The 57,671-nt window shown below is 69.8% G+C and carries 49 protein-coding genes, 1 tRNA gene and 1 pseudogene (2 of these 51 running past the window's edge); 26 read left to right on the top strand and 25 right to left on the bottom strand.

Annotation, left to right across the window (positions count from 1 at the left end; genetic code table 11):
* From AB0I38_RS08270 to AB0I38_RS08250, 5 genes are all read right to left on the bottom strand, one after another.
* Window positions 1-706: the 5' portion of an SDR family NAD(P)-dependent oxidoreductase gene (locus AB0I38_RS08270; RefSeq protein ID WP_358463921.1), read on the bottom strand. 26 nt of this gene lie to the left of the window's left edge; only the first 706 of its 732 coding nucleotides appear in the window; it begins with the start codon at window positions 704-706; its stop codon lies beyond the left edge, outside the window.
* Entirely contained in the window at window positions 696-2,183 is a 1,488-nt protein-coding gene (locus tag AB0I38_RS08265; RefSeq protein ID WP_358463918.1) for a GMC family oxidoreductase, read from the bottom strand. The genes AB0I38_RS08270 and AB0I38_RS08265 overlap by 11 nt, the downstream gene beginning before the upstream one ends.
* 94 nt (window positions 2,184-2,277) lie before the next feature.
* Window positions 2,278-3,492, bottom strand: coding sequence for an MFS transporter (locus AB0I38_RS08260; protein WP_358463915.1), 1,215 nt, complete (start codon window positions 3,490-3,492; stop codon window positions 2,278-2,280).
* Window positions 3,489-4,487, bottom strand: coding sequence for an LD-carboxypeptidase (locus AB0I38_RS08255; RefSeq protein ID WP_358463912.1), 999 nt, complete (start codon window positions 4,485-4,487; stop codon window positions 3,489-3,491). The genes AB0I38_RS08260 and AB0I38_RS08255 overlap by 4 nt, the downstream gene beginning before the upstream one ends.
* Before the next feature lie 17 nt (window positions 4,488-4,504).
* Window positions 4,505-7,999, bottom strand: a complete 3,495-nt coding sequence (locus AB0I38_RS08250; RefSeq protein ID WP_358463909.1) for an amino acid adenylation domain-containing protein — start codon at window positions 7,997-7,999, stop codon at window positions 4,505-4,507.
* 508 nt (window positions 8,000-8,507) lie between these two features.
* Between AB0I38_RS08250 and AB0I38_RS08245 the strand changes: the two genes are divergently transcribed.
* From AB0I38_RS08245 to AB0I38_RS08225, 5 genes are all read left to right on the top strand, one after another.
* Window positions 8,508-9,059, top strand: coding sequence for a redoxin domain-containing protein (locus AB0I38_RS08245; RefSeq protein WP_358463906.1), 552 nt, complete (start codon window positions 8,508-8,510; stop codon window positions 9,057-9,059).
* Window positions 9,056-10,858: an ABC transporter ATP-binding protein gene (locus AB0I38_RS08240; protein WP_358463903.1), complete on the top strand. Its 1,803-nt coding sequence runs from the start codon at window positions 9,056-9,058 to the stop codon at window positions 10,856-10,858. Before AB0I38_RS08245 ends, AB0I38_RS08240 begins: the two co-directional genes overlap by 4 nt.
* Window positions 10,859-10,958: 100 nt before the next feature.
* On the top strand, window positions 10,959-11,165 hold the full coding sequence (locus tag AB0I38_RS08235) for a hypothetical protein (protein ID WP_358463900.1): 207 nt from the start codon (window positions 10,959-10,961) through the stop codon (window positions 11,163-11,165).
* A 180-nt stretch (window positions 11,166-11,345) separates the two neighbouring features.
* The gene (lepB, locus tag AB0I38_RS08230) at window positions 11,346-11,783 is read left to right on the top strand and encodes a signal peptidase I (protein WP_358463897.1); all 438 of its coding nucleotides are present in this window, start codon (window positions 11,346-11,348) and stop codon (window positions 11,781-11,783) included.
* 145 nt (window positions 11,784-11,928) lie between these two features.
* Window positions 11,929-12,603, top strand: coding sequence for a DNA alkylation repair protein (locus AB0I38_RS08225; protein WP_358463894.1), 675 nt, complete (start codon window positions 11,929-11,931; stop codon window positions 12,601-12,603).
* Window positions 12,604-12,631: 28 nt separating this feature from the next.
* Here AB0I38_RS08225 and AB0I38_RS08220 read toward each other — a convergent pair whose 3' ends face one another.
* Window positions 12,632-14,326, bottom strand: coding sequence for a hypothetical protein (locus tag AB0I38_RS08220; protein ID WP_358463891.1), 1,695 nt, complete (start codon window positions 14,324-14,326; stop codon window positions 12,632-12,634).
* Window positions 14,327-15,755: 1,429 nt separating this feature from the next.
* On the opposite strand from AB0I38_RS08220, the gene AB0I38_RS08215 reads away from it, so the two are divergent.
* On the top strand, window positions 15,756-16,256 hold the full coding sequence (locus AB0I38_RS08215; RefSeq protein WP_358463888.1) for a hypothetical protein: 501 nt from the start codon (window positions 15,756-15,758) through the stop codon (window positions 16,254-16,256).
* Between the two features lie 77 nt (window positions 16,257-16,333).
* Complete coding sequence (locus AB0I38_RS08210; protein ID WP_358463885.1) at window positions 16,334-18,439, top strand: bifunctional polysaccharide deacetylase/glycosyltransferase family 2 protein; 2,106 nt, start codon at window positions 16,334-16,336, stop codon at window positions 18,437-18,439.
* 419 nt (window positions 18,440-18,858) lie between these two features.
* Here the strand turns inward: AB0I38_RS08210 and AB0I38_RS08205 are convergent, their stop codons facing one another.
* Together AB0I38_RS08205 and AB0I38_RS08200 are read right to left on the bottom strand one after the other, a co-directional pair.
* The gene (locus tag AB0I38_RS08205; RefSeq protein WP_358463882.1) at window positions 18,859-19,182 is read right to left on the bottom strand and encodes a helix-turn-helix domain-containing protein; all 324 of its coding nucleotides are present in this window, start codon (window positions 19,180-19,182) and stop codon (window positions 18,859-18,861) included.
* Window positions 19,182-19,550: a type II toxin-antitoxin system RelE/ParE family toxin gene (locus tag AB0I38_RS08200; RefSeq protein ID WP_358463879.1), complete on the bottom strand. Its 369-nt coding sequence runs from the start codon at window positions 19,548-19,550 to the stop codon at window positions 19,182-19,184. Before AB0I38_RS08200 ends, AB0I38_RS08205 begins: the two co-directional genes overlap by 1 nt.
* A gap of 269 nt (window positions 19,551-19,819) precedes the next feature.
* On the opposite strand from AB0I38_RS08200, the pseudogene AB0I38_RS08195 reads away from it, so the two are divergent.
* From AB0I38_RS08195 to AB0I38_RS08180, 4 genes and pseudogenes are all read left to right on the top strand, one after another.
* A pseudogene (locus tag AB0I38_RS08195) lies at window positions 19,820-20,629 on the top strand (bifunctional DNA primase/polymerase); the annotation flags it as partial.
* A gap of 23 nt (window positions 20,630-20,652) precedes the next feature.
* The gene (locus AB0I38_RS08190) at window positions 20,653-21,831 is read left to right on the top strand and encodes a DUF3631 domain-containing protein (RefSeq protein ID WP_358463876.1); all 1,179 of its coding nucleotides are present in this window, start codon (window positions 20,653-20,655) and stop codon (window positions 21,829-21,831) included.
* A gap of 175 nt (window positions 21,832-22,006) precedes the next feature.
* The gene (locus tag AB0I38_RS08185; RefSeq protein WP_358463873.1) at window positions 22,007-22,201 is read left to right on the top strand and encodes a helix-turn-helix transcriptional regulator; all 195 of its coding nucleotides are present in this window, start codon (window positions 22,007-22,009) and stop codon (window positions 22,199-22,201) included.
* Window positions 22,202-22,212: 11 nt separating this feature from the next.
* Window positions 22,213-23,577 (top strand): tyrosine-type recombinase/integrase, encoded by a 1,365-nt coding sequence (locus tag AB0I38_RS08180; protein ID WP_358463870.1) that lies wholly within the window; start codon window positions 22,213-22,215, stop codon window positions 23,575-23,577.
* A 266-nt stretch (window positions 23,578-23,843) separates the two neighbouring features.
* On the opposite strand, the gene AB0I38_RS08175 is transcribed toward AB0I38_RS08180, so the two are convergent.
* From AB0I38_RS08175 to AB0I38_RS08165, 3 genes are all read right to left on the bottom strand, one after another.
* Window positions 23,844-24,557, bottom strand: coding sequence for an endonuclease VII domain-containing protein (locus tag AB0I38_RS08175; RefSeq protein ID WP_358463867.1), 714 nt, complete (start codon window positions 24,555-24,557; stop codon window positions 23,844-23,846).
* A 348-nt stretch (window positions 24,558-24,905) separates the two neighbouring features.
* Entirely contained in the window at window positions 24,906-26,003 is a 1,098-nt protein-coding gene (locus AB0I38_RS08170) for a hypothetical protein (RefSeq protein WP_358463864.1), read from the bottom strand.
* Window positions 26,004-26,860: 857 nt separating this feature from the next.
* A tRNA-Arg gene (locus tag AB0I38_RS08165) sits at window positions 26,861-26,932 on the bottom strand.
* 114 nt (window positions 26,933-27,046) lie between these two features.
* Between AB0I38_RS08165 and AB0I38_RS08160 the strand changes: the two genes are divergently transcribed.
* Window positions 27,047-27,433, top strand: a complete 387-nt coding sequence (locus tag AB0I38_RS08160; RefSeq protein WP_358463861.1) for a response regulator transcription factor — start codon at window positions 27,047-27,049, stop codon at window positions 27,431-27,433.
* 6 nt (window positions 27,434-27,439) lie between these two features.
* Here AB0I38_RS08160 and AB0I38_RS08155 read toward each other — a convergent pair whose 3' ends face one another.
* Window positions 27,440-30,175 carry an ATP-binding protein gene (locus AB0I38_RS08155; RefSeq protein ID WP_358463859.1) on the bottom strand — a complete coding sequence of 912 codons (2,736 nt, stop codon included), beginning with the start codon at window positions 30,173-30,175 and terminating at the stop codon, window positions 27,440-27,442.
* Between the two features lie 103 nt (window positions 30,176-30,278).
* On the opposite strand from AB0I38_RS08155, the gene AB0I38_RS08150 reads away from it, so the two are divergent.
* A complete protein-coding gene (locus AB0I38_RS08150) occupies window positions 30,279-30,896 on the top strand; it encodes a LysE family translocator (RefSeq protein WP_358463856.1) in 618 nt (205 codons plus the stop codon).
* Window positions 30,897-30,900: 4 nt separating this feature from the next.
* The gene (locus tag AB0I38_RS08145) at window positions 30,901-31,449 is read left to right on the top strand and encodes a TetR/AcrR family transcriptional regulator (RefSeq protein ID WP_358463853.1); all 549 of its coding nucleotides are present in this window, start codon (window positions 30,901-30,903) and stop codon (window positions 31,447-31,449) included.
* Window positions 31,450-31,458: 9 nt separating this feature from the next.
* Here AB0I38_RS08145 and AB0I38_RS08140 read toward each other — a convergent pair whose 3' ends face one another.
* The 7 genes from AB0I38_RS08140 to AB0I38_RS08110 are packed head-to-tail and all read right to left on the bottom strand — an operon-like array spanning window position 31,459 to window position 39,903.
* Window positions 31,459-32,655 carry a hypothetical protein gene (locus tag AB0I38_RS08140; protein WP_358463850.1) on the bottom strand — a complete coding sequence of 399 codons (1,197 nt, stop codon included), beginning with the start codon at window positions 32,653-32,655 and terminating at the stop codon, window positions 31,459-31,461.
* A 21-nt stretch (window positions 32,656-32,676) separates the two neighbouring features.
* Window positions 32,677-33,057 (bottom strand): RidA family protein, encoded by a 381-nt coding sequence (locus AB0I38_RS08135; RefSeq protein ID WP_358463847.1) that lies wholly within the window; start codon window positions 33,055-33,057, stop codon window positions 32,677-32,679.
* Between the two features lie 53 nt (window positions 33,058-33,110).
* Window positions 33,111-33,719: a hypothetical protein gene (locus tag AB0I38_RS08130; RefSeq protein ID WP_358463844.1), complete on the bottom strand. Its 609-nt coding sequence runs from the start codon at window positions 33,717-33,719 to the stop codon at window positions 33,111-33,113.
* Complete coding sequence (locus AB0I38_RS08125) at window positions 33,720-34,187, bottom strand: alanine racemase (protein ID WP_358463841.1); 468 nt, start codon at window positions 34,185-34,187, stop codon at window positions 33,720-33,722.
* 46 nt (window positions 34,188-34,233) lie between these two features.
* Complete coding sequence (locus AB0I38_RS08120) at window positions 34,234-35,778, bottom strand: N-acyl-D-amino-acid deacylase family protein (RefSeq protein WP_358463838.1); 1,545 nt, start codon at window positions 35,776-35,778, stop codon at window positions 34,234-34,236.
* Between the two features lie 49 nt (window positions 35,779-35,827).
* A complete protein-coding gene (locus AB0I38_RS08115; RefSeq protein WP_358463835.1) occupies window positions 35,828-39,223 on the bottom strand; it encodes a DUF4153 domain-containing protein in 3,396 nt (1,131 codons plus the stop codon).
* Window positions 39,220-39,903 carry a response regulator transcription factor gene (locus tag AB0I38_RS08110; RefSeq protein WP_358463833.1) on the bottom strand — a complete coding sequence of 228 codons (684 nt, stop codon included), beginning with the start codon at window positions 39,901-39,903 and terminating at the stop codon, window positions 39,220-39,222. Before AB0I38_RS08110 ends, AB0I38_RS08115 begins: the two co-directional genes overlap by 4 nt.
* Window positions 39,904-39,976: 73 nt before the next feature.
* Here AB0I38_RS08110 and AB0I38_RS08105 point away from each other — a divergent pair, with 73 nt between their 5' ends.
* The 3 genes from AB0I38_RS08105 to AB0I38_RS08095 all read left to right on the top strand — a co-directional run bounded on the left by AB0I38_RS08105 (window position 39,977) and on the right by AB0I38_RS08095 (window position 42,334).
* A complete protein-coding gene (locus tag AB0I38_RS08105) occupies window positions 39,977-40,831 on the top strand; it encodes an arylamine N-acetyltransferase family protein (RefSeq protein WP_358463830.1) in 855 nt (284 codons plus the stop codon).
* Between the two features lie 89 nt (window positions 40,832-40,920).
* The gene (locus AB0I38_RS08100; protein WP_358463827.1) at window positions 40,921-42,024 is read left to right on the top strand and encodes a protein kinase domain-containing protein; all 1,104 of its coding nucleotides are present in this window, start codon (window positions 40,921-40,923) and stop codon (window positions 42,022-42,024) included.
* 115 nt (window positions 42,025-42,139) lie between these two features.
* Complete coding sequence (locus tag AB0I38_RS08095) at window positions 42,140-42,334, top strand: hypothetical protein (RefSeq protein WP_189124728.1); 195 nt, start codon at window positions 42,140-42,142, stop codon at window positions 42,332-42,334.
* A gap of 18 nt (window positions 42,335-42,352) precedes the next feature.
* Here AB0I38_RS08095 and AB0I38_RS08090 read toward each other — a convergent pair whose 3' ends face one another.
* A complete protein-coding gene (locus AB0I38_RS08090; RefSeq protein WP_189124729.1) occupies window positions 42,353-42,661 on the bottom strand; it encodes a DUF3817 domain-containing protein in 309 nt (102 codons plus the stop codon).
* A 3-nt stretch (window positions 42,662-42,664) separates the two neighbouring features.
* Window positions 42,665-43,444, bottom strand: a complete 780-nt coding sequence (locus tag AB0I38_RS08085) for an SURF1 family protein (RefSeq protein WP_358463824.1) — start codon at window positions 43,442-43,444, stop codon at window positions 42,665-42,667.
* A 106-nt stretch (window positions 43,445-43,550) separates the two neighbouring features.
* Here AB0I38_RS08085 and AB0I38_RS08080 point away from each other — a divergent pair, with 106 nt between their 5' ends.
* Both AB0I38_RS08080 and AB0I38_RS08075 read left to right on the top strand, forming a co-directional pair.
* Window positions 43,551-43,724, top strand: a complete 174-nt coding sequence (locus tag AB0I38_RS08080; RefSeq protein WP_189124731.1) for a hypothetical protein — start codon at window positions 43,551-43,553, stop codon at window positions 43,722-43,724.
* Window positions 43,725-43,898: 174 nt separating this feature from the next.
* Window positions 43,899-45,353 (top strand): flavin-containing monooxygenase, encoded by a 1,455-nt coding sequence (locus tag AB0I38_RS08075; RefSeq protein WP_358463820.1) that lies wholly within the window; start codon window positions 43,899-43,901, stop codon window positions 45,351-45,353.
* On the opposite strand, the gene ggt is transcribed toward AB0I38_RS08075, so the two are convergent.
* On the bottom strand, window positions 45,343-47,070 hold the full coding sequence (ggt, locus tag AB0I38_RS08070) for a gamma-glutamyltransferase (protein WP_436838727.1): 1,728 nt from the start codon (window positions 47,068-47,070) through the stop codon (window positions 45,343-45,345). The two genes, AB0I38_RS08075 and ggt, sit on opposite strands and share 11 nt — an antisense overlap.
* Window positions 47,071-47,170: 100 nt before the next feature.
* On the opposite strand from ggt, the gene AB0I38_RS08065 reads away from it, so the two are divergent.
* From AB0I38_RS08065 to AB0I38_RS08055, 3 genes are all read left to right on the top strand, one after another.
* A complete protein-coding gene (locus tag AB0I38_RS08065) occupies window positions 47,171-48,280 on the top strand; it encodes a sensor histidine kinase (RefSeq protein ID WP_358464155.1) in 1,110 nt (369 codons plus the stop codon).
* A complete protein-coding gene (locus AB0I38_RS08060; protein WP_358463814.1) occupies window positions 48,277-48,924 on the top strand; it encodes a response regulator transcription factor in 648 nt (215 codons plus the stop codon). Before AB0I38_RS08065 ends, AB0I38_RS08060 begins: the two co-directional genes overlap by 4 nt.
* Window positions 48,925-49,478: 554 nt before the next feature.
* The gene (locus tag AB0I38_RS08055; protein WP_358463811.1) at window positions 49,479-50,240 is read left to right on the top strand and encodes a class I SAM-dependent methyltransferase; all 762 of its coding nucleotides are present in this window, start codon (window positions 49,479-49,481) and stop codon (window positions 50,238-50,240) included.
* A gap of 67 nt (window positions 50,241-50,307) precedes the next feature.
* Here the strand turns inward: AB0I38_RS08055 and AB0I38_RS08050 are convergent, their stop codons facing one another.
* The gene (locus AB0I38_RS08050; protein ID WP_358463808.1) at window positions 50,308-51,150 is read right to left on the bottom strand and encodes a MarR family winged helix-turn-helix transcriptional regulator; all 843 of its coding nucleotides are present in this window, start codon (window positions 51,148-51,150) and stop codon (window positions 50,308-50,310) included.
* 503 nt (window positions 51,151-51,653) lie between these two features.
* Here AB0I38_RS08050 and AB0I38_RS08045 point away from each other — a divergent pair.
* Genes AB0I38_RS08045 through AB0I38_RS08035 form a run of 3 tightly spaced genes read left to right on the top strand, consistent with a single transcriptional unit; the run spans window position 51,654 to window position 54,346 of the window.
* On the top strand, window positions 51,654-51,854 hold the full coding sequence (locus AB0I38_RS08045; protein WP_358463805.1) for a hypothetical protein: 201 nt from the start codon (window positions 51,654-51,656) through the stop codon (window positions 51,852-51,854).
* A complete protein-coding gene (locus AB0I38_RS08040) occupies window positions 51,851-52,912 on the top strand; it encodes an urease accessory protein UreH domain-containing protein (RefSeq protein ID WP_358464152.1) in 1,062 nt (353 codons plus the stop codon). Before AB0I38_RS08045 ends, AB0I38_RS08040 begins: the two co-directional genes overlap by 4 nt.
* A gap of 51 nt (window positions 52,913-52,963) precedes the next feature.
* Window positions 52,964-54,346, top strand: coding sequence for a tetratricopeptide repeat protein (locus AB0I38_RS08035; RefSeq protein ID WP_358463802.1), 1,383 nt, complete (start codon window positions 52,964-52,966; stop codon window positions 54,344-54,346).
* Window positions 54,347-54,394: 48 nt separating this feature from the next.
* Here the strand turns inward: AB0I38_RS08035 and ald are convergent, their stop codons facing one another.
* A complete protein-coding gene (gene ald, locus AB0I38_RS08030; RefSeq protein ID WP_358463799.1) occupies window positions 54,395-55,510 on the bottom strand; it encodes an alanine dehydrogenase in 1,116 nt (371 codons plus the stop codon).
* Between the two features lie 64 nt (window positions 55,511-55,574).
* Window positions 55,575-56,957, bottom strand: coding sequence for an aspartate aminotransferase family protein (locus AB0I38_RS08025; protein WP_358463796.1), 1,383 nt, complete (start codon window positions 56,955-56,957; stop codon window positions 55,575-55,577).
* Window positions 56,958-57,186: 229 nt separating this feature from the next.
* On the opposite strand from AB0I38_RS08025, the gene AB0I38_RS08020 reads away from it, so the two are divergent.
* Window positions 57,187-57,671, top strand: the start of a protein-coding gene (locus AB0I38_RS08020) for a dipeptidase (protein WP_358463793.1). Its footprint extends 871 nt past the window's final position; the window shows 485 of its 1,356 coding nt (coding positions 1-485); it begins with the start codon at window positions 57,187-57,189; its stop codon lies beyond the right edge, outside the window.

Raw genomic sequence — 57,671 nt, 5'->3', positions numbered from 1 at the left:
ACACGACGGTCTGCCCGGTGATGAACGAAGCCTCGCCGGAGACCAGGAACCGGACCAGGGCCGCGATCTCGGCCGGCTCGCCCAGCCGCCTCAGCGGCGTCCCCGCGATGACGGACTCCACGAACTCCGGCCCCACGGACCTGGTCATAGCGGTGTCGATGTTGCCGGGCGCGACCAGGTTCACCGTCACCTCGGGCGCGAGCTCCTTGGCGAACAACGCGGTCAGCGAGGCCACCCCGGCCTTGGCCGCCGCGTAGGCGGCGATGGCTCCGACGCCCATGCCCGCGTACGTGGAGCCGATGTTGACGATGCGCCCGCGTCCGGTCCCGGCCAGGATCGGCCCGAACACCTGGATACACCTGAAGACCCCGGTCAGGTTGACCTCCAGGCAGCGCCGCCAGGCCGACGGGTCCAGGGTCCGCCAGTCGCCGGGCATGGTCGCCCCTGCGTTGTTGACCAGCACGTCGAGCCTGCCGTAGGCGCCGAGGACCTGCTCGGCCATCGCACGTACCGCGTCGGGGTCGGCAACGTCCGCCCGTACCACGAGGCTCTCGCCGATCCGGTCCGCGAGCGCCTTGGCGTCCCGCTCGGAGTCGCGGTGGTTGATCACCACCGTGTACCCGGCGACGGACAGTTCTTCGACGATCGCGCTGCCGATTCCCCGTGAACCCCCGGTGACCAGGGCGATCTGCCCTTTATTCGACATGTCGCTGTCCCGTCAGCTTGGCCGCCAGCATCTCGGCCACGGCGAGCACCGGAAGCTGGGTGTTGGAACGCGGGATCGTCGGCAGGATGGAGGCGTCGATCACCCGCAGGTTGGCCACGCCGTGCACGCGCCCCTCGCCATCGACGACGGCGTCCTCGCCCATCGCGCACGTACCCACTGGATGCCAGTAGGTGCCCGCCCCGGCCCGCAGTTCCTCGTCCGTGGCCCTGCCGGGCGCGTTGCCCGGGCTCGCCCACTGCTTGAGCGCCGTAGTGGCCGCCAGTTCCGCGGCGAGCTCCAGCCCTCGGCGCGCCACGGCGAGGTCGCGCCCGTCCGGGTCGGCCAGCAGCCGGGGATCGATGTCCGGCGCGACCTCGGGGTCGGCCGAGCGCAGCCGCAGCCGCCCCCGCGAGGCGGGTTTCATCAGGAACGCCGTGACGCCGACCTCGTACTGCCCCGGCGGCAGCGTGCCGAACAGCGGCGCGCCCGCGGTCGGCAGCAGGTGCAGGTCCCAGGTGCCCGGCTCGCAATGCTCGGTCGCCGCCTTGACCGCGACCTGGCTGGCGTACAGTTTCCCGGCCGCCTCCAACTCGGCCAATGCCCGGTTCAGCTCGGCGGTGGGCGTCAGCGGCAGCACCAGGCAGGAGTGGTCGGTCAGGTTCGCCCCGACGCCGGGCAGGTCCACCTGGGTCTCGACGCCGACCTCCGCCAGGTGCTCGGCCGGTCCGATGCCACTGCGCATCAGCACGGCGGGCGAGCCGTACGTGCCGGCGGCCAGCAGGTACAGGTCGGCGGAGAGGGTCACCCGCTCGCCGCGGGCGTCGAGCTCGACGCCATGAACGCGGCCGTCCCCGACCACGAGCCGGTTGACCGTGGCCCGATCGAGGATGCGCAGGTTGGGCCGGGACCTTGCTGCGTCCAGGTAGCCGAAGGCGGCGTTCCACCGCAGGTCACCGATGGCGTTGACGGGCGGGCAACCGTAGCCGGTGCCGCGTCCGGGAAGCGACATGTCGCTGATCTCCGGATAGCCGAGCTCGGCCGCCGCCGCCCGCGCGCCGCGGCTCCAGGCGGACAGTTCCCCGTCCGGGATGGGGCGTAGGCGCATCCGCTCGGCCGCCATCCGGCGGAAGGGCTCGAGCCCGGCCTCCGACCAGTCGGGACCGCCGACGCCCGCCCATTCCGCGTAGTCCTCTTGTGCGCCCCAGGTGTGCCAGCACCCGTTGATCGACGACGATCCGCCCAACACCTTCGCACGGATCCGGTACGGCGCCGAGTCCTCCTCCCAGACGTCGTCGCGGGGCAGCGCCCTGGCGTCCAGCAGGCCCTCCGGCCAGGACCGGCGATCGGGGCCGTGGTCGGGTCCGGCCTCGACCAGGCACACCGAACGGCCCGGGTCCTCGCTGAGCCGCGCGGCGAGCACACAACCGGCTACTCCCCCGCCGATAATAACGACGTCATACCCTAAATAGTCTGACATCCGAATCCTTTCCCCCTTAACTTGAATAAGTCTCAAATATAATTTCAAGGGTGACAAGCTAGAAAAAAGTGCGCCCTTTTGGGGCGCACCGACGTTACGTACGGCCGCGAATCACCCCGTGAACGCAGAACCCCAAAGCGGCGAAGAGCACCGCCAGCGCCAGCCACCCGAACGCCCCCGCACCGACCAGCAACGCGGTCACCAGCGCCGGCCCGGCCAACTGCTGTACTCCCCGGCCGAGCGCGAACACCCCCTGGTACTCGCCCTGCCGTCCCGGCGGCGGCAGCTCGAACGCCAGCCCCCAGGCGCCGGCCGACTGGACGATCTCCCCCACGGACAGGATCACGGTGCCGGCGAGCAGCGCCACCGTCCCTGCCACGGCACCGCCGCCCTGACCGGCCAGGCAGACCAGGCAACCGGCGGCCAGCCACAGCCCGGCCCGCCGTACCATCCGCGCGGCGCCCGCCACCGTTTCGGCGCCCTTGCTCAGGCGTACCTGCAGCAGCAGCACGATCACCGTGTTGGTGATGACCAGGACCGCGATCAGACTGGGCGGCACCTCCGTACGGCTGACGATCCACAGCGGAATGCCCACGAGCAAGACCGTCGTGTGCAGTTCGAGCAGCCCGTTGCCGAGCGTCACGATGAGGAACCGGACGTCTCTCAGGGCTGAGCCGATCCACGCGGACGGCCGTCCATCCCCGGTTCGCGCGGGCCGCTCCCCCTCGGGGAGGCGCAACACGATCAGCACGCACGACGCCTGCGCCAGCGCGTTGGCGGCACAGATCGTGAAGAACACCGCCGGGCTGGCGGTGGCGATGGCCACCCCGGCGACCGCGGCGCCGACGGCGTATCCGGCGTTGAAAGCGCTGCGGAGTTGGGCGGTGACCCGTACCGTCTCCCCGCGTGGGAAGACGGAGTGGATCAGCGCCGCGTGCAGCGGCATGCCCGACATCTCGCAGACCGAGATCAGCGCGGCGATGACGATGAACGTCCTCAGGTCCCCGACCAGCGGATAGAGGCAGAAGAGCAGCGCCAGCGCCCCGTGGTTCACGGCCAGCAGGCGCCGCGCGCCGACCCGGTCGGTGAGCCTGCCGACCGGCGCGGTGGCCAGGAACCCGGCGAGCCCGGCGACCGACAGCCCCACGCCGATCTCGCCCGGCCGCAGCCCGACCACCTTGACGAAGAACACCGCGCTCGAGGTCAGGAAGAGGCCGTTGCCGACCGAGTGCACCAGGGTCAGCACGATCAGACGCCGCGCGAGCAACCCCTGCGGCACCAGGTCGAGCAGCCGCAGCAGCCGCGTCATGGCCGCCGGAGGAAGGCGATCCGGTCCGGCGCCTCCAGGATCACCTCCTCGCCGTAGGGGACCGTCCACGACGGGCACAGATGGCTCAGGTCCGCGTTCACCACCACGGGGAAGGCGGTGCCCGGCACGAACTCCTCCAGCAGCGCGCCGACGGTCGCCGCCCACTCGGCGGGCGGGATCACCGGGTGGGCCCCCACGATCATCCCGGCCAGCCCCGCCACGTCGGCCTGGTCGCACACCTTCTTCAGAAGCTGCTGAACCGGAAAGTCGTGGTAGCCGACGTGCCAGAACAGCACGGCGGAGCGCAGCGAGAGGCCGAAGCAGGACACCAGCTCGGGGACGAGAGTGATCTCGCCACCGACCAGGGTTCCCCGCCCGATCCCCGGGCGCAGCCAGGTCCAGCCGCCCAGCGTGTCGCGCTCTCGCGGCAGGCGTTCCAGCTCCGGCTCGTACAAGCTGATCAGCCCGCCCGTCCTGGACGGCACCGGGGCGCACTCCAGCGGATCCGCACTGGCCAGCGCCCTGGTCAGGTAATCGAGGGTCTCCGGGTACGGCCCGCCCGCCTCGCCGATGTGGACCATGAGGGTGCAGCCGTACAGCGAGCTGACTCCCGCCTTGGAGGCCAGGAACTGGTTGATGAAGACGTTGTCGCAGTAGCCGATGAAGGGCTTGGGATTGGCCGCGATCGTCGCGGGGTCGAGATGGTCGAGCAGGTCACGGCCGCCTTGCCCGGCGTCGGCCGCCAGGATCGCGTCCACCGACGGGTCGGCGAACGCCTCCATCAGGTCAGCGGCGCGGTCCTGCGCACTGCCGGCGAAGCCGCCGTCGGCGGAGACGAGGAAGGCGCGGCCACCGTAGCTGACCGTGAAGCCCCGCTCGAACAGGGCACGCTCGGCCCGTCGGGCCCGGTCGGGAATGTAGTTCAGCGTCGGAAGGCCCGGGCTGACGATCCGGATATGGGCGTCGGCGCCTACCGGCGCGGGTATCTGCAGCACAGCGAGCTCCAATGAGGTCATGGCCGGGTGCGGGCGCTCAGTCGGCCCGCCAGCGTCCTGATGGTCTGACAGGCGTACAGGTCCTGGATGCTGACGTCGTGTCCAGGCAGGTCCCTGCGCAGCCCGGCCGCCACCCGCAGCAGCTGCAGCGAGTCGCCACCGACTTCGAAGAAGCGCTGGTCGAGACCGAACGAATCGGTGCTGAGCACCTCCGACCAGACACGGGCGATGGCGCTCGCCAGGTCACCGCCGTCCTCCCTGGGCTCCTCGGCGGGTTCGCTCTCCCCTGCCAGGGCCAGCTCGTGCAGCCTGGCCGCGTCCAGCTTGCCGTTTCTGGTGATCGGCAGCTCGGGCACGACGGCCCACAGCGAGGGCATCGCGTAGCCGGGCAGCCGCTCGGCGGCGAACGCGCGCACCGATTCCAGCAGTCCCAAGGCCTGCTTGGCGACGATCCCGGCCAGCAGCCGCCGATCCGCCGACGCCGTGGGCACCACGGCCGCGTCCCGCACGTCCGGATGCTCGCGCAGCACGCGCGTCACGGCGTCCAGCTCCACCCGGAAGCCGCGGATCTTGACTTGCCTGTCGCGCCGCCCCAGGAAGCGCAGCCGTCCGCCGCCATCCCAGCGCACCAGGTCGCCTGTCCGGTAGAGCAGCCGGTCCACGTCCGCGCTGAACGGCCCGAACGCGGCGGCGGTCTCGGCGGGCAGTCCCGCGTAGCCGAGTGCCAGGCCGTCGCCGTAGGTATAGAGCTCCCCGACGCCGCCCGGCGGCACCAGGCGGCCGCCGGCGTCGAGCACCAGCACCCCGGTCCCCTGAATGGGGCGGCCGATCGGCAGCGGGTCGTCGATGCCCGCGACCGAGTCCACGTGGTGGACGGTGGTGAACGTGGTGTTCTCCGTCGGCCCGTAGCCGTTGGTGACGCGCAACCCAGGGCACTCGCTGAGAACCCTCGCCACCTGCGTGGGAGGCACTACGTCACCGCCGGTCAGCACCTGCTTGACCGTCTGGAACGCGCCCGGCCGGTAGTCGGCCGTCAGCCGGAACAGCCCGGCGGTGAGCCACAGCCCGGTGATCTGACGCCGGCTCAGGAACTCGGCCAGGCCGTCCGGCGTGACGTACTCCTCGGAGAAGACCTCGACCGTGCCGCCGTTCAGCAGCGGCGCGAAGATCTCCAGCGTTGAGGCGTCGAAAGCCAGCGGCGCCAGCCGGACGAACCGGTCGCAGGCGCCCGGCAGCAGGTAGCGCGGGTCGAGCGCCAGCCGGGCGACGCCACGATGCGACACCGTCGCGCCCTTCGGCGTCCCCGTGGAACCCGAGGTGAACGCCACGTAGGCGACCCGGCCGGAATCCGCGTCCGGCGCGGGCGGCGCCTGGCGATGACTGGCCGCGGCGTCCCACGGGTCGAGGATCCGCAGCGCAGGCCTGCCGTGGCCGAACTCGCCCAGCGGCCTGAGCCGGTCATCGTCGCCCAGCATCAGGCGCACGCCGACGGAGTCGAGCATGGTCCGTACGGCGGGCCCGGGGACATCGCGCTCAACAGCCACATAGGCCGCGCCCAGCCGCAGCACTGCGAGGATCGCCAGGATCTCGCGTGCCGAGCGCGACACGGCCAGCGCCACGCTGTCCCCGGCGGTCACACCGGCGGCGGCCAGCACCGACGACTGCACCTCGGCCGCGCGCAGCAGTTGCCCGTAGGTCAGGACGCGCAGCGGGTCGGCGTCACGCACCGCCACCCGGCCAGGATCCCGCCTCGCCGCCGCCTCGAACAGCTGCCACAGCCCGCCGACCTCCGCGTCGGGTCCCTGGCCGCGGGTGGCCAGCCACCTCCGCTGTTCGCCGGTCATCGTGCGCACGTCGGCCAGCGGGCCGTACGGCGCGGCGGCCAGCTCGGCGAGCGTGCGTTCCAGCGCGGTGGCGAGCTCGGCGGCCTCGTCGGCCCGCAGCACCGAAGTCGGGTACTCCAGGGCCAGGCGCGGGCTGTCGCCCCAGCGCTGCACGTAGAGGACCGCGTCGTAGACGGTCCCCCCGCAGTGCCCCTCCCGCACCGCGAAGGCCAGGTCACCGGCGCGCAGCGTCTCGGGCACCAGCTCGTCGTGCGCCGCGAAGGCCACCTGCACCAGCGGGTTGCGCGAATCGTCCCCGCCGAGGCCGAGCGCGGTGACGATGTCCTCGGCCGGCACGTCACCGGCATCCAGCGCCTCGCGCGCCGCCACCGCCGTGGCACGCAGATAGTCGATCACCGAGCCCTCGCGGGGGATCCGACAGGCCACGGGCAGCAGTTTCATGTACGGCCCGGCCACGGCCAGCGACTCGGCGGTGGTACGGCCCGCGGACACCATGCCCATGACGAACTCGGGCACCGCGGTCCGCCTGGCCACCACCAGGGCCCAGGCGGCGAGAAGCACCATGGTGCGCGTCAGTCCGGCGGTCTCGGCGAGCGCCGCGCAGCCCGCGCGGGCCTCGTCACCAAGCTCGAACACCAGGCGGGTGGCGGAACGGTCCATCCGCTGCGGGCGCGCCAGGTCGGTGGGCAGGCTCACCGTGCTCGGCAGACCGCTCAACGCCTCGGCACGCAGCCGCGCGGCCTCGCGTACGGCGGGGCTCGCCTCCAGCGCGATCATGGGCTCCATGGACGGGGCCTCGTCGATGCCCGCCTCGGGGTGGACCGCCTCGCCGCTCGCGTACCCGGACGCCAGTTCCCGCCACAGCAGCCCGATGCTCCAGCCGTCCACGATGGCGTGGTGGACCAGGATGGACAGCACGGCCCGCCCTTCGCCGGTCCGGCTGACGACGAATGCGACCGGCGGGCGCTCGTAGGGGCGCAACAGCGTCGCGCTCGCCGGCCCCAGCAGGGCGTGCACCGCCGACACCGGGTCGCCGGCCGAGCGCGGCATCGGCTGCTCGACGATGACCGGGTCCCAGCGGTCCAGGACATGGCGCGTGGGCATGCCGTCCTCGCCGCGGGCGAACATGGTGCGCAACGAGGCGTGCCGCGCGGTCAGTCGGGCCAGCGCCGACCGCAGCCGCGCCAGGTCCAGCGGGCCGCTGATCTCGGCGCTGAATAACAGATGGAAGGCGCTCCCGCCGTACAGGTCCTCGCTGAACAGCATCGCCTGCTGAATGCGAGAAGCCCGCCGTGCCCCCGCCGCGGGAGGCTCCGTGTACAGCGCCCTCCCGTCCGCGGGAGGCTCCGTGTACGGCGCCCTCCCGTCCGCGGGAAGCCCCACGGGCGGCGCCTCCCCGTCCGATGACGCCCGCGTGTGCGGCATCTCCTCGGCAGGTGGCGCCCCCGCCACCACGTCCGCCAGCGGTTCCGCTCCCAGCAACGCCCCCACGTTGATCCGCCGCCCGTAGTCGCGCGCCATCAGCGCGGCGAACTCGATCCCCCGCAGCGACGTCCCCCCGAGCGCCGCGAACGACGCGCTCGCGGCGCGCCCGCCGAGGTCGTCCAGCCCGCATTCGAGAGCCTCGGCGGCGAGCCGAAGCCAGCCGTCATCCCCGATATTCCCCATGACTCAAATCCCCCGCGCAGCATGTCTTATCCGGCACAAGCGCCCTCGCCAATCATTGGCGATATGCAAGCCGGTGAATAGATGAACGAAAGACGCGCCAGAAGTGCGCACCTTTGTGGCCTGTCGTTAATCAGCGGGCCCGGCTACGACGGCGTCGTATACGACGCGTACGGAATCGCCCCGGATCCGGAGCGCATCGCCTGTTGCCGTCTGCTTCTGGGACATGGCGTGACACGTTGCGCCGCAGCCGGCGAGCCCGTCATCGACCGACGTACTCCAGGTCGATCGAGTCCGCGTGCGAGCTCCACTTCAGATCGAGGCGCCAGCACCCGGGACTCGGCAGATCGATGAGCGAAGGCCCCGGCCCGCCGTCGACCGTGATCCGCGCCGGGATGCCCACACCGTTCAGCCGGGCCTCGATCCGCAACGGATCGGACGGGACGAGGGGCAGCTTCGACCGTGTACTATCCTGGCCGATCCGGACAAGATCAACGTTGAGGATTTCGCCATGTCAATCTTCTGGGCCGCGTTAGCGATTGTCGGCGCCATCTGCCTGCTCAATCTCTTACTCACCGTCGCAGTGATCCGGCGCCTTCGAGAGCACACCGAGCTGATCAACCGAGGAGGCGCGCAGTCCTCCGCGCAGGGCGAGATCACCCTGCCCGCCGGATCTCAGGTCGGCGACTTCCGCGTCGTGACGGGCGACGACCGGGTGGTGACCCGTGATGATCTCCGGCAGGGCATGCTCGTGGCCTTCTTCTCGCCGCGCTGCCCGTCCTGTGAGGAGCAGAAACCCGCCTTCCTCCGGTACGCGGCCGACCTGTCAGGCGGGCGCGACGAGGTGATAGCGGTCCTGCTGGGCTCGCCCGAGGAGTTGGAGGGCCTGCGCGAGGAGCTGAGCGGGGTCGCGCAGATCGTCATCGAGGGGGACGTCGACGGTGACATGTCCAGGGCGTTCGGCCTCAGCGGATACCCGGCCTTCTGCCTGATGGGCCAGGACGGCGTCCTCGCGGTGACAGGTTTCCGGGTCGACGTCCTTCCTGGGCCCGTAGCCCTGTGACCACCGGTATGCGGGTGGCCGTCGCCGCCTGGCGGCTGGCCTGGCGGGGCTCGGCGCGTACGACCATCGCTCAGGTCGTACTGACGGTGCTGGGCGCGGGCGCGCCCATCGCCGTGGCGTGGCTGACGAAGGTCGTCTTCGATCAGCTGAGCGCCCCGGGCGGACCCGCGGACCTGATGTGGCCGATCATCGGACTGGTCACCGCAGGCATCATGACGGCGCTGATGGCGCAGGTGCTGCAGTACCTGCGGGCCGAGCAGGGACGGATCGTCGCACTCGCCGCCCTCGACCAGCTCTACGCCGCGGTCAACAGGTTGGTCGGTCTGGGGCGGTTCGAGGACCCGCAGTTCGCGGATCGGTTGCGCTTCGCCCGTCACGCCGGCGGATCCGGACCGGCCGAGATCATGACCGTGAGTTTGAGCCTGCTCCGGCAGGTCCTGGTGACCGCGGGGTTCGTCGTCTCACTGATCACCGTCAGCCCTGCTCTGGCGATCGTCGTCCTGGTCGGCGCGCTCCCCGCCGTCGGCGCCGAGTTCGCTCTCGCGCGCCGGCGGGCCGAGGCGATGAACACGGTGGGGCCGATCGAGCGGCGCGAATTGTTCTACGGCCAGCTGCTCTCCGATGTCGACGCGGCTACCGAGATCAGGCTGTTCGGCGTCGGTTCCTTTCTCAGGGAACGGATGCTCGGCGAACGCCGTACCGCGAACCAGGTGCAGCGGACGATGGACCGGCGGACCCTGAGCACGGAGGGGCTGCTCACCATGCTCTCCGCCGCGGTTGCGGGCGGCTGCCTGGTCTGGGTGATCAACGCCGCGGCCGGCGGAACGGTGACCATCGGTGACGTGGCCATGCTGGTCGCCGCGGTCGCGGCGGTGCAGACGGCTCTGCTCGGTATGGTGCGCGATCTGGCCGGAGCGCACACCCAGCTGCTGATGTTCGGTCACTACCTCGCCGTCGTGGAAGCGGAGCCGGATCTGCCGGTGCCGGCCCGGTCCCGTCCGGTGGCGCCGTTGCGGCAGGGCATCGAGCTGCGTGACGTCTGGTTTCGGTACCGTGAGGATCTCCCGTGGGTGCTGCGCGGCGTCACCATAACGATCCCCAAGGGCCAGGCGGTCGCCCTTGTCGGATACAACGGTGCCGGCAAGAGCACGATCATCAAGCTCCTGTGCCGCTACTACGACCCGGATCGTGGCGAGATCCTCTGGGACGGCGTCGACCTGCGCGATCTCGACCCGGTGCAGTTGCGCGCCCGGATCGCGGGGGTCTTCCAGGACTTCGTCTCCTACGAGATGTCGGCCGCCGAGAACATCGGCATGGGTGATGTCGAAGCTCTGGCGGACCACTCACGCATCGAGACCGCTGCGCGGGACGCGGGTGTGCACGACCTCCTGCGCTCGCTCCCCCATGGGTACGACACGATGCTCAGCCGCATCTACTTCGCCGGCGACGAACTGAACGGAACCACACCGGGCACCATGCTCTCCGGCGGGCAGTGGCAACGTGTCGCCATCGCGCGCAGCTTCCTGCGCGGCGGTCGTGACCTGCTCATTCTCGACGAGCCGAGCGCGCGCCTGGACGCCGAGGCCGAACACGAGATCCACCAGGGCTTCCAACGGCTACGCGACGGCGGCACCAGCCTGCTGGTGTCGCACCGGCTCGGCACGATCCGGGACGCGGACCTGATCCTGGTGCTCGACGCCGGCACCGTGGTCCAGGCTGGACGGCATGACGAACTGGTCGAGGCACCAGGGCCATACGCCGAGTTGTTCTCTCTCCAAGCCGCCGGTTATAGGGATTGACCGAAACCCCTAATGGATCTTACTGTGGGTCAAAACGGGGTCAAGATCAGATATGCCTACCGGCATCTTGAAAACGGCCCGCCTCACGAGGGAGTAGAGCATGCTGCGACTCTTCAACACGCTCGGCGACAAGATGCTGTCGGCCTTCGTCCCGAAGGTCACTGCTCAAGCCGCCTGCACGACCTGGAAGGAATTCTGCTACTGCAGCGGTGTCTATTCGATTTCCCGGTGGTGCGACCGCGGTTGCGACAGCAACCAGACGACCTGTGGGCCCTGCAACGTTCGGGGAGCCAAATACAGCTGCTAGCTGACACGTAGACAGGAGCGGTCGTCGGCTGGAGTCGGTGACCGCTTCCGTGTGCCAGGGACAGCCGCGATCCGCGTCATGTCGGCTGCCATGGTGCTCCGAATACCGCGGTGCAATCCGCCGATTAGTGAGGCGCTTTCCGTGCAGGCCGTGATCGCAGTACTCCTCGTAGGTTCCGGCGTGGCGGCCGTCGTCGCGGTGCTGCGGCGCACGTTCGTGCTGGCCACGGTGGCGGGCTTCAGCATGGCGCCCACCTTGCATCCCGGCGATCGTCTGCTGGTGCGCCGGGCATCCCTGTCGCGCCTGAAAGTGGGCGACATCGTGGTGGTCGAACCGGACGCGCGGATGACAGGCCCGCGACCGGGCACCGGCTACGTGATCAAGCGGTTGGCCGCAGTGCCAGGGGATCCCGTACCCGAGCACGTACCGTCGCCGTCGAACGCACAGGTTCCTCCGGGCTGGATGGCGATCCTGGGAGACAACCCCGACGCCAGCCGCGACTCGCGGGACTACGGCCTGGTCGCTCAGGAGCGGCTCGTCGGCGTTGTCGTGCGCGCCATCGGCACCTCAGACCGCCCGCTCCTGAGATCAGGCATCCCTGACACCGAGCACCCCTGAGACCGCGGCCTCTCAGCCCCCGGCCTGACAACAATTGGCGGGTTCCCAGGCACCTATATGTCGGTGGCTGCCCCACCGGCGTGTACGACAGGAGGCCGACTTCCGTCGTAGGCTGAATCACGCTCGTGATGGACAGGAGGCCGAAGTGGCCGAGACGATGGTGGTCGAGGTGATGGCCGAGCTGGCCGAGCTCGAGGACCCAAAGACACGCGAGGTGAACGAGAAACACGGTGACGATCACGGTGTGAACCTCGGCAAGCTGCGCGCGCTCGCGAAGCGGCTGAAGACGCAGCAGGAGCTCGCGTGCCGGCTCTGGGCGACGGGTGACACCGCGGCGAGACTGCTGGCGATGCTGATCTGCCGTCCGAAGGCGTTCGAGCGTGACGAGTTGGACGTCATGGTGCGCGAGGCGCGCAGACCCAAGGTGCACGACTGGCTCGTGAACTACGTGGTGAAGAAGAACCCGCACGCCGAAGAGCTGCGGCCGGCCTGGTCCGCCGACCCGGATCCAGTGGTCGCGAGTGCCGGCTGGGCGCTGACCACCGAACGGGTGGCGAAGAAGCCCGACGGCCTCGACCTCTCAGGACTGCTCGACGTCATCGAGGCGGAGATGAAGGACGCCCCGGATCGCCTGCAGTGGGCGATGAACCACTGCCTGGCTCAGATCGGCATCGAGCACGCCGAGCACCGCGCCCGTGCAGTCGACATCGGTGAGCGCCTGGAGGTGCTCAAGGACTACCCGACCTCCCCGGGCTGCACGTCTCCGTTCGCGCCCATCTGGATCAACGAGATGGTGCGCCGGCAGCACGCACCCTCCTGAGTACTGGCGTTCGTCAGTACGTCACCGCTCACGGCTTCAGCCTGAGCTTCTTCCTCGACGCACCCGGGAACACGACGACCAGGTGCTCCTCCCCCGCATCGGCGACCCGCACGTAGACGCGCAGCCGGTAGCGGCCCTTCCCTTCGATCGCCAGGTTCGGCATCGGGGCACCCGCGCCCACCTCGCCGTCGTCCATCTCCGGCACAGTGAGCCGGCCACTGCGGCTGACGATGGACACCTCGTTGACCTGATCCCACCCGGCCGTCCGCAGAGGCGGCGCGGTGCGGAAGGCCTTCACCGTAAGGCACAGATCAACGACGTCTTCGACGTGCCCGATGAGCGCCGTGCTGCCGGCCACCCCGATGAGGGTGCTGTCGTCGTAGAGCTCGTCCATCGCCTGTTCCATCGCCCCGTCCGCGGTCTCGTCCTCGGGGTCGTGGACCAGATAGCCGGGGTCGCCGTCGACGAACAGGAAGTAGTTGGCCGTGGCCTGGACGACACCCTTCGTCCGGGGCCACGGGTCACGGCACTGCGCGTTCGCCTCGGCGATGTAGGCGGCGTTCGCCTCCTTCGTCTCCGTGGTCGACCGCAGCAGGTCGGGATGGGTCGCGCCGACGATCTCCGGGCAGACGTAGACGAGGTCCCACGGGTCCGCGCCCCAGGCGGACCGGGCGCTCCCGGCCCGCGTCAGAATCGCCTCCTGCTCGTCGCGGTCCTTCGCACGGCACAGCGCCCGCCCGTACGCGAGGACCCCCTGGTCCGACAGGCTGTCCGGGAACATGGGCGGGACCCCGCCCGCTGTGCTCCGCGCCCGGCACAGGAACGCGGCATCGCGTTCCGCAGGTTTCAGGTCGCCGAAGCTGGGCCGGTCGTAGCAGTCCATCGACCAGCCGGTGTAGGCGAGGTGCGCGGCTTGCTCCGGGTGGATCTGCGCGATGACCGGCAGTACGGCCACGGCCGCCACCGCGACGCGGATCACGCGCTGCCGCGCGGGCAGAAGGTCTGCCAGGCGGTTCTCAGTGGGCAGCTCACGGGCGGTCGCCGCGATCCACACGGTGCTGACAAGGTTCACCGCGTCCATCACGACCGGCATCACCAGACTGTCGCCGGAGATCCTGTCGAAGAGAATGTTGAGCGGGATCACCAGCGCGTAGACGCCCACCGACAACCAACCGGCGGTCAGTGTGCCACGGCTCCACCGGCCGTCGCGCCACTGCCCGACGACCGTGATGATGGTCGCCGCCACTCCGCCCAGCATCAACCCCAGTCCGACGATGCCGCCCGAGCCAAGCTCTAGGAGGTCAAGTTCGTCGAGCAGTTCGTTGGCCATCCCGGCCAGCTCGACCGCGAACATCGCTCCGGCCGCCGCGCGCAGCATGCGTGACCGCCAGCGGATGACGAGCAGGAAGAGAACGTCGATCGCGGTCCACAGCGCGAGCTGGAACGCCACGTCGACCTCGTCGGGGAGCAGCCCGATCGGGAACCACAGCACGAGGGTGTACACCACCGCCAGATACAGCAGTCGGCGCAGCGCCTTCTCCCGGCGGTCCAGCGGTCCCGGCGCGGGGGCACGCAGAATCAGCCACAGGAACGCGGCCTTCACCAGGGCGGCCACGAGCAGCGCCACAGTGGTCGGGGTGTCAAACCCGTCGCGCGCGTAGAACCCCGCATAGGTCGGCGGCGTCCATTCGGCGGCCACCCAGAGCCAGGCATCGCCGAGCACCAGGCCCGCGACCGCCGCCGTAAGAACCAGACCTACTAATCCAACCCTGATAATCCGCCATAAACCATCCGGAAGCATGGAACGCGATCTTAATGAGGCACTGCCGAAGGCACAGCGGAACGAGCGGTTCCGCTCCGCGATCAGACTCCATGATCTTCGACCGCAGCGGGGCCAGGCTTGATTGTCGACCAGCCGTCTACACCAAGCTGCCGCACCTGCTGGGTCTTCGACGAAGCAATCAGCGTGGAAGGCCGTTGTCGATCGCCGGCACGTGGGTTTCGTGGACCTGCCCAGTGGTCAGGGACTGCTCGATCCCGCGCAGCGCTGCCGCACGCCAGCGAGAACGCGAACGGGCGGGACTTCGTGAGACTGGAGGCCCGCTCGCGGTTATGTCCAGACACCTACGGCCTTGCTGCGCTCGTCCTCGCACAGCCCCCTGGCAGTAGCCGCATGGGCTCAGTACGAGACGTTGATGCCCCGCGCTCTCGGCGGCGGTCGCCCTCCCGCCTACGCACGGCGATGCCGGGTGGCCAAAGCGCTGGGTGTGAGCGAGACCACCTTGGACGGAGCACGCCGCCAAGTCCGCTCGCCGACGGCTCTGGTGGGCCCTGGCTGCCGCTCCAGCCCACCCGGGGCTAAGCGGACGGTTCGGCACGCAGCGCTACGTCTCCCCCGCGAGACCGGTGAGCCATACGCAGAGGTACCGGCCTGGACGCTGGACCTGTTGTCGGCCTCCGATCGGCACATCTCCCCGGGCGCATGGCGCTTGTCCGCCCTGGTGCTGGCCAGCCACCGTCGGGCAGACCAGCCGATGGAAACATCCGTCGCCTATCTGGGCAACCTTCTGAGCGCGTCCGCCGTTACCGGTCGGCACAAGCTCCTCGAACTGGAACGCGCGGGCTTGACCGAGGTCACTGAGCGCCGCGGCGGGCGCCTTCTCGTACGCCCAGTGCTGAACCCGGACGAGGCCGCCTCAGTCGCTGACACCTACGCCGCACAAGGCCGCCGCTCCACCGCCGCTACCACGCCGCCCGCATCGCCGATCCCCACCCTGCGCCCTGACGGACCTGCACTTTCCCGCGCGCAGCCGCGTGGGCACGCGCGTTCTACTAGCACGTGGTAAAGAGCGCCGCTACTGCTCTCGTCGGGGCTCATGGGCAGTGCCGTCATGACCGCATCCTGTCAGGGATGCGCGGCCGGGCGGCGGCGCGACGACGACCCTCGAGCGAAACTCCTGCCAGCTCTTGACGAACAGATGTTCGAGACGAGGTCGGAAGGCTAGCGGACCTGCGGAATCAGCTACGCTTATGCCCGATTCCTCCCTAAAGCAGGCTATGTGTCCCCCCTTGCCTCTACCCGAGAAAAACCCGCGCCCCCTGACGGCGCGGTCTTCGTCGACCACAGCGGCCGGCGGAGGAGATGGTTCACGGTGGGCGCGGCCGTGGTCAGCACGCTCGCCCTCGCGATGACGGCGATGCTCGTGGGCGCGGTGCTCGCGGACACGCCGCTGTCGGACGACGGCTGGCCCGGATGGCCCGCGAGCACGACCCTCGACGACACCGCTTCCGGCGGCGAACCGGCCGAGCGCGAGCCGTCCTCCGCCCCATCCAGAACCCCGCCGGCCCCGTCCCGGTCCGCGTCCCGGGGGGAGCCCGGCCCTCGCACGCCTGCCGCGCCCTCCCGTACGCGCCAGATGAGCCGGTCAGCGCCTCCCACCACCTCGTCCGCGCGGCCGTCGCGCACGTCCGAGCCGCCGCAGACGGCGCCGGCGACCGGGCGCGAGACGGAGGCGGCGGTGGAGCCGGAGCCCGGCCCGATCCGCGACATCGTGCCGCCTCGCGAGCCCGAGGCGACCGCGACCCCCGAGCCCGAACCCACCGGTCAACCGTCGCCGGTCCAGGTCGCCGTCGCTTCCGGAGCACCGGCGTGACCTCCGCCCGGCGCCGCCGCCGTCCCCGCCCCGGCACGACCCCCGAGCCTGTGCGGGCAGGTGACGCTGGTCATGGGGTGAAGAGACGGGCGCGGCGGCGGGACGGCGAGCCGTCGGGTCACTGGCTGTTGCTGCTCACCGGGATGGCGCTGGTGGGGTGCGCGCTGGTGCTCGACGGCTTCGTCAAGAACGTCGCCGGCGAGACGGGGCCCGCGCCCAGCGGTGGCGACCCGGCGGCCTGGCTGGAACCGCTGCACCGGGGCGGCCCGGTGCTCAACCTGACCGGCGACGAGCCGTCCAGCGCCCGCCTGAAGGCCCGCACGGTGGCGCTGACGTTCGACGACGGGCCCGATCCTGAGTGGACGCCGCGCCTGCTGGACGTGCTGAAGGCGCGCGGGGCCAAGGCGACGTTCTTCGCGGTCGGCTCGAGGGTCGCCGCCCATCCGGAGCTGACTCGCCGGATCGTCGCCGAGGGCCACGAACTCGGCAACCACACCTACACCCATCCCGACCTGGCCACCATCCCCGCCTGGCGGGCCGAACTGGAGATGAGCCTCACGCAGAAGGCGCTGGCCGGAGCCACGGGCCTGCACACGACGCTGGCCCGTCCCCCGTATTCCTCGACCCCGGGCACCATCACCGTCGAGCAGTGGGACAGCCTCGCGGCGCTCGGCCGCCAAGGCTACCTGATCGCGCTGACCGACCTCGACACCCAGGACTGGCTCAGGCCGGGCGCGTCCCACATCGTCAAGGCCGCGCTCCCGTCCGGGGGGCGCGGCGCGGTGGTGATGATGCACGACTCCGGCGGCGACCGCGCCCAGACGGTCGAGGCAGTCGGCCGGCTGCTCGACGAGCTGGACCGGGCCGGCTACCGCGCCGAGACTCTGACGTCCGCGCTCGGCATGCCGTCGGCCCACCGCCCGGCCGAGCAGACGGCGCGGATCGCCGGCACCGCGCTCGGCCTGGCGCAGCGCGGGGCCGGCGCGTTCACGGCCGCGCTGTGGTGGGTGCTGTTCGTCACCGGGGCCCTGACGCTGGCACGGCTGGTGCTCCTGGTGGTGCTGGCCCGGGTGCACGCCCGCCGCTCGCGCGACCCGGAACGGGCCGGACGGTGGGACCGTCCGCCGGGGGTGAGCGTGATCGTGCCCGCGTACAACGAGGAGGCGGGGATCGCGGCGACCGTGCGCTCGCTTGTGGCGACCTCGTACCCCGGACCGGTGGAGGTGCTGGTGGTGGACGACGGCTCCACCGACCGCACCGCCGAGGCCGTCGCCGCGACCAGGCTGCCGGGCGTACGGGTGATCAGGCAGGCGAACGGGGGCAAAGCGGTCGCGCTCAACACCGGCATCCGGCACGCGCGCCACGAGATCCTCGTCATGGTCGACGGCGACACGGTGTTCGAGCCCGGCACGATCGGGCATCTGGTGCACCGGCTCGCCGACCCGCGTGTGGGCGCGGTGAGCGGCAACACCAAGGTCGGCAACCGGCGCGGGCTCATCGGCCGCTGGCAGCACGTCGAGTACGTGATCGGCTTCAACCTGGACCGGCGCGCGTTCGAGCTGCTCGACTGCATGCCGACTGTGCCGGGGGCGATCGGCGCGTTCCGGCGCGACGCGCTGGTCGCGCTCGGCGGGGTGAGCACCGACACGCTGGCCGAGGACACGGACCTGACGATGGCGCTGTGCCGGGCGGGCTGGCGGATGGTGTACGAGGAACGGGCGATCGCCTGGACGGAGGCGCCCGCGACGCTGCACCAGCTCTGGCGGCAACGCTACCGCTGGTGCTACGGCACGATGCAGGCGATGTGGAAGCACCGCCGCGCCCTGGCCGAGCCGAGGCCGTTCGGCCGCCGCTGCCTGGGTTACCTGGCGCTGTTCCACGTGCTGCTGCCGCTGCTGGCGCCGGTGGTCGACCTGATGGCCGTCTACCACGTGGCCGTCGGCGACCCGCTGCCCGCGGTGGCGGTGTGGGCCGGGTTCGTTGTGGTGCAGGCCGCCGCCGGCTGGTACGCGCTGCGCCTGGACGGGGAGCGGGTGTCGGCGCTCTGGGCGCTGCCGCTGCAGCAGGTGGTCTACCGGCAGCTCATCTATCTGGTGGTGTTCCAGTCGGTGGCGACCGCGCTGCTGGGGGTGCGGCTGCGCTGGCACACGGTGCGCCGGCAGGGCACTTTCGCGGCACCGTGAGGGCGCGGCGAGAGCCCGGAACGGGGAGGGCCGCAGATTTTATCCGGGGTTCGGATTCCCTTACCTGGTAAGGGAATCGGGGTAGGGTACCCCGGTCGAACAGGGCGCGACTTGATCCTCAATCCCACCCGCGATTACCAACCCCAGGCAAACCCCAACAAGACGAAACCCCCGAACCCGTAGGTTCGAGGGTTTCCGATGTCCTGAGACATCACATGGCGCGCCCTGCCGGATTCGAACCTACGCACCCGGCTCCGGAGGCCGGACGAATTCATACTTTTGACCTGCGGAAATGCTCTGTGCGTGCCCGCATTTGTACGTCTCCCTGTACAGTCGAGCCACCTTGTGGAGCGGCTCGTACACTCTCACCTGCTAACTGGAGCGAACTCTCGCCCCAGCCCAACAACCGGGTTCGGGTTTCATGCGGCGTGCGGGGTGAAAGTCACGCGGGAGTCACCCTCGTCGATGGCGACGTTCAACACACCGTCCAGGGCCTTCGCCAGGCGCCGTAGCAGCGGGAGTGTGGCCACGGTGTCGCCGCCCTCCATCCGGGAGACCTGAGGCTGTGTCATCCCGGCCCGCTCGGCCAGCTCGGCCTGGGACAGGCCAAGCTCGATCCGGCGGTTGTAGACCGCTTGCCCGAGATCGCCGGCCAACCGCGCGTCGACGTACTCCTGGTCGTACTCCACCGACTCACCGGCAAGCTGCCGGGTTCGCCGTGTCTTCCACGTGCTGTGGTTCATCAGTTCTCCTTGCGCCGATCGTAGGTGTGCTGAGCATGGCCGTGCTCGGCCTCGCAGACCTTCTGCGCTTGATGGGCACGCTCTACTTCCGAGGCTTCACGCATCTTCGTCTTACGGAACACCGTCAGCAGAACGATCCGCCGCCCGGGCGCGAGCCAGTACGGGATGCGCACGGCCTCTCCGTCCAGCTCGAATCGCAGCTCGCGTAGCTTGCCGCCCAGGTGGCGCGAGTACGGCTCGCCGAGTGTCGTCGGCTCATCCAGCAGACGGTCGGCCTTGTCCTCGACCCGCCGGAACAACCGAAACGGCAGCAGCTCCAGCCAATCCCGCACCTCGGGTTCGAGCTCGATCTGCCAGCGGTCCGTCATGCAATCAACGGTATATGCATTTGATTGCATACGGCAAGCCTGGGCGAGCTACCGCGACCCGCAGTACGACTCTAAGCATTGCAAAGATCACTCGAGGCGAAGGGACCCCCTGGGGTGATCATTCATGCGCGCTTGCGGGCCAGGGGTTGAGTGCGGCGCGCAGCCGTTTCGCGTAGACGCGGCGGCGGTCGGCGGGGGGCCAGTCGGGCTGCGGGGGCGTGCCGTAGAGGTCGTCGCCGGCGTAACACGGGAAGAAGTCTTGGTGGAAATGTCCCTTCAGGGGCGCAAACCGCAGCGAGCCTCGCCAACCGCTTAAGCCGTACAACATCGGCATCGCTTGCGGCCCGTCCCGGCTGGTCGTGATCGACCTCGACCAGCCCAAGCCCGGCGAGCGCCCGCCCGCCGGCCTCGCCCAGCACCACCCGAAGAACGGAGAGCACGTCTTCCGCCTACTGTGCGCCGAGCACGCCCAGCCGTACCCCGACGACACTCTCACCGTCCGCACCCGGCGCGGTGGCACACATCTCTACTTCACCCCGCCTGAGGGCCTACGGCTACGCAACAGCGCGGGTCACAAGGGCGGGCTCGGCTGGCTGATCGACACCCGCGCCTGCGGTGGCTACGTCGTCGGCCCTGGGAGCCACGTCGCCCAGCCGGACGGCACCGGCCCTTACGAGATCACGCGCGACCTACCAGCCGCACCGCTCCCGGCCTGGCTCGCCGAGGCGCTCACACCCGCCGCGCCGCCCTCGCTAAGCGCCGCCGATCTGCTGGCCTGCCTGCCCAGCCACCGCCTGAACCGGTACGGCGAGGCCGCGCTACGCGGCGAGATCGAACGCGTGGCCACCGCCCAACGCGGCACCCGCAACCACACGCTCAACACCGCCGCCTTCAACCTCGGCCAACTCGTCGCACGCGGCATGCTGCCCGCCGAGGTGGTCATCACCGCTCTCCAGTCCGCCGCCGAGAACGCCAACGCCGAAGGCGACCCGAACCCGCCACGCGAGATCGCTGCCGTGATCGCCTCCGGCTTGTCCGCAGGCATGAAAGCCCAGCCACGCCGTAGCAGGGCCGCATGAACACCACGCAAGGAGCACCAGCCATGAACGACCGCACACCCGACGGCGCCGCCCTGCTCGACCGACTACGCGCCGCGCTCACCCGCTACGTCATCCTGCCGAGCCCCGAGACCGCCGACGCCGTCACCCTCTGGATCGCCGCCACTCACGCCCAGCCCGCATGGGCGCACGCCCCCCGGCTGGTCATTCGAGGCCCGGAAAAGCGCTGCGGCAAGTCCCGGCTCCTGGACGTCGTGGAGGCCACCTGCCACGAGCCGTTCATCACCGTCAACTCCTCCAGCGCCGCCGTCTACCGCTCCATCACCGAAGACCCGCCGACCATGCTCGTGGATGAGGCCGACACCATCTTCGGCCCCAAGGCCGACGGCAACGAAGACCTCCGCGGCCTGCTCAACGCCGGACACCAGCGCAACCGCCCTGCCAAGCGCTACGACGCCGCCACCAACCGCGTCGAAAGCATCCCGACCTTCGCCATGGCCGCACTCGCCGGCATCGGAGCCATGCCGGACACCATCGAAGACCGCGCCGTCGTCATCCGCATGCGCCGCCGCGCCCCCAGCGAGAACGCCGCCCCCTACCGGCACCGCCGAGACCGGCCCGCGCTACGCGAACTGGCCGCCGACTTGAACCTGTGGCTCCGCGCTGACCTGTCCGTCTTGGAAGCGGCAGAACCCAGCATGCCGGTAGAAGACCGCGCCGCCGACACCTGGGAACCCCTCGTCATCGTTGCCGACCACGCTAGGGGAGGCTGGCCTGATCGGGCCCGCGCCGCCACGTTGACCCTCACCGCCGAGGCCGACGACAACGGCCAGACCTCGGCGCGCGTGCGCCTGCTCGTTGCCTGCCGCACCGCGTTCGGCCCCGACACTGCCCTACCTACCGCTCTCCTGCTGGAGCGTCTCAAAAGCGATCCCGAGAGCGAATGGGCTGATCACGGTCCTGCTGGACTGACCGCGATGAAGCTCGGCACGATGCTGCGCGAATACGACATCCGCTCAGCCAACATCCGCTTCCCCAACGGCCAGCAGGCCAAGGGCTACCAGCGCGCCGACTTCGCCGACTCATGGGCACGCTACTGCCCCGCCCTCGGACCCATCCCAGAGGCCGACGTGGTGCCGATCGACAGGGAGATCCGTCCCAGCCGTCCCAGCCTCGTCACCGCAGGTCAGAGCGGGACGGCTCCCATCGCTGGGACGGCATGACCCGTCCCACCAAAACAAGCCGTCCCAGGCTTGACCTGCGGAAATGACCCTGGGACGGCTGGGACGGCTTACCCCTGGCCAACCACCTGCGAGCGCCCTCGGCGACCAGCCGCCAAGCACAACCGCCGAGGCATCACCCAGCACCGATCACGATGCCCGAAAGGCAGCCACCACCATGACAACGCGTCCCAAGACCCTGCTCACCATCGCCGATGTCCTCGACGAGATCGACGTCCCGAAATCCACCTTCTACCGCTGGCTGCACACCGGCCGCGGCCCGAGGTCGCTGAAACTCCCCAACGGCAAGCGCAAGGTCCGTCGCTGCGACCTGGACGCCTGGCTCACCACCTTCGAGCAGACCGCAGCCTAGGAAGGGGCGACATGCAGACTCACGACGTCGTGATCTGGAGCATCCGCAACCGCAAGGGCCGCGCCAAGCCGTACCAGCTTCGCTGGAAGGTCGGGACCGAGCCGAAGTCCAAGGCGTTCCTGACCAAGGCACTCGCCGACAACTTCCGCGCCGACCTGCTCAAGGCCGCGAAGAGGGGTGAACCCTTCGACACGCTCACTGGCCTGCCCGACTCCATGACAAAGACGGAAAAGGCCGCTCTGAGCTGGTACGACTTCTGCCGGAAGTATGTGCGCATGCGCTGGAAGGGTGCCGCCGCCAAAACCCGTGAGGCCATCGTGGACAGCCTCACGGTAGCCACGTTCGCCCTCCTGGCCGATGAGGCTGCCAGCCTCTCCAAGAAGGAAATCAGAGCCGCGATGCAGTGGGCCCTCCTACCGCGCCAGGAGGACGAGGCGGCTCCGCCTCATCTCGGCTACGCCGTTCGCCTCCTCCAGAAGGGCACCGTCAACGTGAGTGACCTCGCCGACCCCATCGTGGCGCGCAATATCTGCGAGGAACTCACCCTCACACGCGACGGCAAACGCGCGGCGGCCGACACGACGGCCCGGCGGCGGCGCGGCCTCAACACCGCTCTTGAATACGCCATCGACCTCGGCGAGCTGGCCGAGAACCCACTCAAGCGCGTCAAGCAGAAGAAGGTGGCCAGAGACAACACTGTTGATCGGCGATGCGTGGTCAACCCCGTCCAGGCCCGCGAACTCCTCGTGAGCCTCTCTTACGTTGGTAGCTGGCATCGTGCGCGAGGACGCCGCCTCGTCGCATTCTTCGCCACGCTGTACTTCGCCGGCCTCCGTCCAGCTGAGGCGATCGGGCTCCGCGAAAGCGACTGCCTTCTGCCAGAGGAGGGGTGGGGAATGCTCACTCTTGAAGTCACCCGCCCAAGCAGCGGCAAGCGATGGACCGACAGCGGGACCGTGCACGACCAGCGCGGGCTCAAGCAGCGAGAGGATCGCGAGGTCCGGCCCGTGCCGATTCCGCCCGAGTTGGTTCGCATCCTGCGAGCGCACCTCCAAGAGTTCGGCACAGCTCCAGACGGACGGCTGTTCCGCAACGAACGCGGTGGCGTTCTCGGTGCTTCAACTTACTCGCGGGCCTGGGAAGAGGCCCGACGCCTCGCTCTGACTTCGCAACAGGTCACTTCAACCCTTGCTGGCAAGCCCTACGACTTGCGCCACGCCGCCCTGTCCACGTGGCTCAATGCAGGCGTTGACGCGACGGTGGTAGCCGAGCGCGCTGGCAATAGCGTGGAAGTTCTTCTCAAGCGGTACGCCAAGTGTCTCGATGGGCGCGACAACCAGATTAACCGCCGAATCGAGGCCGCCCTGCAGACATGATCAAGTTCAACCCGAAGGAATATGAGTATCCGTCCGCCTCGTCCGCACGGGCAGCACTGGTGGTCAGAGTTGAGTCGGTCTGCTACGTAACGCTCCGCCTTCCAAGCGAAACAAGCGACCTGCTCGGCTGATTGAGACCCTGGTCTGGGCACGTGTGGACAGGGGTGCGGATGTATTAGTTTGGGGCATTGCTTTCACCTCAGCCACAAGTTCACGTAAAGCAGGGCGAAAATATATAGCACCCCGATCGGGCAATAGCGAAAGCATCAATCTGGATCAGTCGACGGAACTTGATGGACCTCTAAATAGAGAATCGCAGCATCCAGGCGCCCGATATTGTCTTTGAAGTGCCCCAGGCCAAGGTTGCATGACCGGCAAAGAATGCCTCTGACTCGACCATTAGCGTGGTCGTGATCAACACAGGGCACGAGGCCACTCTTACTCGGATCGAAAACTACATAGCAGATAGAGCATGTGAAGTTCTGGTCCGTGAGCATTTTTTCAAAGTCCTCAAGCGTGAGCCTATAGTTAACGCGGAGCCATCTCGCTCGCTCCTTCTCCGCAAAGCATTTTCGGCAGACTCGGGCTTCGCCATTGAAATACCAGCCATGCTCTTCAAATAGATGGCCATTTGCGCATTGAGAGGTTCCCTCCCAGGATTTACGACGATTCCATTCGTGGGTACTAGCGTCACCGCCTTTGCTGCGCACATGGGAAGCAGCCTGGCATGCCCTGCAAACCCGACGATTTCTACGATCGACGTAGAGCGTATCCTCTGTCCACTCGTGGCCGTTTGCGCAACGTTCACCATCGTCATCACGCTTTTTACGCCCTTTGTATTTTCCAGCCTCCCCGAGGGGCGTCCGCCCTGGGCGAGGTGTTGACACCTCAAGATGCCCCGGAAAAACGCATAGCTTGTTGCCGCAGGTCTGCCTCACCTGCTGTCCCTTACGCAGCTCCCCCCCTTGGCTCTCGTACATCCAACGATGTATACGGATCTGGCGCTGCTTTCCATCCTCCCGCCACAACTTCCGATCCGCGGTCTGCGGAAAGCCTTCCTTCCCCAAGGCACCAGTCCAGATAAGACACTCCCCGCTTCGGGTGCAGTTCTGCACCACAAAGTCGTAGGTTATGTCATCAAGGTCAAGCTGCCTATATTCAGGCGCACCATAGCGAGCGTCTCTCCGATAGCACGGCTGACACATTCCTCTACGAAGAGGCTTGTATGCTTTTCCGCAAGCCGAGCAGTTCTTATCTTCTCCAGCAGGTATGTAATTTGTCCGCTCCATGAGCGAATCACTCCCATGATTGCTATGGCCGATCCAACGTTAATCGCTAAGAGGAACCTCTGTCGGCGATTCTGTTTGCTCTCGCTCCCATGGTGGCGGGACGCGCTTTTCCATTAGGCGATCGAAGGACTCTGCCGCCTCCAAATCATGCTGCTCAAGATAGCTTCGCGCATCAGCACGGTCGATCTCATTAAACTCGGCAAGCTCCCGCAGAGACTCCTCCTCTTCATCAAGATGATTGCCTTGATGTAGAGCTACAACGATTGCTCCCATCCACCCCCCGTCAGACCGGGGAGGTTCCTCTAGTTGCGACAAGCGATCCGCCACAGATTGCACCAACGGAATTACAGTAAATCCGAGATAGGCAGAAGTTGCGAGGATCTCCACAGTTCTCCTGTGATGAATCAATGCCTGAATCAATAGCACCGCCGCAATGAGCAGCGTCGCACAAACGAACCAGCTTGATCCGTTAAGTGGGAAAACTATGCCGAGAGCCACGATTGGTGGGGCTATCGCTAGTCTCAGTTCCGATTCGGCTTGGATGCGATCAAACTCTTGATATTGAGGAGACGCAGATTGAGACAGCTGTGCGGCGGAGTGTCTCAAATCTCTGATTCCAGCTTCAATCGGAAAGATATAGATCGCCATTCCGGGCACGCCAGCCTTGTGGAGCGAAGCCGCAATGGCGTCGATTGCAAGCGAACGAGCCGAAACACTCATCGGCCGGGCTGAAAATTCGACTTTTCTGATTATTCTGAACAGGCGATATGGCCGCCTGGCTTTCTGCTGGAAGGCGCCATCCGTCCTCGCGGTAAATCGATTCTCCTTAGAGGCAACCCAAGCCAGTGCCTTATTGATTCCATTTCCAACCAATTTGACCAGAGGGCTTAATATCCCCGTTGCTACATTGCCCAGCAGGTATGAAAGGAAAAGGGCTGCCGGAATAGCAAACCCGCCAGTCCATCCAGAAGCCAATTCTTTGATCGCAAGTCCGGTTTCTGAAGTAGTTAATAATCCATCTCTATATGGCGCCAATATAATCACGGCGACTCCAAGCCAGAGCACACCAGCAAAGAGAGGAGCGCGAAGTGCACGAACGCCAGGAAGTAGGGAACTAAGTATCTCCATGAAAGCCATCCAGCTAGGTGGTATGCGGACGTTTCGGCAGGGAGATGGTAGGTCCGCAAGGAACTGATCTCAACATGCCCGATCACGCTGTCTGCTGTCGACCCCACCGCAGAGCGGTAGCTGGGCTGCTGGGCATGCCTGGGCATATGCCGCGCGGGGTAGTTGAGCGCGTGAGCGGTGCCGGCCAGAGAGTCGCAGCGCGGCCAAGTGACGGCTAGTCGGAGCCCTGACGCTGAAAACGGTGTGGCCCTTGATACTGCAGTGCGAGGTTTGATCCAGTCGACTGGGAATTGGGCGGGTGCTGGCTTGATAGGGAGCGCGAGAGGGTCGCTGGTCAGCGAGGGTCCTTACTCTGGCTGGAGTGCATCACTACCCAGCCCTACGAACCCCGTCGAAGCGTCGGCCATGGCGCCGTGTCGGTGCTACCTGTGGCCGTCGCGCGCTGGTGTTCTGAGTAGTTGTAGGCCGCTGCAGAGCAGGGTGCCTCACTATGCGCCCGCTAGGGCGACCGTTCACAACCGGCTCAAAGACCTTGGTCGAGCAACATTCCACGGCTGGGCGGGAGTCATGTCGGCTGCCGCGAGTTCATCGCCCTCCAGCGCATAACAAGCGATCTCGCATGGCTTGTGGACGCCGACGAGTGATTAACAGCCTGCGAGATGGGTCTGCTGATCACATCCGAAGAAGCACAGGCGACACGTAGCCTTCTTGTCGATCGTGGCTTCGGGGAACTCGATCATGGTCCACAACTGGTCCACAACCTGCGAGCTACAACGAGAACGGGCGGGACTCCGTGAGACTGCAGGCCCGCCCGTCCGTACGATGTTCGCCCTGGTCAGCGGCCGAAACCGCCGGTCAAGATCGAGTGCCCCCTGTAGGATTCGAACCTACGCACCCGGCTCCGGAGGCCGGTGCTCTATCCCCTGAGCTAAGGGGGCTCAACGTGTGACAAGGCTACCAGCATCAGGCCACCACTCGTCACGCGATAAACCTCCGATCACACATCCTGGAAAACCGCACGTGACCGCGCCACTACGGGTAGCTTTGCCGCCGTGAGTGAGGTTCTTGGCAAAGTACTGGTAGTTGACGATGACGAGGTCATCCGTCAGCTGATCGCGGTCAATCTGAGCCTGGAAGGGTTCGAGGTCGCGACCGCCACCGATGGGCAGGACTGCCTCGAGCGGGTGCTCGACGTCATGCCCGATGTGATCACTTTGGACGTGATGATGCCGTGCCTGGATGGGTGGGTGACGGCCCAGCGCTTGCGCATGGGCGAGGCCACCAGTCACATCAAGGTGGTGCTGATCACGGCCCGGGCTCAGGATGACGACAAGAGGCGCGGCAGGGGCATCGGCGTGGACGCCTACCTGACCAAGCCGTTCGATCCGGCGGAGCTCATCCAGGTCGTACGAGACCTGGCAGCCGACCCCCCTAGCTGAACGACGTTAGAGCAGCCCGCGCTGACGGGCCGCGGCGGCGGCCTGGGTGCGGGTGGAGGCGTCGAGTTTGCCGAGGATGTTGGACACGTGCACGCTGACCGTCTTCTGGGCGATGAACAGGCGTTGCGCGATCTCCCGGTTGGTCAGCCCCTCGGCCACGAGGCGCAGCACCTCGATCTCCCGGGCCGTCAGGCCCCCGTCCGCTTGCCCGCCAGCGAAGCGGGCTCTCCTGCCGAACTCCGCCAGGGCGTTTTCCAGCGGCACGGCGCGTAGTTTGCCGGCCGTCTCTCTGGCCAGCTCCCACTCCGCCTGGGCGCCGTCGCGATCACCGGCCGCCAGCAGGGCTTCGGCGAGCCGCCAGCGGGCTCGGGCCGTCTCGTAGACGAAGCCGAAGTCGAAGGCCGTCACCACTCCACGCCACAGGTCGGGGTCGAGCCGCCCGTGGACCCGGTGCCACTCGGCTTCGGCCCGCAGGGCCCAGGCCTGGCCTTCGGGGCCCAGACGGCTGCCCTGCCCTGCCGTGCCGTGGGTGACGGCGAACCGGGCCCGTTCGGCCAGGTCGTCGGCTCCCTCCGTGATCCCGAGGTCCGCGAGTGCCCACAGCCCGATGGCGGCGATGCGCAGAGTGCCGGGCTCGCCAGGGACCAATTCGTCGAGCGTGGCGCGTACGTGGTCGAGGGCGGCGGCCGGGTCGCCCTTCCAGAGGGCGTGCTCGGCGGCCAGCCCGCGCGAGATGTAGGAGGCGAGTGTGTCGGACCAGAACGGGCGCAGCCATTCGAGGCGGCTCTCGACGGCCGGCAGCCCTCGGCCCACCTCCAGGAACAGCGCGAAGGACGAGAGCACGGCCTCGGGAGAGGTGCCCACGCGGGCGCCGAAGGACGCGGCCACGGCCTCCGCCTGATCCCAGTCGCCGGACACGTAGTAGATCAGGAAGCGAAGGAAGCGCAGGTCGGTGCCGTAGGTGCTCCACTTGAGCCCGCTCTCGAAGGCCAGTTGGACGCCCTCGTCGGCGGCAGCCGCCGCATGGTGGAGCGCCCCCTCCTCGAAGTGAATCCGGGCGTGGTGGAACCGGGCTCGCAGGTCCAGCGCGAGATCTCCGGTGCTCTCGGTGAGCGCGACGCTGAGGAGGTCGTGGGCCCGGGCTAGGTCGCCTCGGGCTTCGGCGTGGATGGTCAGCGTGAGCAGTGCGCCAACCTCGGCGTCGCGGGCTCCGGCGGCGCGGGCGGTGTCGAGGGCGCGGTGGGCGAGTTGCTCGCCTTCGGTGTGGCGGGGGCTCCAGTTGAGGGTGCGGGCGTGGGTGGCCAGGGCGCGGGCCAGGTCAGCCTGGCCGGTGGCGGTGGCGACGGCTCGCTCGGCGACTTCGATGGCCCTTTCCTGGTCGTCCAGCTCGATCAGGTAGTAGGCGAGGCGCTCGCTGACCTCACTGGTCTGGGGCAGGGCGCGGAGCTGGGTGACGGCCCGGTGCTTGTCGCCGCTGTCGGCGGCCATGACGGCGCTGCGGAAGGCCAGCCGGACGCGGCTCTCACCGGCCAGCGAGGCGGCGTCGTCCACGCGCTCCCACAGGCCGAGCGCCTGGTCGTAGTGGCTGTGCGCCTCCGCCGGCGCGCCGAGCCGCTCGGCCAGCCGGCCGGCTTGGACCGAGGCGGCGAGGGCGCCGGCCAGGTCGTGGCCGGCCAGGTGGTGGTGGGCCAGCTCGGCGGGTGAGGTGAGCAGCCGGGCGAAGGCGGCGTGCAGCCGGGTGCGTTCGCCTGGCAGCAGGTCGGTATAGACGGCCTCCTGCAGCAGGGCGTGGCGGAAGGTGTAGCCGTAGCCGGTGACGCGGAGCAGGCCGCGGGAGACGATCTCGCGGACGGCCTCCTCGAAGGCGTCGAGCGGCAGGCCGGAGACCTCGCGCAGCAGGTCGTCCTCGACGCGCCGGCCGGCCACGGCGGCGGCCCGGAGCACCCGCTGCCCGGGTTCGGACAGCACTTCTACACGCGACATCAGCAGGCTGGCGAGGCCGTCGGGCAGGCTGTCGCCCTCGGCGAGGGCGGCGTAGAGCTCTTCGGCGTAGAAGGGGTTGCCGTCGGCGCGGGCGACGATCTCACCCAGCTCCCCGGCCTCGATCTCGCCCATGGTCGCCACGTAGTCGGACATCTCGCCGGTGTCGAGCGGGCCGAGGTCGATCGAGGTCACCGTGGGCAGGCGCTTGAGCTCGGCCAGCACGGGCCGCAGCGGGTGGCGGCGGTGGATGTCGTCGGTGCGGTAGGTGCCGACCACGCACACCTGCTCGGTCTGGACCATCCGGCTGAGGAAGACCAGCAGGTCACGGCTGGACCGGTCGGCCCAGTGGAGGTCTTCGATGACGAACAGCACCGGCTGCAGGTCGGCCAGCAGCCCGAGCAGCGAGCCGAACAGCCGCTGCTGGGTGAGCCCCGACGAGGGGACGGTCTCCACACCGGGCAGCAGCTGACCGAGCATGGGGTGGGCGGCGACCGCCTCGCGCACCGCGGGCTCGGCGCCGCGCAGCGCGTCGGCCAGCGGGAGGTAGGGCAGGGTGTCGCCGAGCTCGGCGCACTGGCCGGCCAGCACGTGGAAGCCGCGCTCGCGGGCCCGGCCGGCCAGCTCGGTCACCAGTCTGGTCTTGCCGATGCCGGCGTCGCCGCCGACCAGGGCGACTCCCGCCGTGCCCGCGACGGCGGACTCGAGCACCCGCACGAGTCTCTCCAGCTCGGCGCCACGCCCGACGAGAAGACCATCCACGCCCGCAACTATCCCATGTTCCACCGACATTCCCATTGGTCCACGAACAAAGGCGTGGATTGGCTCTGATGACCGGACCAAAGCCGTTCTACGCTGAGGATTCATGATCTCCTGGTCGACGTTCGTGCCGTTCATGGCCGCCTCGCTGGCGCTGGTGCTGATCCCTGGCCCCAACCATCTCTACATCGCCGCCCGGGGTCTCACGCAGGGCAGGCCGGCGGCGCTGGCGAGTGCGTTCGGGGTGGAGGCGGGCACGCTGGTGCACATCGCGGCCGCCGCCGGGGGGCTGTCCTACCTGATCACGACATCGGCGACGCTGTTCGCGATCGTCAAGTGGGCGGGCGTCGGCTACCTCGTCTACCTGGGGATCCGCGCCTTCACCACCAAGCAGCCGGTCCGGGCCGAGACGCTGAAGCCGCAGCCGCTGCGCGCGGTCTTCCTGGAGGGCGTGGTGGTGAACGTGCTCAATCCCAAGGTCATGCTGTTCTTCCTGGCGTTCCTGCCGCAGTTCGTGGACCCGGCCGCCGGGTCGGCCGCGCTGCAGATCGTGCTGCTCGGGGTCACGCTGCTGCTGCTCGGCCTGCTGTCCGACATCGCGTACGCGCTCACGGCCGGCACCCTGGGCAGCCGGCTGGCGGGCGGGGCGAAGGCGCTGCGCTACTTCAGCGGCGTGGCCTACCTGGGGATGGGCGTCCTCGCCGCGTTCACCGGGAGAAAATGACCACATGGCGCCGAGGAAGCAGCAGGAGATCTTCGACGCGACGCTGTGGCTCGTCGCGGAGAAGGGCTATGACGGGCTGACCGTGGAGGGTGTGGCCGAGCGGTCCGGCGTCAACAAGACGACGATCTACCGCTGGTGGCCGTCGAAGGCGGCGCTGCTCGGGGCGGCGCTGGTGGAGGCCGACGTGCTGGGGTTCGAGCCGCCTGACACGGGCAGCCTGCGGGGCGACCTGGTCGCGCTGGTCGAGGGCGTCCGGCGGCTGCTCACCGAGCCTCCCGCCAGTGACATCGCGGTGGCCGCGCTCGGCGCCGCCGTCCGCCATCCCGAGCTCGACGGGCGACGCTTCTTCATCGACCGGTTCGTACGCGAGCGTCAGATCTTCGAGCGAGCCGTGCGGCGCGGCGAGCTGGCCGAGTCGGTGGACCCGATGCTGGTCGTCGACCTGCTGGCCGGGGTGGTGTGGGTCAGGGCGGTGTTCCGGGGACTGCCGGTCCCCGACGGGTTCGCGGCCGAGGCGGTGTCGGCGGTCCTGGACGGCGTGGGGGCCGGCTGACCCGGGGTCTCAGAGCACTTCGGCGAGGGCTGTGGGGATGCGGTCGAGGACGGGATGCGGCACCAGGCCGTAGGCGTAGAAGTCGATCGCCATCGCCCCGGCCGCCTTCGCTCCGCGTGCCTTGGCGACGAGCCGGTCGGCCGAGTCACTGTCCGGGAAGCCGGGCCGTAACACCGCCCGCACCTCGCGGTCCTTGCCCACGGACCGCAGGTAGGCGCCGACGTCGTCGGCCACCCGGGCCGCGTCACGGGCGTAGGCCAGCACCCCGAACGCGGGCACCAGATCGCCCAGGGCGACCAGGTCGACGCCGAGCTGCCAGGCGTCGTGGGCCGCGAGCCCGGGGGTCGGCAGGCCGTCGGTGTAGCCCTTGACGGCTCCGGTCGAGTCGATGAACACCAGCTTCGACCCCTCGTCGGCCACCACGGACGCGACCTCCGACACCAGCGTGGTCACCGTCTCGGAACGCGCCCGGGCGTAGGCCACCACATCGGGGCCGGCGTAGGCGGTCAGCGCGGCGCGGGTCACCTCGCCCTGCGCGGGAGCGTCGCCGTCGAGCACGCCGCCCACGATCCGGGCGCACTCGTCACGTGCCACCTCGGCGCCCACGCCCAGGTCGGTGGCGCGTCGTATGCAGTAGTCGCAGAAGCAGAGCCCGAAGAGGTAGGCGTCCATCGGCCCCAGCGGCACGAACGACCGCTGCGGCTTGAGCGGCCGGAAGTGCAGCGACTCGGCCACCACGCTGTCGACACCGAGCCGGGCGACGGCGCGGGCCAGGGCGACGGCGTAGTCGCGCACGTCGGGATGGGCCGGGCACAGATCGGTGAGCGAGCCGCGGTCGCCGAAGCAGTCGCGCACGGTCACGTCGGGGTGCCGGCCGCCCAGGGTGGCGTTGCGCAGGAAGACGGTCCAGCCGTGCAGCTTGAGCCCGCGCTCGGTGCAGGCCTCGCGTACGCCGTCGAGGGCGGTGGTATGGCCGGGGATGGGCTTGAGCCGGAGCCCGGCGAACAGCTCGGCGGGCACCGGGAAGTGGGTGCCGTCGTGGCGCACGGTCAGCCGGGACAGTCCGTGGGGGGTGACGTCGCGAGAGGCGTGGTGCACGACGCCGACGGTGATGCCCGCCGCGCCGTAGCCGCTGATCCTGTCGAGCACCCGCTCCACGCCCTCGCCCCGCAGGTCCTCTACGAAGGCGTACACCGAACTGTCCACGAGCCGACCTTACAGTTCTGGTCAGGTGCTCTTGTGCGCCACGAAGTCGATCTCGACGAGGATGTCCAGGAGGTCCGACCCGACCGTGGTGCGTACGGGGTACGGCTTGGTGAAGTAGGACTTGTACACCGCGTCGTAGGCGTCGAAGTCGCGCTTGAGGTGCTGCAGGTGCACGGTCGCCTTGACCACGTCGTCGTAGCCGAGGCCGTGGGCGGCGAGGATGGTGCCGAGGTTGCGCATCACCTGGTGGGTCTGCGAGACCACGTCGTCGCCGACGAGCTCACCGGTCTGCGGGTCGACCCCGGACGCGCCGGAGGTGAAGACGAAGTCACCGACGACCAGTCCCGGGGAGTAGGAGCCTTTGGGGGCGGGACCATTGACGGCCTTCAGTTCCTTCTTCATGGTTTCTCCTCATTAGTCGGAATTCAGAAGTACAGGTGTAGAACGTGCGGGTTTCAGAAGTACGTGGTGATCTCGCCGACCACCCGGTAGTCGCCGTCCACCAGCGGGAGGGTGCGCCACTTGTCGAACGCCGTGCACGGGTGGGAGATGCCGAACGCGAGCAGGTCGCCTGGTTCGACCCTGTCGGCGCGCACCACCGTGTGCTGGTCCTGGATCGCCACGATCGTGACGCCCTCGCGCCTGGGGATGGGCAGCCCCTCGTCGTAGGGGGCGTCGCGCTTGCCCATGCCGACGATCGCCAGGCCCGGCTCGGGGGTGGACAGCACGTGCGCCCAGATCTCGAGCGCGGGCCGCAGTTCGCCCTCCATGCGGTTGAACGGGGTGCGGTCGCGGTAGTAGCCGTCGTCGTGGGCGACGTAGGCGCCGCTGCGCAGCACGATCGTGGCCTGGGTGGCGACGAGCTCGCGGCCGATCACGTCGAACCACTGGCTGCCGCCGACCGACAGAATGGGGTTCCTGACCCTCAGGTGCTCGACCGCGTCCTGCAACCGGCGAAGGTACGCCCGGACCTCCTCGGCGTTCCTCAGCGCCCCTTCGTACCCGGCGACTCCGGCCAGCTCGACGCCGGGCGTCTCCTGGATGTGCCGGACGACGTCGAGCAACTACTCCAGCGACCGGCAACCGGCCCGTCCCCCGTCGTGTCCCAGCTCGGCCAGTACGGTGAACGGCCGGGCCGACGCGTGCCGGGCGAGGATGTCGACGCCCGTCACCGAGTCGGCGAAGCTGAGGAACTCGAAGCCCGGGTCGCGCGCGAGCTCGCCGGCGGCCCATTCCAGCCCGGCCGGGTCGACGACCTGGTTGGCCACCATGACGCGGGCGGCGCCGAAGCCGCGGGCCGCCATGGCCTGCCGCGTGGTGGCCACGGTGAGTCCCCACGCGCCCGCCCCGAGCTGCATGGCGGCGATCTCGCGCGACATGTGCGTCTTGACGTGCGGCGCCAGCTCCATGCCGTGGTCGCGGGCGAAGGCCGCCATGGTGGCGATGTTGTGCTCGAGTGCCTCGCGACGCACGACCATCAGCGGGAAGGCGACCCCTCCCTCGAAGACCGTCCGCTCCGGCGATCCCTGCACGACACCCCCCTTTTGTCGGGTATGACCCTATCGGCCTGATTTGTGATCACGTAGGGCGGAGGGCTCGGCCGGGAGTCGCGCCGGTGGGCTCACCCTCCGCCAGCACCCGTACGCCCGACACCAGCACGTCCTCGACTCCCGTCGCGGGCAGGCGCGGAGCCGCGTAGGTCGCCCGGTCGGCCACCGTGGCGGGGTCGAACACCACCACGTCCGCCGCGAACCCGTCTCGCAACAGCCCCCTGTCCACCAGCCCGAAGCGGCGTGCCGGATGCGAGGCCAGGTGGACCGTGGCCTGCTCCCACGTCCAGTCGCCCAGCTCCCGCACGTGCCGGCCGAGGAAACGGGCGAACGCCCCGAACCCGCGCGGATGCGGGTGCCCGCCCACGTAGATGCCGTCGGAGCCGCCGGTGTGCGACGGGTGGCGCAGCATCCTTCGTACGGACTCCTCCCCTTGTGGGCCCTCGTCGGGGCGGGCCGTCACGCAACCCGCCTCCAGCCGGGTCTCCACGAGCAGGCGGCGGCAGAACTCGGCCGGCGCGACCCCCGCCCGCTCGGCCGCCTCCACCATGCCCAGCCCCTCGGCCCAGGCGAGACCCGGCGCGTGCGAGATCGTCAGCCTCGGCCAGGTCTCCGCCAGCCGCGGCCACCAGGCGTCGAGCTCGCCGGAGCCGAGCATCTCCAGAGCCCGGCCGGTGTCGGCGCCGGGCACCTCGGGCGGCAGCACGACCATCGCCAGGATCGTGTTGCCGCGCAGGTAGGGATAGGTGTCGAAGGTCAGGTCGACGTCCCCTGCGAGCGCGTCCTCCACCAGGGGCAGCAGCACGTCGGCGGGCCCGTGCAGGTGGGAGACGTGCGCGGCCGCACCCGACCGGGTGGCGATCTCCACGACCTCCGCCATGCCCACGCCGGCCTGGGCGCCGTAGGCCCGCATGTGGGTGACGTACGGGCGGCTGACGAGCGGCTCGCAGAGCGCGGCCAGCTCCTCGGCGGAGGCGTAGCGGCCCGGCAGGTATTCGAGCCCGCTCGACAGCCCTGCCGCGCCCTCCGACAGCCCCCGCTCGACGTGAGCGACCATCCGGGCCAGCTCGTCGCGCGTGGGCGCGGCAGAGGAGGGACCCATCACGTCGTAGCGGATCGTGCCGTGCGGGAGCAGGTAGGCGGTGTTGAGCGGGACGGCCCGGTCATAGCCGTCGAGCAGCTCCGCCACGGTCAGCGGGCCCTCGCCGTGCGGCCTGCCGGCCAGCGGGCCGTTGACGGCGGCGAAGTAGCGGGAGGCGTACGCGACGGTCGCGGCGGAGCCCGGGGCGAAGGACAGACCGTCCTGGCCGAGCACGAACGTCGTGACCCCCTGCCGCAGCGCCGCCAGCTGCACCACCGGGTCGAAGACCGCGGCGTCACCGTGGGCGTGGCAGTCGACGAACCCCGGCGCCACGAACCGGCCGCTCGCGTCGATCACCGTCTCCGCCTCGGCGCCGTCGAGGCGGCCCACGGCGGCGATCCGGTCGCCGATGATCGCCAGATCCGCCCGGTACGGCGGAGCGCCGGTCCCGTCGAGCACCCGTCCGCCGCTGATGATCACATCGAAGGCCACCCAAGGATTAAACCCGATCGACCGGCCGGTACGGCTCCACCATCCGCCGTCAGTCCGTGCGGTCCTCGCATTGGACCGACCAGTTGACGGGCCGCTCGGCGAGCAGGTCGCGGGCCTGCTCGCGGGCCAGGTTCCAGCCGTTCCACGGGTCGGGGCGGTGCAGGTCGTTGGCGTGCACCACGTCGGCCAGCACGCAGCTGCGTTGCGGCTCCGGCAGCCGGTCCAGCGCCGGAACGGCCTCGGCGCCCAGGTCTCCCAGGTAGTCGGAGTCGATCTTGGCGATGCCCCGCACCTCCACCTGTGTGCGGGCCACCTGCAGGTCCGGGTTCACCATGGCGAAGGCGCCCAGCCCGATCGCGGTGACCAGCACCACGGTACGCGGCAGCCAGCCGGAGCCACGGCCCGCCAGGCGTACCGCTCCGGCGAGCAGCACCAGCGCGAACACCACGCCCAGCCACCAGACCGTCGCCTGCACCGACAGGCGGAGCCGCGACAGCCCGTACGCGTCGGTGTAGAGATCCATCCGGTGCAGGGCCGAAGCCAGCACGACCATGGTCAGCGCGCACAGCACGCCGAGCTGCCCGGCCAGCAGCCAGCGCTCGCGGTTGGAGGTCCTGAGGATGCCGCTGGCGACCGCGACGATGCCGAGCACGAACACACTCACCACGACGAGCTGGAAGAAGCCCTGGCGAGCGTATTCGGCGTAGGTGAGCCCGGCCGTCTCCAGCACCCAGGCGTTGCCGCCGAACAGCGCGGTGATCTGCACCGCGACGAACGCGACGAACAGCAGGTTGACCGCCGTGAGCGGCAGCAGCCAGATGGCCCGGCTCACGACGACCTTGATCTCGGGCGCCACGGGGTCGGAGACCGGCCTGATCGCCACCAGCACCACGGCCGCCAGCACCACCGCGCCGACCGCGAACAGGAAGATCCGCATCGGCAGGGACTCCGCCCAGTCGGGCGTGGTGGTCAGGCGTTCCACGTAGGAGGCGAACACCGCGTCGGCCGACGTGAACAGCAGCCCGAACACCAGCAGCAGCACGGTCGTGATGCCCAGCGCCACCAGCGTCGGCATGACTCGGTGCCTGGACTTCACGTTCTTCATCGGTTTGGCCAGGAACCACGGCACGGGCCCGAGCGCCAGCAGCACCGACACGCCGCCCCTGATCACCCCCAGCCAGCCGAGCCCGGCCCCCGACACCGCCAGGGCGGCCAGCCCGAACCCCGCCACGACGAGCAGGCTGACCAACCAGTCCGCGTCCCTGACCGCGGCCATCGAGATCAGCCAGTACGCCAGCACCCCGAACCCCAGCGTCCACGGCGTCATCCGCCGCAGCACCGCCGGCAGCGCAGCCGCGCCCAGCACCATCGCGACCAGCACCAGCCCCAGCCCGGCCTCCGCGTCGGGCAGCGCCACCGCCGTGAAAACCCCTGCCCCGGCCGCCGCCGGCAACAGCCAGCGCGGGGTCTCGGGCAGTTCCGGCCGTGGGAACAGCGGCGGCGGCACGTACGGTGGCGGCGGTTGCCGCGGCCCGAACGCCTGCGCGGGGTGCGGCGCGCCAGGTATCGCCGGGGTCCCACCCGACCCTTGGTACGTCTCGCCCTGGTACGGCGGTCTCGGGTAGGTCTCGCCCTGATACGGCCCGCCCTGATAGGGCCCGGTCTGACCCTGGTGCGGCCCGCCCTGGCCCTGGCCCTGGTGTGGCGCCGGTCGGCGGCCGGAGCCCACGCCGATGGACATGCCGATGGCGCCGACGAGCGCGGTGCAGAGCACGAGCGTGATGAACGCCGCCCCGTCGCCCACGGTGACACTCACGAACACGGCGGCGAACATGCCACCCAGGAAGCCGATGAGCAGCCCGATGATGGTCCCGCCCACTATCCGCGCCAGCCTCGGCCCGGACTCGGCCGCCGGCCGCGCCGCCTCTCCAGGCTCCGCCCGGGATTGCGCCCCCCTCGGCTCCCCCGCCTCCGCCACAGCCCCCGCCGCCGGCACCGCCTCCGCTACCGGCCACGCCACCGCTACCGGCACCGCCTCCGGCACCGGCCACACCACCGGCGCGGCCACGGCGGTGTCCAGCGGGCCGGCGATCGCCGCCGTGGCGGTCTCGACGCTCCCGTCGAGCGCGCCCACGGAGCCGGTCGGGCCAAGCTCGCGCGCCACGACTCCCTTACCGGCCGTACCGACACCGGCCACGTCCTCCCGACCGGCCGCGCCGGTGCCGGGGCCGGGGTCAGTGCCCGCGCCGGTGCCGGGGCCGGTGAGAGGGTCGGCCGCGTCCTCCGGGCCGGTGCCGGACGCCTGGGCACCCGTGACCGCCGGGGTCGGCGTGCCCCGTTCACCTGCCGCGTCCGCCTGAGGGCCGGACGCCGGCGCGCCCGCAACCGGCGTCAGCGTGGGGGTGGCGGGAAGGCCGGACTCCACCTGCCGTCCCTCTAATGGCTCGTTCGCCATCATCGTCCTCCCTGGTAGTTCGACGATCATGCGGCACCCCGCGCAGTCGTCGATGCGGATCGAACCGCCGTGCAGTTCGACGATCTCCTTCACGATGGCCAGCCCCAGCCCCGCTCCCCCGCCGTCGGCGGCGCGGCCGGTGTCGAGCCGGGAGAAGCGCTCGAACACGCGGTTCCGGGCCGAGACGGGAATGCCGGGCCCCTGGTCCGCGACGGTGATCTGGACGCCGTTCTCCGTCGGGGCGGCCGACACGGTGACCACGCCACCGGGCCGGCTGTGCCGTACGGCGTTGTCGAGCAGGTTGGCCATCACCTGGGCGAGCAGGTCGGGGTCGGCGCGGACGACGAGGCGGCCGGGGACCGCCGCGGCGAGCCGGACGTCCTCGCGCGCGAGCGCGCTCTCCCGCACCGCCTGGACGAGCAGCGGCGCGAGCTCGATCGCCTCGGGCTCGATCAGCCGGACGCCGGAGTCGAGCCGCGACAGGTCGAGCAGTTGCGCGACGAGCCGGCCGAGGCGTTCGGTCTGGGCGAGCGCGGTGCGCATGGTGACGGGATCGGGCGCGGAGACGCCGTCCACGACGTTCTCCAGCACGGCCCGCAGCCCGGTGATGGGCGTGCGGAGCTCGTGGCTGACGTTGGCGACGAGCTCGCGCCGCTGCCGGTCGACCTCGCCGAGATCGGCGGCCATCGCGTTGAACGCCCTGGCCAGCTCGCCGACCTCGTCGCGTGAGGTGGCGCGGACGCGCAGCGTGTAGCGGCCCTTGGCGATGGTCTGGGCGGCGCGGGCCATCTCGCGCAGCGGCTTGGTCATGCCCATGGCGAGCACCTGCACCATGATCAGGGCGAGCACCACGGCGACGGCGATCCTGACGTCTCGGGTGAACCCGGAGTAGATGCCGACCTCGTTGATGACGAACGCGGTGCCGACGGCCAGCACGATCACGATGCCGAGCTTGACCTTGATCCGGCCGAGGAAGTCGAGCGGTCTCATGGCCGTACCAGGGCGTAACCGACTCCGTGGACGGTGCGTACGACGTCGGAGCCGAGCTTGCGGCGCAGCGCGCGCACGTGGCTGTCGACGGTCCTGGTGGCGGCGGCCTCGGAGAAGCCCCACACGTCGGACAGCAGCCGGTCGCGCTCGAACACCTGGCCGGGCCGCTCGGCGAGGCGGCGCAGCAGGTCGAACTCGGTCCTGGTGAGCTGCGCCTCCGTGCCGCGCACGAACACCCGGCGGGCCGCGGTGTCGATCTCCACCTCGCCCACGCGGAGCACGGTGTCCTCGGCGGCCAGCTGGGCGGCCCGCTCGACCCGCCGCAGCAGCGCGTGGATCCGCGCCACCAGCTCGCGCATGCTGAACGGCTTGGCGAGATAGTCGTCGGCGCCGACGCCGAGCCCGACGAGCACGTCGGTCTCCTCGCCGAGCGCGGTGAGCATGAGCACCGGCACCGGCCGGGCCGCCTGCATCCGGCGGCACACCTCCAGCCCGTCGAGGCCCGGCAGCAGCCGGTCCAGGATCACCAGGTCGGGCTCCGCCCTGCCGTACTCGGTCAGGGCGGTCTCGCCGTCGCCGGCCACCCGGACGTCGAACCCCTCCGCCGCCAGCCTGTCGCGTACGGCCCGGGCGATGGTCTCGTCGTCCTCGACCAGGAGGACGCGTCGCTGCTCTGCCACGGACGAAAGCCTAGAAGTGCCCCGTGCAGACGGCACTCCCCTAACCGTGCACATCCGGTGCAGACTTGGGCGAGTGAATACTGCCGAATATCTCCGCCGTCTCGGCCTTCCCGGCCTGCTCAACACCCCGCCCTCGGCCGAGAGCCTGCGGGCCCTGCATATCGCGCACGTCGAGCGGGTGCCGTACGAGGTGCTGGAGATCTGGCTGGGCCGCACGACGACCGTCGACCCGCTGGAGTCGGCCGAACGCATCCTGCGGGGGCGCGGCGGCTACTGCTACCACCTGAACGGCGCGTTCTCCCGGCTGGCCATGGAGCTGGGGTACGAGGTGACCCGGCACGTGGGAGGCGCGCAGATGCGGGATGGCGAGCCCGGCGTCAGCGGCAACCACCTGGTGCTCACCGCGCGCGGGCTCCCGTCCGACGACAACCCGGGCGGCGAGTGGCTGGTGGACCTCGGGCTCGGCGACGGCCTGCACGAGCCGCTCCCGCTGGTCGAGGGGACGTACCGGCAGGGCCCGTTCGGGTACGGGCTGCGGCCGTCGGAGGTGGCGCCGGGGGGATGGCGGTTCGACCATGACCCGGGCGGCTCGTTCGAGGGCATGGATTTCGGCCTGGCACCTGCGGACATGTCGGCCTTCGCGGAGATGCATGAGCACCTGAGCACTTCGCCGGAGTCCGGCTTCGTCCGCGTCGCCACCGTGCAGCGGCGCGACGCCTCGGGGGTGGACATCCTGCGCGGGCTCAAGCTGTCGCGCCTCGGCAACGGCAGCCACTCGGTCACGCTTGACTCGGCCCGCGATTATTATGCGGCGCTGGCCGACGTGTTCGGGCTGCCGCTCGACGACGTGCCCGCCGAGGAGAAGGACGCGCTGTTCGGCAGGCTGTACGACGCGCACGAGGACTGGCTGGCGGGGACGCCGGCCTGACGCCTCCTGTCAGGGAAAATGCGGAACGTGAGTCTCGTGACGTTCATCCATGGCTTGCCCGGAAAGAGGCCGCTATCGTGCACCTCGGGATGGGAAAGACCACGAAACTCGCAGGGCGCTATCGGCTGCTGGACCCCCTGGGCGGTGGGGTCGCACGACCGGCCTTCGACGAGCTGGAGCACCGCGACGTGACGGTCAAAGCTGTGCACGTGCCGCCCGAGCTGCGCGACGCCGCGGTGCTCCACGCGCGGCGGGCCATCGGGCTGCGCCACGCCTCGATCGTCGGCGTGCTCGACGTGGTGGTCGAGCAGGGCGAGCCGTGGCTGGTCACGGAGTCCGTCACGGGCACCTCCCTGGAGCAGGCCGTGCTGTCGCGCCACCCGCTGCCCGTCCTGCAGGCCGCGCGGGTGGGCGTCTGCGTGCTCTCGGCGCTGCTGGCCGCGCACGCCGAGGGGATCGTGCACGGGCGGGTCAACCCGGCCAACGTGCTGCTCACCTCGACCGGCCGGGCACTGCTCTCGGGGTTCGGGTTCCCGGATCCCGGCCTGTGGCCCGCCTCCGACCTGTGGTCGCTGGCCGCCACGCTGCACTTCGCCGTGGAGGGCCGGCCGCCAGGCCCGGCGCCCGTCGCGGGCGCCGATCCGCTGCGGTCGCTGATCCGGGCGATGCTCGATCCGGCGGGACCGCCGGCCCCCGAGGTGGTGGCCGAGACGCTCGACCGGCTCGCCCTCGACCGCTCCCTCGACCAGGTGATCGCATCCTCCGGGCCGGTGCCGATCGGCCAGGTGATCGCGGTCGGGCTGGCCGTCCTCGACCAGCTGGCCGCGATCCACTCCCGCGGCAGGCACCACGGCGCCGTGCATCCGGGGATGGTCCTGCTGCCGGCGGGCGGCGCTCCCGCGCGGCTGCGCTCGGCACGGGTGGCGGGGCCTGCGATGCCCGACTACACAGCGCCGGAGGGTGTCCCGAGCCGGGCCGCCGACCTGTGGTCGCTGGGCGCCACGTTGTTCGCGGCCGTCGAGGGGCGGCCGCCCGCCCCCGGCGCCCCGCTGACCAGGGCGGGCACGCTGGCTCCGGTGTTGTTCCGGCTGCTGTCGGGAGACCCGGCCCAGCGGGGTGACCTGGAGGAGCTGCGCCGGGAACTGCTGGCGGTCAGCGCCGAGGCCGAGGGGCTGACGGCCGGCTCCGGATAACGCAACGGTTGAGATACATCGCGTACGGAACCGTGTCAGCGCCCCACTCGTTTGACCGGCGACGCAGAATAGTGAAGAGGCGGGGCGTGCGCCCCGCGTTCGGAGGACGTTGACGATGTCGCCAGTTCAGAAGTACGCCATCGGAGCCGGCGCCGCGGTTCTGCTCTCTCTGATCTTCTTCGGAGCCGGATGGATCACGTTGCTGGTCATTCTCGGCGTGGTCGGCGCCCCCGTTGTCGGTTATCTGATGCTCGACCCGTCGCAGCGCGAGCGGCTCAAGAGATCCCGCAAGCGCGGCATCGGCCGCTGATCCCGGGCGGCGGGGGCCTCAGGCCTCCGCCGGCTGGGCGTTCCGCACCCGCTCGGTGACCTTGCGCTCCACGACGAACGACAGGAACGGCACCGTGCCGCCGAGCATGATGCCCAGCATGTACGGCCAGTTCCAGCGCGCCTTCATGCCCAGGTTCATGACCGCCACCAGGTAGACCATGTAGAGAAATCCATGGATGGGCGCCACGACCTTGGACAGGGTCGCGTTGTCGAAGCCGTACCTGAGCACCATCGCCACGCAGAGGATGAGCAGCATCACGCCGACGACGTAGGCGAGCGCCCGAAAGGGCTTGAGAGCCGATTCCACCGTTTAACCTTCCAGAACCATTTCAGGGGACGTGCGACGGTCCCGATCCGCGCGTACGCCATCGCGTACGAAGTGGAACCACATGAACACGGCGAACCCGGCGAAGATCCACCAGTTGGCGGCGTAGGCCAGGTTGCGCCAGGTGAGGGCGCCGCCGACGACCGGCGGCGCGACCTCGACCTGGGTGAGCGAGCCCGACGGCGGCTGGGCGACGACGAAGCCGTTGCGCACCTGCTCGCCGGCCCACAGGTTGATCAGCTCACCCGTCGACACGGTCTGCACCTGGCCTTCGGGCAGGGCTCCGCCGCGCCGCTGGACGCTGTCGGTGCCCTGCGGCGGCCTGAGCCGGCCCGCCACGGTGACCCTGCCCTCCGGCACCGCGAGGCCCGGGTCGTCGGCCGTGGCCGCCCAGCCGCGCACCACGGGCACCAGCGTGCCGTCGTCGAGCTTGAGCGGCGTGAGCACCCAGTAGCCCTCGTCTCGCGCGACGTTGCCGCCCGGCGCCTCGACGCTGGGCCGCCTGTCGATGACCAGCAGTTGGCGGGCGGCGTCGTAGACGCCCTCGGCGGTGACCTTGCGCGCGACGGAGTCGCTCTCCATCTGCGCGCCCACCTGGGTGAGCGTGGCGACGGCGACGGGCGCGGGGTCGATCGCGCTGTGCGGCTTGCCGGAGTCCTGGAAGACGCCGAGCTGCCAGCGCCCGAGGAGGAGGAACGCGGCGAGGACCCCGATCGTCAGCAGGTGCAACCCCAGCATGCGGGGTGAGAGCAGGGTCCTCAGCATGGTTACAAGCTATCCGGCGATACGGGTGGTCTCGGCATCAACCCGCGGTCTACGAATCACGCGAAGCAGTGCAATTGCGGCATGTGATCCCGCTAGGCTGCTGCCCATGTCCGACCAGCATATAGACCCCGCCGGCAACACCCAGCAGTTCCGCGCGTTCGCGCAGCAGTCCGAGCAGGAGGAGGCGGCGACGCCCAAGAGGTCGCCCCTTCTGCCGATCATCGCCGTCGTGCTCGCGATCGCGATCGTCGGTGTGGGCGTCTTCCTGCTCCTGCGCTGACCAGGCCTGACAGCGTGCCGACGGCTACGGCTCTCGGCGCTTTTCGTGTTTCCCGGCGGAGCCATACCGACTGGTCGGTGTGAGGTGTTTCACTGCGAATGGAACCTGGACCGGACGCCGGACGCGGATTACATTGGACATCGCGTCCAATAATTCGGGTGCGGAGGAGGAGCCGTGGCTGAGCCAGGCATAGTGATCATCGGTTCCGGCTTCGCCGGGATCGGCATGGCGATCAAGCTCAAAGAGGCCGGCTACCACGACTTCGTCATCCTGGAGAAGGCCACGGACCTCGGCGGCACCTGGCGCGACAACACCTACCCCGGCTGCGCCTGCGACGTGCCGTCGCACATGTACTCCTACTCCTTCGCCCTCAACCCCGACTGGTCACGGATGTTCTCCCCGCAGGAGGAGATCTGGGACTACCTGCGAGCGTGCGTCGACAGATACGGCATCGCCCCCCATCTCAGGTACGGCAAGCGGGTCGTCTCCCTGGAGTACGACGACGGCGACCGGGTGTGGGAGGTGGCCACGGCGGACGGCGAGACCCTGCGGCCACATGCCGTCGTATCCGGCATCGGCGCCCTCCATATCCCGTCATTTCCGGAGATACCGGGGCGGGAGAGCTTCGCGGGCCCGGCCTTCCACTCCGCCGGATGGGACCATGCGGCCGACCTCACCGGCAAGCGCGTGGCCGTGATCGGCACCGGCGCCTCGGCCATCCAGTTCGTCCCCCAGATCGCCCCCAAGGCCGCCAGGCTGACCGTCTTCCAGCGGACACCCCCGTGGATCCATCCCAAGCCCGACTTCGCCGTCCCGCCCCGGATGCGGCGGGCGCTGCGGCTGCCGGGCGCGGCCAGGACGCTGCGTCACGGCCTCTACTGGCTGCTGGAGAGCAGGGCGCTGGGCTTCACCGTGGACCCCCGGCTGATGAAGGTGCATCAGACGCTCGCCCGCCGGCACCTGGAGAGCCAGGTGCCCGACCCCGAGCTGCGCCGCAGGCTGACCCCCGGCTACACGATCGGCTGCAAGCGCATCCTGATCTCCAGCGACTACTATCCGGCGCTGACCCGCGACAACGTCGACCTGGTCACCGACGGCATCGCGGAGATCAGGGAGCACTCGATCGTCGACACGACCGGCGCCGAGCACGAGGTCGACGTGATCGTCTACGGCACCGGCTTCAAGGTCACCGAGTCACTGCAGGATCAGCGGATCGTCGGCAGGAACGGCGTGAAGATCCAGGAGGCCTGGCAGGACGGCATCGAGACCTACTACGGCATCAGCACGGCCGGCTTCCCCAACCTGTTCTTCCTGCTCGGCCCCAACACGGGGCTCGGACACAACTCGGTCGTCTTCATGATCGAGTCGCAGATCCGCTACGTCATGGACTGCCTGCGCCTGCTCTCCAGGACCCGGGCCAGGGCGCTCGACGTCCGGCCGGAGCGGCAGCGGGAGTTCGGCAGGCGGCTGCTCGAACGGCTCGACCCGCTGGTGTGGAACTCCGGAGGCTGTGACTCCTGGTATCTCGACGAGCACGGCGTCAACCGGACGATCTGGCCGGGCTTCACCTTCGAGTACTGGGCGCGCACCCGCAAGGTGAAGCCCGACGCCTACGAGCTCATCTACTAGGTTTCACCACCAGGGCGCTGCCGCCGCCGCGCCTGGTCGGCTCGGCCACGGCCTGGACCCGGTTCCGGCCGACGAACTCCAGCGCGGTCGCCGCCCCGATCTCGGCCGTCAGCGCGAAGCTGTGCTTGCGGGCCTCCAACTCGGCCCGGTGGGCGTCGAGGAACGCCTGCTCGGCCTGCGTCTGCGCGCTGTTGCGCTGGGAGGCCCGCGGCGCGGCGAGCGCCTCGGGCAGGCTCATGCCCCATTCGAAGCGGTTGACCAGGATCTGCAGCACAGTGGTGATGATCGTCGCGCCGCCGGGCGAGCCGACCGCCAGCACCGGCTTGCCGTGCTCGAACACGATCGTGGGCGCCATCGACGAGCGCGGCCGCTTGCCGGGACCGGGCAGGTTCGGGTCGCCCGGAGCCGGGCCGAAGGTGAAGTCGGTCAGCTCGTTGTTGAGCAGGAACCCACGGCCGGGCACCACGATGCCGTTGCCGCCGGTCGACTCGATGGTCAGGTTGTAGGCCACCACGTTGCCCCAGCGGTCGGCGACCACCAGGTGCGTGGTCTCCGGGCCCTCGCCGGCCGTCGGCGTCGAGGCGCCCTTCGGGGCCTCGCAGGACGTGTAACTCCCGTCCGGGTCGCCAGGGGCGGCGGGGTGCGCCATCGCGTGGGTGCCGACCAGGCAGGCGCGTTCCTTGGCGAAGCCGTCGGACAGCAGTTCCTTCAGCGGCACTCCGGGCACGTCCGCGACGTACTTGTTGCGGTCGGCGAAGGCCAGCCGGGACGCCTCCAGGTACTCGTGCAGGCCGAGCTGGGGCAGCGAGTCGAGGATGTTCAGCGCCTCACCCACGGTCGAGCCGCCGGAGGACGGGGGCGCCATGCCGTACACCCGCAGGTTCTGGAAGTCGACGTGCGTGGGCTCGCGCAGCAGGGCGCGATAGGCCCGCAGGTCGGACTGCTCCATGAGACCGGGCCTGACGTTGCGGGTGGCGCCGGGCACGACCGGCGGCTGCTTGACCGTGGCGACGATCTCCTTGCCGAGCTGCCCGCCGTACAACCAGTCGGGGCCGCGCCTGCCCAGCTCGCGATAGGTGGCGGCGAGCTCGGGGTTCCTGAAGACGGAGCCGACGGCCGGTGGCGCGCCGCCCGGCAGGTAGAGGGCGGCGGTGGAGGAGAAGTCCTTGAACCGCGCGCGGTTCTGCTCGGTCTGGGCGGCGAACGTCTGGTCGACGACGAAGCCCTTGGACGCCACCTCGATGGCCGGCTGCAGCGCCTGCTTGAGCGAGATCGTGCCGAACTTGCGCAGCGCCAGGTCCCACTGCGCGACCGCGCCCGGCACCCCCGCCGACAAGCCGCTGGTCACGGCCTCCTCGAACGGGATGCCCTCGAAGGTGGCCGCGTGCATGGCCTTCGGGGCCGTCTCGCGGCCGTCGATCGTGTGGACCTTACGCCGTTCGGCGTCGTAGTAGACGATGAAGCCGCCGCCCGCCAGCCCGGCGGAGTAGGGCTCGGTGACCCCGAGCACCGCGCCGGCGGCGACCGCGGCGTCGATGGCGTTGCCGCCCTTCTTCAGCACGGCGATGGCCGCCTTGCTGGCGTCGAGGTCGACGGTGGCGACCGCGCCGCCCGTCCCCTCGGCGACGGGGACCTTGTGAGGGGGTTCGGCCAGCGCCGGAGGGGCGCCGGCCAGCATGAGGAGGACTGCTGCTGTGGAAACGATCACACTGCGCATGGTGTCCACGATGGACCAGGTACGCCCGTCGCGGTAGGGCCCCCTGCGACATGCGGGGGATGCACTGGTCAGGACGTTGACCTAGCGTGGGTATGTGCGCATGAAGTCCGGATACACCCCATACCTCGCGCTGATCGTCGCGGTCGCCCAGGTGGGGTTGTCCCCTGGTGCGGAGTATGGGCAGCAGGCGCTCAGGGAGCCGCTCACCCCTCTGGCGTACGGGTTGCTGCTGGTCGGTCCGGCGATGCTCGCCGTGTACCGGAAGATTCCACTTATCTCGTCATTTGTTACTTTCGCGGCGACATACGTGTACGTGTGGGGCGGTTACCCGTACGGACCCATCTTCTTCGCCCCGATCACCGCGCTGTTCCTGATGATCATGAACGGCCGGCGGCTGGCCGCGTGGATCCTGGCCGGAGTCACGCTCGCCGTCTTCCTCGTCTACGCCGGGCTCGGCACCTACCAGGGCGGGCTCTGGATCTACCACGCGCTGGCGATCAGCGCGTTCATCCTGGTGTTCATGGTGGCGGCCGAGCTGCTCAGGATCCTGCGCGAGCGCCGCGCCCAGCAGTCGCGGGCGACCCAGGAGGAGACCAGGCGGCAGGCCAGCGAGGAACGACTCACCATGGCCCAGGAGCTGCATGACGTGCTGGCGCACAACATCTCGCTCATCCACGTCCAGGCCTCGACCGCGCTGCACCTCATCGACGACCACCCCGAGCAGGCCCGCACCGCGCTGGCCACGATCAAGATCGCCTCCAAGGAGGTGCTCGGCGAGATGCGCTCGGTGCTGAACGTGCTCCGCGACGGCGCCCCCCGCTCCCCCACCGCCGGGCTCGACCGCCTCGACGAGCTGGCCGAACGCTCCGGCGTGAACGTGACGATCAAACACGCCGGCTGCCGGCCCCTGCCCAGGCCGGTCGAACGCGCCGCCTACCGCATCGTGCAGGAGTCGCTCACCAACGCCGCCCGCCACGCCCCCGGCTCCCAGGTCTTGGTCCGCCTGGAGTACGGCGCGGACGACCTGTCCATCCAGATCAGCGACACCGGCGCGACGTCACCCGCCGTCCACGCGGAGGTGGGCAGCGGCAACGGCATCCCCGGCATGCGCGAACGCGCCTCCGCGCTGGGCGGCTCGCTGGTCGCGGGCCCCTCGGGCAACGGCTTCCAGGTCTCGGCCCGGCTCCCCCTCCCCGAGGAGAACTCTTGATCAACGTGCTGCTCGCCGACGACCAGGCCCTGGTGCGGGCGGGCTTCAAGGCCCTGCTCGACGCCCAGCCCGACATGACCGTGGTCGCCGAGGCCGCCGACGGCGCCGAGGCCGTGCGCCTGTCGCGCGAGCACGGTCCGGACGTGGTGCTGATGGACATCCGGATGCCCGGCACCGACGGCCTCACCGCCACCCGCCAGATGCCCCCGGGCCCGCGCGTCATCATCCTGACCACCTTCGAGCTGGACGAGTACGTCTTCGAGGCCCTGCGCGGCGGTGCCAGCGGCTTCCTGGTGAAGGACACCGAGCCGGCCGAGCTCATCCAGGCGGTGCGCGTGGTGGCCGCCGGCGAGGCCCTCCTCTCCCCGAGCGTGACCCGCCGCCTGATCTCCGAGTACGCCTCCCGCGCCAAGGAGCCGCTGGCCGCCGACGGCCTCGACCGGCTGACCGAACGTGAGCGCGAGGTCCTCACCCTGGTCGGCGCCGGCATGACCAACGACGAGATCGCGGCCAAGCTGTTCATGTCGCCGGCGACGGCCAAGACCCACGTGAGCCGGGCCATGATGAAACTCAACGCCCGCGACCGCGCCCAACTGGTCGTCATCGCCTACGAGTCCGGCCTGGTCAGACCCGGCTGGCTCTGACCTGTCGTTTGGGCCTGCCCGCCATGGGCACGTCGGCGCGGCCGGGGCGTTTGGGGCCGTCTACGGTGGGTGTGCCTGCGGGGCGCGGAGGTGGGTGGGCGCTTGGGGCCGTCTACGGTGGGTGGGCGCTTGGGCCCGCGGAGACGGGTGCGCGCTTGGGCCCGCGGAGACGGGTGCGCGTTCCGGCCGACCGCGATTGCCTTGGGTCTGGTGATTTTGGCCTTCGGCCTTGTTTCGGGCGCGGGGGTACTTGGCACGGTCTTAAGTCGGCCGGAACGCCCACCCGCCTCCGCTTCACTGCCCCCGCCGTCCTGCCTGCCCACCGCAGAACGGGCCGGGCTTCGACGCCTTCCTGCTCGCCGACGCTGAAGCACCTGTTTGCGCCCCTTGGCCTGCTCGCCGTAGCTGAAGCCCGAACTTTCCGGCACAGCGCGGGCTGGGCACACTCTGGACATGTGGGAGCCGGGCAGGCCGATCAAGTATCTGGTCGAGGAGACGGCGGGCTAGCTGTAAATCGGTTGTCCGGGGGCGAAGCGGGATGGCACGGTCGAACGATGGGGAGATCGTTCGAGGAACTGGTGGCCGAGGCCGAGACTGTGTCGGTCGACGGGTGGGACTTCTCCTGGCTCGACGGACGAGCGAGCGAGGAACGCCCCTCCTGGGGGTACGCACGGCTGCTCGGTGAGCGGATGGCCGAGGCGACGGCCGCACTCGACATCCAGACCGGCGGCGGCGAGATCCTGGCCGGGCTCCCGAAGCTCCCGCCGGTGACCGTCGCCACCGAATCGTGGCCGCCCAATCTCAAGCTGGCCGCCGCCAGGCTGCGTGAGAGAGGGGGCGCGGTCGTGGCCGACGACGAGGAGCCGCGCCTGCCCTTCCGGACAGACGCCTTCGACCTGGTGTCCAGCCGCCACCCGGTGCGTACGTGGTGGACGGAGATCGCCCGCGTGCTCCGCCCTGGCGGCACGTACTTCTCCCAACAGGTCGGCCGGCGCAGCGTCTTCGAGCTGGCGGAGTTCTTCCTGGGTCCGCTGGACGGCTCGGCCCGCGACCCGGAGCAGGCCCGGCGCGAGGCGGAGGCGGCCGGCCTGACCGTCGTCGACCTGCGAGCCGAACGGCTCCGAATGGAGTTCCACGACGTGGGCACGGTGATCTACTTCCTGCGCAAGGTGATCTGGATCGTGCCCGGCTTCTCCGTCGACCGCTACCGCACGGAGCTGCGCGATCTGCACGACCGCCTCCAAACTGACGGCCCGTTCGTCGCCCACTCCGCCCGCTTCCTCATCGAGGCGAAGGCCGCTCCGAAACTGAAATGATCATTCCGGGCGATCACCGCAAGGCGCCTTAGCTCGGTGGACGAATCACCGGAGGCCGATCAGGCGGCTACCTGTCTTCGGCGGCCAACGCCGAAGATCGGCCAACGAGGCGGAGCATGGCGCGGTGGAATTCCGCTCGTTCGGCATCGGTCCAGCCCGAGGTGAGTGTGACGAAGATCGATTCCTGCCAGGAGTGCGCCGCCTCCAGGAGGGCGAACCCCGCGTCGGTCAGGCTGACGGCGCGGCGCCGGGCGTCCGCGGGCGCCGGGTGTGTCACGAGGTAGCCCTGCTCGGCGGCGTGTGCCACCATCCGTGACGCCCCGGACTGGTCGATGGCCAACTCGGAGGCCAGGTCGTTGACGGTCACCTGCGGCTGAGCCCTCAGCGCGTAGACCGCTTCGGCGACCTGGACGTCCCTGCCTCGCTCGGCCAGCCTGCCGTCGGTGTTCCAGCGGCGCGACCAGTGCCGTACGAACTGGAAGAGCGCCTGCCCCGCCTCTGCCTCGTTCTGAGCCGTGCGCGGCAACTCGGTCGCGACCAGCTCAGCATGGACGCGGGCGAACTCGAGGGCCGCGTGCAGGTCGGGAAACCGCAGTGCGGCGGATACCTGGTCGCCGGTGACACGGAAGACGGTCGCCACACACGTCCATCCGGCGCCTTGGGGCCAGCGCGCGTCCTGCTCGACGACCATCACTCTGTCGCTGATCGGATGCCACGACGTCGCGCGCAACTCGATGCCCGACCGCATGACCCAGTCGATGAACTCGTCCGGGGTGATGGGCCCAGCTCCCTTCGGCCCGCTGACAACGGTCGGATCGCACACGACCAGCCGTGCCGCAGCCGGATCCTTACTGTTGACGGCCGCATGCCAGCGCTCAATGGCCACTTGAGTGAGCCCAGAAGTACTCATCGGCCCACTATATGCGTTTCGCATACATTAGGCACGAACTGAGGCGCAGCACATACGGAGAGCAACCCGCACTGTGCCGGAAAGTTCGGGCTTCAGCTACGGCGAGCAGGCCAAGGGGCGCAAACAGGTGCTTCAGCATCGGTGAGGAGGAAGGCGTCGAAGCCCGGCCCGCTCTGCGGTGGGCAGGCAGGACGGCGGGGGCAGTGAAGCGGAGGCGGGTGGGCGTTCCGGCCGACTTAAGACCGTGCCAAGTACCCCCGCGCCCGAAACAAGGCCGAAGGCCAAAATCACCAGACCCAAGGCAATCGCGGTCGGCCGGAACGCGCACCCGTCTCCGCGGGCCCAAGCGCCCACCCGTCTCCGCGGTCCAAGCGCCCACCCACCGTAGACGGCCCCGAAGGAGGGTCCGATTCGGTCAACGCCGGTAAACATACTGTTACTGGCCGCGTCCAATAAGACACGTTACGTTGCTCCTGGAACCTACATCGAGAGTGGGGACGAGTATGCGGTCGATCGCCCGATTCTGCGGCCAGTGCAGCTGTGGCTGCCCCGAGTTGTTCGTCGACCACGCGGCCCCCGAAGACCGTCAGGTGATCATCACCGACGACTTCGGGCAGCGCGTCGAGATGAGCCGCGCTCAGTTCAGCTCGATAGTGGAGGCGGCCAAGAGCGGGGCGCTGGACGACCTGGCTCTCATCCACTGAGCGCGCAGGCCGCCGCCCTGCTCGCCAGCGGCCTCGCCGCCGGCCTCCTGGCGGGCACCGCGTCCTGCGCGGCGGTCCAGGGCGGCCTTCTGGTCGGCCTGATGGACCGAAGCGCCGGCCCGACCACCGCCCCTCAATCGACGGGAGCGGCCAGAGCCGGAAAGGACGAGACGTGTTCGGCGCAGCCTTCCGCCGGTGACCCGTCGCTGATCGGGCGGTTCCTGGTGGGCAGGCTGGTCGCCCACTCGGCGGTGGGAGCGCTGCTCGGGCTGCTGGGCGCGGCCGTCAGCCTGCCGCCCGCGGCCAGGGCACTGCTGCTCGTGGCGGCGGGCGTCACGGTGATCGTGTTCGCCGTACGACTGCTGCGCCGTACGGAACCCGGCTGCGCCCCGCCGGCACGGCAGACGAGGCGGCTGGCCGCGCCGTTGCTGGGCGCGGCGACCATCCTGGTCCCGTGCGGCGTGACGATCGGCATGGAGATGGTCGCCGTCTCCAGCGGATCCCCTCTCGGCGGGGCGGCGGTGATGGCCGGGTTCGTGCTCGGCACCGCTCCGGCGTTCGCGCTGCTGGGCTACGTGCTCCGGCGCGTCTCGCGGACCAGGGTGGCCAGGCTGGCCGGGGTGGTGGCGCTGGTGGCCGGGATGTGGACGATCGGCACCGGGCTCAACCTGGGCGGCTGGCTGCCGCGGCCGACGCTCTCCGCCGCGGCCTCGGCCGGCGTACCGGCAACCGGCAGCGCGCGCACGAACGAAACCAGCACGAACGAAACCGGCACGGACAAGAGCAGCACGACCGGGGCGGCCGTCGCGGAGGGCGGGCGCAGGGTCACGGTGTGGGCGATGCGCGACGGCTACCGGCCGGGCATCGTGACGGCCAGGGCGGGCGTGCCGGTGGAGGTGGTGTTCAAGCTCGTCGACCAGGGCTGCACGGGCACGGTCGTGATCGACGGCCGTGACATCGCCCTGCCGGCGACCGTGGTGTTACCTCCGCAACCCACCGGGACGATGCGCTACACCTGCGCGATGGGGATGTACACGGGGTTCATCGAGTTCTCCTAGACCCGGCAATTACTCCACGCTTCCGTCCGGTTACGTGTCACCCTGTGGGCCATGTCGTGGTGGCAAGGTGAGGCGCCGGCCGTTCCGGCGCCGCGCGTGGGCGACGAGGCCGAGCTGCTGCTGGCCGCGCGGGCGGGTGACGCGCAGGCGGCGCACCGGCTCGGCAGGCTGCACGCGCAGCGGGGTGACCGTTCCGCGGCCCGGCACTGGTGGGAGATGGCGGCCTCGGGTGGCAACGTCGACAGCGCCTTCAACCTGGGCATCTGGCACGAGAAGCATGGCAGCCTGGAGGAGGCGGTCTTCTGGTACGAACGGGCGGCCGGCACGGGTGACGCGGAGGCGGCCGTCAACCTGGCCACGCTGCTGCTGGAGCAGCGCGGCGACCTGGAGACCGCGAGGGGCTGGTTCGAGTGCGCGGCCCGCGCCGGGTCCCGGCCCGCGGCCCGCCGGCTGGCGCTGATCTGCGAGGACGCGGGCGAGCTGAACGCGGCGCGGGAGTGGCATCGCCGAGCCGCCACGGACGGCGACACGGCCTGCGCCCACGACCTGGGGTTCCTGGCCTACTCGGCCGGTGACGACGAGGAGACCGTTCGGTGGTGGGAGTTCGCGACGCGCGGCGGGCAGGCTGACTCGGCCTACTATCTGGGCCTGTTCCTGCAGGCCAGCCGCGATCCCGAGGCCGCCGAGACCTACTTCCGGCTGGCCGCGGCGAGCGAGCATCCCGGCGCCGCCGCCCAGTTGGGCGGTATCGCGCTCTCCCGTGGCGACCTGCGCACCGCTCGCGGCTGGTACGAACGCGCGGCGGGCGCGGGCCGGGTCGAGGCCCAGCGGATGGCCGGGTTCGTGTGCGTGGAGCTGGGCGACTCGACCGGGGCCAGTCACTGGTTCGGCCGGGCGGCGGCCGGGGGCGATCCGGAGGCGGCGTTCAACTTCGGGCTGCTGCTCATCGCGGAGTTCGGCGACCTCGAAGGCGGACGGCACTGGTTCCGTGAGGCGGCGCTGGCCGGGCACCACCAGGCGGCCGTGGAGCTGGGCGGCCTGCTGACGGCGGCCGGGCAGGCGGGCGAGGCCCGGCGGTGGCTGGCCGACCCGCCACCGCCGTCGTGGGACCGGACGGCCGAGCCCGAGCTGTACGCCCGGGCGGAGCTCGCGGCGGCCGCGACAGGTCGCCGGGGCGGCGTCTCGCTGGCGGTGCCCGCGCTGACGGAGGTGCTCGGCACCTGGGACCTGGTGACCAGGCCGCTGCACGACCACGCCGACGTGATCGCCTGGCTGGTGGCGCGGAGCGGCCTGCACACCAGCGCGATCGAGCATCTGGCCGCGGTGCGGGTCACGCTGCTGCGGCCGGGCGGCGCGCCGTGGCCCAGCCCGGCCGAGATCGAGCACGTCCTCGCCACGGCCCGCGAACTACGCCGTCGTTTCGGCCTGCGCTGAGCGGCGCTTTCGGGCCTGCGCTGAAAGCGGCGCGGGCCGCGGTGGAGGTCAGGCGGCGAGCACGTCGGAGACGGGCGTGTACTGCAGGTCGAGCGCCTGCGCGACCGGCTCGTTAGTGAGGCGCCCGCGGTGCGTGTTGAGCCCGCGCGCGAGCCCCGCATCGCCCTTGAGCGCGTCGCGCCAGCCCAGGTTGGCCAGCTTGACCGCGTACGGCAGGGTGGCGTTGGTCAGCGCGTAGGTGGAGGTGTTGGCCACCGAGCCCGGCATGTTGGCCACGCAGTAGAAGACCGAGTCGTGCACCCGGTAGGTCGGCTCGGCGTGGGTGGTCGGGCGCGAGTCGGCGAAGCAGCCGCCCTGGTCGATGGCGATGTCGACGAGCACCGAGCCCGGCTTCATGCGTGAGACCAGCTCGTTCGAGACGAGGGTGGGGGCCTTGGCGCCGGGGATGAGGACGGCGCCGATGACCAGGTCGGCTCCGAGCACCTCCCGCTCGATGGTGTACGAGGTCGAGACCAGGGTTTTGAGACGGCCCTGGTAGACGGCGTCGATGAAGCGGAGCCGGTCGATGTTGGTGTCGAGGACGGTGACGTCGGCGCCCATGCCGACGGCGATCTGCGCGGCGTTCAAGCCGGAGACGCCGCCGCCGATGACGACGACCTTGGCCGGAGCGACACCGGGCACGCCGCCCGGCAGGACGCCGCGGCCGCCGTTGAACCGCATCATGTTGTAGGCGCCGACCTGCGGGGCGAGCCGCCCGGCGACCTCTGACATGGGGGCGAGCAGCGGCAGCGCGTCACCGACCTGGACGGTCTCGTACGCGATGCCGGTCGTCCCGGCGGACAGCAGGGCGTCGGTGCACGGGTGCGAGGCGGCCAGGTGCAGGTAGGTGAAGAGCACGAGGTCTTCGCGCAGGCGGTGGTATTCGGAGGAGATCGGCTCCTTCACCTTGAGCACCAGCTCCGCCTCGGCCCACACGGCGTCGGCGTTGTCGAGGATCTTCGCGCCGACGGCGAGATACTCCTCGTCGGTGATCTGTGATCCGATGCCGGCGTCGCTCTGGACGGTGACGTCGTGGCCGTTGCGGACGAGTTCGTGCACGCCCGCCGGGGTGACGGCCACACGGTATTCATGGTTCTTGACCTCGGCGGGCACGCCGATCTTCATCGCGCCGTTCCTTTCGGAGAAGAAAATGTCCGGTACGGCGATGCCGTACCGGACAGGGGGGTTTCTACAGGCGGGCCCACGCTTGGGTGAGCACGGTGCGCAGGATCGAGCCGATCTCGTCGAACTCCTTCGGCCCCGCGACCAGTGGGGGCGCCAACTGGATGACGGGGTCTCCCCGGTCGTCGGCCCGGCAGTAGAGCCCGGCCTCGAACAACGCCTTGGACAGGAAGCCGCGCAGCAGCCGCTCCGACTCCTCGGCGGTGAACGTCTCCTTGGTGGTCTTGTCCTTGACCAGCTCGATGCCCCAGAAGTAGCCGGAGCCGCGCACGTCGCCGACGATCGGCAGGTCCTTCAGGCCTTCGAGGGTGGCCTGGAAGACGGGCTCGTTCTTGGTGACGTGACCGAGCAGGTCCTCGCGTTCGAAGATGTCGAGGTTGGCCAGCGCCACGGCGGCGGAGACCGGGTGGCCGCCGAAGGTGTAGCCGTGGGCGAAGGTGTTGTCGCCCTTCTTGAACGGCTCGAACAGCCGATCGCTCGCGATCATCGCCCCGAGCGGGGAGTAGCCGCTGGTCAGGCCCTTGGCGCAGGTGATGATGTCGGGCACGTAGTCGAACTTCTGCCCGCCGAACATGGTGCCGAGGCGGCCGAAGGCGCAGATGACCTCGTCGGAGACGAGCAGCACGTCGTACTCGTCGCAGATCTCGCGCAGGCGCTGCCAGTAGCCGGGAGGCGGCGGGAAGCAGCCGCCGGCGTTCTGCACCGGCTCGGCGAAGACGGCGGCCACCGTGTCGGGGCCCTCCATCTCGATGGCGCGGGCGACCCGCTCCGCGGCCCAGAAGCCGTACTCCTCGGGGGTCATCCCCTGGATGCCGGAGATCTCGTCGGCCCGGTAGTGGTTGGTGTTGGGCACTCGGACGGAGCCGGGCACGAGGGGCTCGAACATCTCCTTGAACGCCGGGATCCCGGTGATCGACAGAGCCCCGTGCGGGGTGCCGTGGTAGGCGATCTGGCGGCTGATGACCTTGTGCTTGAGCGGCTTGCCGGTGAGCTTGAAGTACTGCTTGGCCAGCTTCCAGGCGGATTCGACCGCCTCGCCGCCGCCGGAGGTGAAGAAGACGCGGTTGAGGTCGCCCGGGGTCAGGGCCGCCAGCCGCGCGGCCAGCTCGGCGGCCTTGGGGTGGGCGTAGGACCACAGCGGGAAGAAGGCCAGCTCCTGGGCTTGCTTGGCCGCCGCCTCGGCCAGCTCACTGCGCCCGTGACCGGCCTGGACCACGAAGAGCCCGGCCAGGCCGTCGAGGTAGCGCTTGCCGTGGATGTCGTAGATGTAGGAGCCCTCACCACGCACGATGGTCGGGATCTCGGCCTGCTCGTAAGAGCTGTGCCTGGTGAAGTGGAGCCACAAATGATCTTGCGCGGCCTTGAGGATGTCGTTGTCCGGCTGCGTCATGTTTATCTTCCCTTGCCTCTGATCTCACCACAGTCTGCCTCTTCACTCCGGCTTTGCCAAGCGAAAGCGTTGCGACATTCTGCAAGCAGGCCGAGATCCGCAGCAGCAATATGTAACTGCTACGAAATCCGCAGGTAGATTAATCTGCGGGTCATGCTGATCCCGCGCCGCGGGGTCGGGTGTGATGCAATGAGACGCTGACCGTCGAACGACCCCCGGGGGACCGTCCGTGACACCTGACCAGATCGAGAGCGCCGTCGCGGCCGCGATGCCACAGGCCATCGAGGAGCTGAAGCGGCTCGCCGCCATCCCCTCCGTCGCGTTCCCAGGGCACCCGGAGGAGCCCGTGTTCGCCGCGGCCGCCGCCACCGAGGAGCTGCTGCGCTCCACCGGCCTGCAGCGTGTCCAGCAGGTCCCGGTCGAGGGCAGCTTCCCCGCCGTCTACGGCGAGTCGCCCGCCCCTCCCGGCGCCCCGACGGTCCTGCTCTACGCCCACTATGACGTGCAGCCCGTCGGCGATCCCGCCGCGTGGCGCACCCCGCCGTTCGAGCCCACGCAGATCGACGGGCAGCTGTACGGCCGGGGCGTCGCCGACGACAAGTCGGGCATCATCTCCCACGTCGCCGCGCTCCGCGCGTTCCAGGGCCGGCTGCCCGTGGGCATCAAGGTCATCATCGAGGGCCAGGAGGAATACGCCGGCGAGCGCCTGGAGTC

This window comes from Nonomuraea cavernae (assembly GCF_040655715.1).
Lineage (GTDB): Bacteria > Actinomycetota > Actinomycetes > Streptosporangiales > Streptosporangiaceae > Nonomuraea > Nonomuraea cavernae_A.
This window is presented reverse-complemented; position numbering and strand designations above follow the sequence as displayed.

Bases quoted from the DNA above. Each gene is read 5' to 3' on its own strand.
- AB0I38_RS08265 (WP_358463918.1), bottom strand. From the start codon at position 2,183: ATGTCAGACTATTTAGGGTATGACGTCGTTATTATCGGCGGGGGAGTA.
- AB0I38_RS08260 (WP_358463915.1), bottom strand. From the start codon at position 3,492: ATGACGCGGCTGCTGCGGCTGCTCGACCTGGTGCCGCAGGGGTTGCTC.
- AB0I38_RS08250 (WP_358463909.1), bottom strand. From the start codon at position 7,999: ATGGGGAATATCGGGGATGACGGCTGGCTTCGGCTCGCCGCCGAGGCT.
- AB0I38_RS08245 (WP_358463906.1), top strand. From the start codon at position 8,508: ATGTCAATCTTCTGGGCCGCGTTAGCGATTGTCGGCGCCATCTGCCTG.
- AB0I38_RS08235 (WP_358463900.1), top strand. From the start codon at position 10,959: ATGCTGCGACTCTTCAACACGCTCGGCGACAAGATGCTGTCGGCCTTC.
- AB0I38_RS08205 (WP_358463882.1), bottom strand. From the start codon at position 19,182: ATGAACCACAGCACGTGGAAGACACGGCGAACCCGGCAGCTTGCCGGT.
- AB0I38_RS08200 (WP_358463879.1), bottom strand. From the start codon at position 19,550: ATGACGGACCGCTGGCAGATCGAGCTCGAACCCGAGGTGCGGGATTGG.
- AB0I38_RS08190 (WP_358463876.1), top strand. From the start codon at position 20,653: ATGAACGACCGCACACCCGACGGCGCCGCCCTGCTCGACCGACTACGC.
- AB0I38_RS08185 (WP_358463873.1), top strand. From the start codon at position 22,007: ATGACAACGCGTCCCAAGACCCTGCTCACCATCGCCGATGTCCTCGAC.
- AB0I38_RS08180 (WP_358463870.1), top strand. From the start codon at position 22,213: ATGCAGACTCACGACGTCGTGATCTGGAGCATCCGCAACCGCAAGGGC.
- AB0I38_RS08175 (WP_358463867.1), bottom strand. From the start codon at position 24,557: ATGTACGAGAGCCAAGGGGGGGAGCTGCGTAAGGGACAGCAGGTGAGG.
- AB0I38_RS08170 (WP_358463864.1), bottom strand. From the start codon at position 26,003: ATGGCTTTCATGGAGATACTTAGTTCCCTACTTCCTGGCGTTCGTGCA.
- AB0I38_RS08150 (WP_358463856.1), top strand. From the start codon at position 30,279: ATGATCTCCTGGTCGACGTTCGTGCCGTTCATGGCCGCCTCGCTGGCG.
- AB0I38_RS08145 (WP_358463853.1), top strand. From the start codon at position 30,901: ATGGCGCCGAGGAAGCAGCAGGAGATCTTCGACGCGACGCTGTGGCTC.
- AB0I38_RS08135 (WP_358463847.1), bottom strand. From the start codon at position 33,057: ATGAAGAAGGAACTGAAGGCCGTCAATGGTCCCGCCCCCAAAGGCTCC.
- AB0I38_RS08115 (WP_358463835.1), bottom strand. From the start codon at position 39,223: ATGAGACCGCTCGACTTCCTCGGCCGGATCAAGGTCAAGCTCGGCATC.
- AB0I38_RS08100 (WP_358463827.1), top strand. From the start codon at position 40,921: ATGGGAAAGACCACGAAACTCGCAGGGCGCTATCGGCTGCTGGACCCC.
- AB0I38_RS08095 (WP_189124728.1), top strand. From the start codon at position 42,140: ATGTCGCCAGTTCAGAAGTACGCCATCGGAGCCGGCGCCGCGGTTCTG.
- AB0I38_RS08085 (WP_358463824.1), bottom strand. From the start codon at position 43,444: ATGCTGAGGACCCTGCTCTCACCCCGCATGCTGGGGTTGCACCTGCTG.
- AB0I38_RS08080 (WP_189124731.1), top strand. From the start codon at position 43,551: ATGTCCGACCAGCATATAGACCCCGCCGGCAACACCCAGCAGTTCCGC.
- ggt (WP_436838727.1), bottom strand. From the start codon at position 47,070: ATGCGCAGTGTGATCGTTTCCACAGCAGCAGTCCTCCTCATGCTGGCC.
- AB0I38_RS08065 (WP_358464155.1), top strand. From the start codon at position 47,171: ATGAAGTCCGGATACACCCCATACCTCGCGCTGATCGTCGCGGTCGCC.
- AB0I38_RS08055 (WP_358463811.1), top strand. From the start codon at position 49,479: ATGGGGAGATCGTTCGAGGAACTGGTGGCCGAGGCCGAGACTGTGTCG.
- AB0I38_RS08050 (WP_358463808.1), bottom strand. From the start codon at position 51,150: ATGAGTACTTCTGGGCTCACTCAAGTGGCCATTGAGCGCTGGCATGCG.
- AB0I38_RS08045 (WP_358463805.1), top strand. From the start codon at position 51,654: ATGCGGTCGATCGCCCGATTCTGCGGCCAGTGCAGCTGTGGCTGCCCC.
- AB0I38_RS08035 (WP_358463802.1), top strand. From the start codon at position 52,964: ATGTCGTGGTGGCAAGGTGAGGCGCCGGCCGTTCCGGCGCCGCGCGTG.
- ald (WP_358463799.1), bottom strand. From the start codon at position 55,510: ATGAAGATCGGCGTGCCCGCCGAGGTCAAGAACCATGAATACCGTGTG.
- AB0I38_RS08025 (WP_358463796.1), bottom strand. From the start codon at position 56,957: ATGACGCAGCCGGACAACGACATCCTCAAGGCCGCGCAAGATCATTTG.